The sequence below is a fragment of the Bacillus mexicanus genome (genome assembly GCF_050445615.1).
Classification (GTDB): domain Bacteria; phylum Bacillota; class Bacilli; order Bacillales; family Bacillaceae; genus Bacillus; species Bacillus mexicanus.
Map to the genome: position 1 here is coordinate 807,403 of NZ_JBCEYV010000002.1, position 57,671 is coordinate 865,073.

53 protein-coding genes and 3 pseudogenes (2 of these 56 only partly in view) are annotated in these 57,671 nt (G+C 40.5%); 28 read left to right on the forward strand and 28 right to left on the reverse strand.

Annotated elements, in window-relative coordinates:
- Positions 1-311, reverse strand: partial view of a hypothetical protein gene (locus tag AAGG74_RS13725; RefSeq protein WP_429675826.1) — the 5' portion only. Its footprint begins 250 nt before the window's first position; 311 of the gene's 561 nt are visible here — the first part of the coding sequence; it begins with the start codon at positions 309-311; its stop codon lies off the left edge, out of view.
- 226 nt (positions 312-537) lie between these two features.
- Here AAGG74_RS13725 and cotNE point away from each other — a divergent pair, with 226 nt between their 5' ends.
- Together cotNE and AAGG74_RS13735 are read left to right on the forward strand one after the other, a co-directional pair.
- Entirely contained in the window at positions 538-906 is a 369-nt protein-coding gene (gene cotNE / locus AAGG74_RS13730) for an inner spore coat protein CotNE (RefSeq protein ID WP_429675827.1), read from the forward strand.
- A 246-nt stretch (positions 907-1,152) separates the two neighbouring features.
- A complete protein-coding gene (locus AAGG74_RS13735; protein ID WP_429675828.1) occupies positions 1,153-1,506 on the forward strand; it encodes a hypothetical protein in 354 nt (117 codons plus the stop codon).
- A gap of 40 nt (positions 1,507-1,546) precedes the next feature.
- Here the strand turns inward: AAGG74_RS13735 and AAGG74_RS13740 are convergent, their stop codons facing one another.
- Positions 1,547-1,945, reverse strand: coding sequence for a hypothetical protein (locus tag AAGG74_RS13740; RefSeq protein WP_162103624.1), 399 nt, complete (start codon positions 1,943-1,945; stop codon positions 1,547-1,549).
- Between the two features lie 170 nt (positions 1,946-2,115).
- Here AAGG74_RS13740 and AAGG74_RS13745 point away from each other — a divergent pair, with 170 nt between their 5' ends.
- The 4 genes and pseudogenes from AAGG74_RS13745 (at position 2,116) to AAGG74_RS13760 (ending at position 6,278) form a co-directional block, all read left to right on the forward strand.
- Positions 2,116-3,072 (forward strand): iron-hydroxamate ABC transporter substrate-binding protein, encoded by a 957-nt coding sequence (locus tag AAGG74_RS13745; protein WP_429675829.1) that lies wholly within the window; start codon positions 2,116-2,118, stop codon positions 3,070-3,072.
- Positions 3,073-3,474: 402 nt separating this feature from the next.
- Positions 3,475-3,663 (forward strand): annotated as a pseudogene (locus tag AAGG74_RS13750) (DeoR/GlpR transcriptional regulator); the annotation flags it as partial.
- A 53-nt stretch (positions 3,664-3,716) separates the two neighbouring features.
- Positions 3,717-4,649 (forward strand): aldo/keto reductase, encoded by a 933-nt coding sequence (locus tag AAGG74_RS13755; protein ID WP_162103622.1) that lies wholly within the window; start codon positions 3,717-3,719, stop codon positions 4,647-4,649.
- Positions 4,650-4,892: 243 nt separating this feature from the next.
- On the forward strand, positions 4,893-6,278 hold the full coding sequence (locus AAGG74_RS13760; protein WP_429675830.1) for a sugar porter family MFS transporter: 1,386 nt from the start codon (positions 4,893-4,895) through the stop codon (positions 6,276-6,278).
- 40 nt (positions 6,279-6,318) lie between these two features.
- On the opposite strand, the gene htpG is transcribed toward AAGG74_RS13760, so the two are convergent.
- Positions 6,319-8,199: a molecular chaperone HtpG gene (htpG, locus tag AAGG74_RS13765; protein ID WP_429675831.1), complete on the reverse strand. Its 1,881-nt coding sequence runs from the start codon at positions 8,197-8,199 to the stop codon at positions 6,319-6,321.
- Between the two features lie 149 nt (positions 8,200-8,348).
- Positions 8,349-8,597, reverse strand: a complete 249-nt coding sequence (locus AAGG74_RS13770) for a hypothetical protein (RefSeq protein ID WP_429675832.1) — start codon at positions 8,595-8,597, stop codon at positions 8,349-8,351.
- Positions 8,598-8,726: 129 nt separating this feature from the next.
- Here AAGG74_RS13770 and AAGG74_RS13775 point away from each other — a divergent pair, with 129 nt between their 5' ends.
- Positions 8,727-9,548, forward strand: a complete 822-nt coding sequence (locus AAGG74_RS13775) for an SDR family oxidoreductase (protein WP_225493145.1) — start codon at positions 8,727-8,729, stop codon at positions 9,546-9,548.
- A 149-nt stretch (positions 9,549-9,697) separates the two neighbouring features.
- On the opposite strand, the gene AAGG74_RS13780 is transcribed toward AAGG74_RS13775, so the two are convergent.
- The 4 genes from AAGG74_RS13780 to AAGG74_RS13795 all read right to left on the reverse strand — a co-directional run bounded on the left by AAGG74_RS13780 (position 9,698) and on the right by AAGG74_RS13795 (position 10,987).
- Positions 9,698-9,922: a bacteriocin, lactococcin A1 family protein gene (locus AAGG74_RS13780; protein WP_225493144.1), complete on the reverse strand. Its 225-nt coding sequence runs from the start codon at positions 9,920-9,922 to the stop codon at positions 9,698-9,700.
- Between the two features lie 16 nt (positions 9,923-9,938).
- On the reverse strand, positions 9,939-10,169 hold the full coding sequence (locus AAGG74_RS13785; RefSeq protein ID WP_225493143.1) for a Blp family class II bacteriocin: 231 nt from the start codon (positions 10,167-10,169) through the stop codon (positions 9,939-9,941).
- A gap of 184 nt (positions 10,170-10,353) precedes the next feature.
- On the reverse strand, positions 10,354-10,779 hold the full coding sequence (locus tag AAGG74_RS13790; protein ID WP_225493142.1) for a DUF6773 family protein: 426 nt from the start codon (positions 10,777-10,779) through the stop codon (positions 10,354-10,356).
- Positions 10,769-10,987 (reverse strand): helix-turn-helix transcriptional regulator, encoded by a 219-nt coding sequence (locus tag AAGG74_RS13795; RefSeq protein ID WP_225493141.1) that lies wholly within the window; start codon positions 10,985-10,987, stop codon positions 10,769-10,771. Before AAGG74_RS13795 ends, AAGG74_RS13790 begins: the two co-directional genes overlap by 11 nt.
- A 411-nt stretch (positions 10,988-11,398) precedes the next feature.
- Here AAGG74_RS13795 and AAGG74_RS13800 point away from each other — a divergent pair, with 411 nt between their 5' ends.
- Entirely contained in the window at positions 11,399-13,582 is a 2,184-nt protein-coding gene (locus tag AAGG74_RS13800; protein ID WP_429675833.1) for a peptidase domain-containing ABC transporter, read from the forward strand.
- Positions 13,583-15,052: a beta-barrel domain-containing protein gene (locus tag AAGG74_RS13805; RefSeq protein ID WP_162103171.1), complete on the forward strand. Its 1,470-nt coding sequence runs from the start codon at positions 13,583-13,585 to the stop codon at positions 15,050-15,052. It begins immediately after the preceding gene.
- Between the two features lie 372 nt (positions 15,053-15,424).
- Here the strand turns inward: AAGG74_RS13805 and AAGG74_RS13810 are convergent, their stop codons facing one another.
- On the reverse strand, positions 15,425-16,567 hold the full coding sequence (locus AAGG74_RS13810; RefSeq protein ID WP_429675834.1) for a TetR/AcrR family transcriptional regulator: 1,143 nt from the start codon (positions 16,565-16,567) through the stop codon (positions 15,425-15,427).
- A 140-nt stretch (positions 16,568-16,707) separates the two neighbouring features.
- Here AAGG74_RS13810 and AAGG74_RS13815 point away from each other — a divergent pair, with 140 nt between their 5' ends.
- Positions 16,708-18,045, forward strand: coding sequence for an aldehyde dehydrogenase family protein (locus tag AAGG74_RS13815; RefSeq protein WP_162103173.1), 1,338 nt, complete (start codon positions 16,708-16,710; stop codon positions 18,043-18,045).
- A gap of 205 nt (positions 18,046-18,250) precedes the next feature.
- Positions 18,251-18,718, forward strand: a complete 468-nt coding sequence (locus AAGG74_RS13820) for an RDD family protein (RefSeq protein ID WP_429675835.1) — start codon at positions 18,251-18,253, stop codon at positions 18,716-18,718.
- A gap of 45 nt (positions 18,719-18,763) precedes the next feature.
- On the opposite strand, the gene AAGG74_RS13825 is transcribed toward AAGG74_RS13820, so the two are convergent.
- Together AAGG74_RS13825 and AAGG74_RS13830 are read right to left on the reverse strand one after the other, a co-directional pair.
- Positions 18,764-19,996 (reverse strand): outer membrane protein assembly factor BamB family protein, encoded by a 1,233-nt coding sequence (locus AAGG74_RS13825; protein WP_429675836.1) that lies wholly within the window; start codon positions 19,994-19,996, stop codon positions 18,764-18,766.
- Positions 19,997-20,101: 105 nt separating this feature from the next.
- Positions 20,102-20,521, reverse strand: coding sequence for a DUF5391 family protein (locus tag AAGG74_RS13830; RefSeq protein ID WP_429675837.1), 420 nt, complete (start codon positions 20,519-20,521; stop codon positions 20,102-20,104).
- A 253-nt stretch (positions 20,522-20,774) separates the two neighbouring features.
- On the opposite strand from AAGG74_RS13830, the gene AAGG74_RS13835 reads away from it, so the two are divergent.
- Positions 20,775-21,230, forward strand: a complete 456-nt coding sequence (locus AAGG74_RS13835; protein WP_429675838.1) for an RDD family protein — start codon at positions 20,775-20,777, stop codon at positions 21,228-21,230.
- Between the two features lie 29 nt (positions 21,231-21,259).
- Here AAGG74_RS13835 and AAGG74_RS13840 read toward each other — a convergent pair.
- Positions 21,260-21,432, reverse strand: a pseudogene (locus AAGG74_RS13840) (DUF418 domain-containing protein); the annotation flags it as partial.
- 76 nt (positions 21,433-21,508) lie between these two features.
- Between AAGG74_RS13840 and AAGG74_RS13845 the strand changes: the two are divergent.
- Positions 21,509-22,579 carry an SDR family oxidoreductase gene (locus AAGG74_RS13845; protein ID WP_429675839.1) on the forward strand — a complete coding sequence of 357 codons (1,071 nt, stop codon included), beginning with the start codon at positions 21,509-21,511 and terminating at the stop codon, positions 22,577-22,579.
- Between the two features lie 38 nt (positions 22,580-22,617).
- Here the strand turns inward: AAGG74_RS13845 and AAGG74_RS13850 are convergent, their stop codons facing one another.
- On the reverse strand, positions 22,618-23,052 hold the full coding sequence (locus AAGG74_RS13850; protein ID WP_162103179.1) for a MarR family winged helix-turn-helix transcriptional regulator: 435 nt from the start codon (positions 23,050-23,052) through the stop codon (positions 22,618-22,620).
- 225 nt (positions 23,053-23,277) lie between these two features.
- Here AAGG74_RS13850 and AAGG74_RS13855 point away from each other — a divergent pair, with 225 nt between their 5' ends.
- Both AAGG74_RS13855 and AAGG74_RS13860 read left to right on the forward strand, forming a co-directional pair.
- The gene (locus AAGG74_RS13855) at positions 23,278-23,676 is read left to right on the forward strand and encodes a CidA/LrgA family holin-like protein (protein ID WP_162103180.1); all 399 of its coding nucleotides are present in this window, start codon (positions 23,278-23,280) and stop codon (positions 23,674-23,676) included.
- The gene (locus AAGG74_RS13860; RefSeq protein WP_429675840.1) at positions 23,652-24,344 is read left to right on the forward strand and encodes an LrgB family protein; all 693 of its coding nucleotides are present in this window, start codon (positions 23,652-23,654) and stop codon (positions 24,342-24,344) included. Before AAGG74_RS13855 ends, AAGG74_RS13860 begins: the two co-directional genes overlap by 25 nt.
- A 62-nt stretch (positions 24,345-24,406) precedes the next feature.
- On the opposite strand, the gene AAGG74_RS13865 is transcribed toward AAGG74_RS13860, so the two are convergent.
- The 5 genes from AAGG74_RS13865 to AAGG74_RS13885 form a co-directional block, all read right to left on the reverse strand.
- Positions 24,407-24,889, reverse strand: a complete 483-nt coding sequence (locus AAGG74_RS13865) for a DUF1433 domain-containing protein (RefSeq protein ID WP_429675841.1) — start codon at positions 24,887-24,889, stop codon at positions 24,407-24,409.
- 4 nt (positions 24,890-24,893) lie between these two features.
- The gene (locus AAGG74_RS13870; protein WP_429675842.1) at positions 24,894-25,370 is read right to left on the reverse strand and encodes a DUF1433 domain-containing protein; all 477 of its coding nucleotides are present in this window, start codon (positions 25,368-25,370) and stop codon (positions 24,894-24,896) included.
- A gap of 4 nt (positions 25,371-25,374) precedes the next feature.
- Positions 25,375-25,881: a DUF1433 domain-containing protein gene (locus AAGG74_RS13875; RefSeq protein ID WP_429675843.1), complete on the reverse strand. Its 507-nt coding sequence runs from the start codon at positions 25,879-25,881 to the stop codon at positions 25,375-25,377.
- A gap of 4 nt (positions 25,882-25,885) precedes the next feature.
- Positions 25,886-26,344, reverse strand: coding sequence for a DUF1433 domain-containing protein (locus AAGG74_RS13880; protein WP_429675844.1), 459 nt, complete (start codon positions 26,342-26,344; stop codon positions 25,886-25,888).
- A 162-nt stretch (positions 26,345-26,506) separates the two neighbouring features.
- A complete protein-coding gene (locus AAGG74_RS13885) occupies positions 26,507-27,025 on the reverse strand; it encodes a DUF1433 domain-containing protein (protein WP_429675845.1) in 519 nt (172 codons plus the stop codon).
- 498 nt (positions 27,026-27,523) lie between these two features.
- Between AAGG74_RS13885 and AAGG74_RS13890 the strand changes: the two genes are divergently transcribed.
- Positions 27,524-28,546, forward strand: coding sequence for a hypothetical protein (locus AAGG74_RS13890; RefSeq protein WP_429675846.1), 1,023 nt, complete (start codon positions 27,524-27,526; stop codon positions 28,544-28,546).
- A gap of 14 nt (positions 28,547-28,560) precedes the next feature.
- Positions 28,561-28,971 (forward strand): hypothetical protein, encoded by a 411-nt coding sequence (locus tag AAGG74_RS13895; RefSeq protein ID WP_429675847.1) that lies wholly within the window; start codon positions 28,561-28,563, stop codon positions 28,969-28,971.
- Positions 28,972-29,005: 34 nt separating this feature from the next.
- Here the strand turns inward: AAGG74_RS13895 and AAGG74_RS13900 are convergent, their stop codons facing one another.
- Both AAGG74_RS13900 and AAGG74_RS13905 read right to left on the reverse strand, forming a co-directional pair.
- Positions 29,006-30,037: a polysaccharide pyruvyl transferase family protein gene (locus AAGG74_RS13900; protein WP_429675848.1), complete on the reverse strand. Its 1,032-nt coding sequence runs from the start codon at positions 30,035-30,037 to the stop codon at positions 29,006-29,008.
- 93 nt (positions 30,038-30,130) lie between these two features.
- A complete protein-coding gene (locus AAGG74_RS13905; protein ID WP_429675849.1) occupies positions 30,131-31,279 on the reverse strand; it encodes a glycerate kinase in 1,149 nt (382 codons plus the stop codon).
- 193 nt (positions 31,280-31,472) lie between these two features.
- On the opposite strand from AAGG74_RS13905, the gene AAGG74_RS13910 reads away from it, so the two are divergent.
- The 6 genes from AAGG74_RS13910 to ahpF all read left to right on the forward strand — a co-directional run bounded on the left by AAGG74_RS13910 (position 31,473) and on the right by ahpF (position 39,226).
- Positions 31,473-32,204 (forward strand): GntR family transcriptional regulator, encoded by a 732-nt coding sequence (locus AAGG74_RS13910; RefSeq protein WP_162103186.1) that lies wholly within the window; start codon positions 31,473-31,475, stop codon positions 32,202-32,204.
- Complete coding sequence (gene gntK / locus AAGG74_RS13915; protein ID WP_429675850.1) at positions 32,197-33,738, forward strand: gluconokinase; 1,542 nt, start codon at positions 32,197-32,199, stop codon at positions 33,736-33,738. Before AAGG74_RS13910 ends, gntK begins: the two co-directional genes overlap by 8 nt.
- A 28-nt stretch (positions 33,739-33,766) precedes the next feature.
- Complete coding sequence (gntP, locus tag AAGG74_RS13920; RefSeq protein ID WP_429675851.1) at positions 33,767-35,113, forward strand: gluconate permease GntP; 1,347 nt, start codon at positions 33,767-33,769, stop codon at positions 35,111-35,113.
- A gap of 23 nt (positions 35,114-35,136) precedes the next feature.
- Entirely contained in the window at positions 35,137-36,543 is a 1,407-nt protein-coding gene (gnd, locus tag AAGG74_RS13925; protein ID WP_429675852.1) for a decarboxylating NADP(+)-dependent phosphogluconate dehydrogenase, read from the forward strand.
- Between the two features lie 576 nt (positions 36,544-37,119).
- Positions 37,120-37,683, forward strand: coding sequence for an alkyl hydroperoxide reductase subunit C (gene ahpC / locus AAGG74_RS13930; RefSeq protein WP_162103190.1), 564 nt, complete (start codon positions 37,120-37,122; stop codon positions 37,681-37,683).
- Between the two features lie 13 nt (positions 37,684-37,696).
- Positions 37,697-39,226 (forward strand): alkyl hydroperoxide reductase subunit F, encoded by a 1,530-nt coding sequence (gene ahpF, locus AAGG74_RS13935; protein WP_162103191.1) that lies wholly within the window; start codon positions 37,697-37,699, stop codon positions 39,224-39,226.
- A 90-nt stretch (positions 39,227-39,316) separates the two neighbouring features.
- On the opposite strand, the gene bglA is transcribed toward ahpF, so the two are convergent.
- Together bglA and AAGG74_RS13945 are read right to left on the reverse strand one after the other, a co-directional pair.
- Entirely contained in the window at positions 39,317-40,756 is a 1,440-nt protein-coding gene (gene bglA / locus AAGG74_RS13940; RefSeq protein ID WP_429675853.1) for a 6-phospho-beta-glucosidase BglA, read from the reverse strand.
- A gap of 13 nt (positions 40,757-40,769) precedes the next feature.
- Positions 40,770-42,641: a beta-glucoside-specific PTS transporter subunit IIABC gene (locus AAGG74_RS13945; RefSeq protein ID WP_429675854.1), complete on the reverse strand. Its 1,872-nt coding sequence runs from the start codon at positions 42,639-42,641 to the stop codon at positions 40,770-40,772.
- A 156-nt stretch (positions 42,642-42,797) separates the two neighbouring features.
- Here AAGG74_RS13945 and AAGG74_RS13950 point away from each other — a divergent pair, with 156 nt between their 5' ends.
- Entirely contained in the window at positions 42,798-43,508 is a 711-nt protein-coding gene (locus AAGG74_RS13950) for a GntR family transcriptional regulator (RefSeq protein ID WP_225493125.1), read from the forward strand.
- A gap of 40 nt (positions 43,509-43,548) precedes the next feature.
- Positions 43,549-43,710, forward strand: coding sequence for a hypothetical protein (locus AAGG74_RS13955; RefSeq protein WP_429675855.1), 162 nt, complete (start codon positions 43,549-43,551; stop codon positions 43,708-43,710).
- A 127-nt stretch (positions 43,711-43,837) separates the two neighbouring features.
- Here AAGG74_RS13955 and AAGG74_RS13960 read toward each other — a convergent pair whose 3' ends face one another.
- Positions 43,838-44,560: a peptide ABC transporter permease gene (locus AAGG74_RS13960; protein WP_429675856.1), complete on the reverse strand. Its 723-nt coding sequence runs from the start codon at positions 44,558-44,560 to the stop codon at positions 43,838-43,840.
- Between the two features lie 20 nt (positions 44,561-44,580).
- Positions 44,581-45,209 (reverse strand): annotated as a pseudogene (locus tag AAGG74_RS13965) (ATP-binding cassette domain-containing protein).
- A gap of 408 nt (positions 45,210-45,617) precedes the next feature.
- Between AAGG74_RS13965 and fbp the strand changes: the two are divergent.
- The 3 genes from fbp (at position 45,618) to AAGG74_RS13980 (ending at position 49,980) form a co-directional block, all read left to right on the forward strand.
- A complete protein-coding gene (fbp, locus tag AAGG74_RS13970; protein WP_429675857.1) occupies positions 45,618-47,543 on the forward strand; it encodes a fructose-1,6-bisphosphatase in 1,926 nt (641 codons plus the stop codon).
- 488 nt (positions 47,544-48,031) lie between these two features.
- Positions 48,032-49,678, forward strand: coding sequence for a DUF2075 domain-containing protein (locus AAGG74_RS13975; protein ID WP_429675858.1), 1,647 nt, complete (start codon positions 48,032-48,034; stop codon positions 49,676-49,678).
- A complete protein-coding gene (locus AAGG74_RS13980) occupies positions 49,675-49,980 on the forward strand; it encodes a nucleotide pyrophosphohydrolase (protein WP_367387101.1) in 306 nt (101 codons plus the stop codon). Before AAGG74_RS13975 ends, AAGG74_RS13980 begins: the two co-directional genes overlap by 4 nt.
- A 678-nt stretch (positions 49,981-50,658) precedes the next feature.
- On the opposite strand, the gene AAGG74_RS13985 is transcribed toward AAGG74_RS13980, so the two are convergent.
- The 4 genes in view from AAGG74_RS13985 to lanM (AAGG74_RS14000) are tightly spaced (at most 32 nt apart) and all read right to left on the reverse strand, a layout consistent with a single transcriptional unit that may run on beyond the window.
- Positions 50,659-51,765, reverse strand: coding sequence for an MDR/zinc-dependent alcohol dehydrogenase-like family protein (locus tag AAGG74_RS13985; RefSeq protein ID WP_429675859.1), 1,107 nt, complete (start codon positions 51,763-51,765; stop codon positions 50,659-50,661).
- Complete coding sequence (gene lanM, locus AAGG74_RS13990) at positions 51,753-54,545, reverse strand: type 2 lanthipeptide synthetase LanM (protein ID WP_429675860.1); 2,793 nt, start codon at positions 54,543-54,545, stop codon at positions 51,753-51,755. Before lanM (AAGG74_RS13990) ends, AAGG74_RS13985 begins: the two co-directional genes overlap by 13 nt.
- Entirely contained in the window at positions 54,526-56,670 is a 2,145-nt protein-coding gene (locus AAGG74_RS13995; RefSeq protein ID WP_429675861.1) for a peptidase domain-containing ABC transporter, read from the reverse strand. The genes lanM (AAGG74_RS13990) and AAGG74_RS13995 overlap by 20 nt, the downstream gene beginning before the upstream one ends.
- A 32-nt stretch (positions 56,671-56,702) precedes the next feature.
- A protein-coding gene (lanM, locus tag AAGG74_RS14000; RefSeq protein ID WP_429675862.1) for a type 2 lanthipeptide synthetase LanM crosses the window boundary here: on the reverse strand, positions 56,703-57,671 show its 3' portion. Its footprint extends 1,959 nt past the window's final position; the window shows 969 of its 2,928 coding nt (coding positions 1,960-2,928); the start codon falls outside the window, past its right edge; its stop codon occupies positions 56,703-56,705.

The following is a 57,671-nucleotide window of genomic DNA, read 5'->3' on the forward strand; positions in this document are numbered from 1 at the left end:
TTTCGTCTGATCATGATGTAAGCGGTCATTTCCAGAACAATCAAGATAGCATGAAGAACTGCACAATACATCAGCGTAATAAGCGCAAAAAACAACACATAATTCACAAAGGCCCCTGAATAGATCATAGACCGCAGCATTTGTACAAACGATAAGGACTGCATTGATCCGCCGACGACATTTGGGTTATAAATCGTATAGTCGCTAAATAGATGTTTGATCTTGAGAAAAGCCCATAATATAAATCCCCATTGAATGATATGTAAAATGAGTCCTGTAATCACCAGTCTTTCAGCTTTTTTATTTCTCATATGTCTCCTCCTTACTGGTGTTTGATTTGATTCTTGTTATCGCTGCTTTGCTTCTAATATCCATGTCCCGTTTTCTCCTCTTTTTAGAGCGGAGATTCCGTCATAAAACGACGCGTTTCTCGTTTTGCTGTCCTTTCTCACCTTTTTAGGCACATGCCGTGGCACTGTGCCAATGACTACATAAGTTATAAGGAATTCACCTACATTTTTTAAGGAGATGGATTACATGAATCCTTACCAATATTACAGCCCGCAGCTGCCTCAGCAGGAACCTTACTATAGCCAACATGAATACAATTCTTATCCGCAGCCGGATTATTATGATCCCTATCAGGCGGACAGACAGCCGTCCGCGTTAGAAAGAAGAGTTGCCGCGCTTGAACGGCAAAACGAACAGCAAACAAGAGAATTAACACGCCTCACGAATGAAGACCGCCGTCAAAATCAGGAAATTGCACGGATGGCCGAACAGGTCAATCAGTTAAGCCAGGCTGTTGAACGCCATACACGCCGCTTAAACCGGCTCAATCAACGCCTCCGCACAGTAGAAAACAGGCTGAATATCCCATTTACTGCAGGTGAAGGCGGTTTTTGAAGCAGCAAGAAAAAAGCGGAATACGATTTTCCCGATTCGAGGATTTCGTTTTCCGCACTTCTTATGTTTTTTAATGCGGCGCATTTACATAAAAAGGGTTTATACAAGTATACAATCTTTACTGTTTTCATTCAAAGATAGGGGGATAAGGAAAATAATTGTAGTTTCTCATTTGCAGCATTTCTTTTCATTGAAGTTGCATGATAATACCGACTCACGTCAATCGATTACACGGAGGGGTAATTCATGCATACTACACAACACGGCTTGCAGCAGCTGAATCAATGCCGACAGACTGCTCAGCAGCTCATTCAGCAAACACAGCAAAGCAGCCAGCAATACCGCCAAATGCTTCACCAGGAGCAGCAAAATATCCAAATGCTCCAGCAGGTTCTGACCCATGAACAACAAGCTGCGCATACGATTCAACAAGCGTTGCACGGGCACGACATGGCCATTCAAAAATGCCAGCAGGTTGTCAATCTGTGCAACCAAATGCAGCAAGAACTCACTGGACAATCCAGCGGCATGAACACAAATATATCAACACTTCCATTCGGCCAACACACGCCATTTCAGCAGCATACCTATCAGCAGTAACATAGAAAAAGCTCAACACTGCATTGTGTTGAGCTTTTTCTTACTGTTCTTTTCGTATATGTATATCTTGAATAGACTGTTTCGGCGCATCAAATCTGCTTTCGGCTTCACTTCTTGCCTCAGCAAAGGCTCTTGCCTCCACATTATCTTTATAGACATCCAGCTGAATCAGATACAGCGGACGCACTTTAAACCCGTGAACAATGGTCACTGCCCATAACGGGACTACAATAAAAACGCCGAGCTGAGCGGGCAAAACAAAACCAAACGCAACAATTAAAAAATAAATGATTCCGTACATGATCCACTTTCTATTTCTGACCTTGATGCCAATAAATAAAAAGGCAAAAAAACTGGTAATGGCAAAAGGCATGAAAATAAACAGCATCCACCAGCTATGAAGCCATTCCCACGCGGCACCTCTTTTCGTAATTCCCATATTTTTCACCTCCTATTTACCTATAATAATCGATTAAACAAATCACGTCACCTGTAAACGCAAAAACGTTTTTTCCTTGAAATAGTGATAGACGAGGGGCGGGTTTCTTGCTATATTATTAATTGATAATGATAATCATTACTAATAAAAGAGTTTTTGGGGGATTCTTGATGAAAAAGAAAGCATTGCTTACCGGCCTGCTGGTATTGCTTCTGATGTTTGTCAGCGCTTGCAGCGGTACAGCCTCGAAAGGTGATTCAGCTTCAGATAAGACAGACATGAGAACTTACAATTCAGTAAAAGGGAAGGTTGAAATTCCTGCGCATCCGAAACGCATCGTCACTGATTTTTATGCTGGGGAATTGCTGTCTGTCGGAGCCAATGTGGTCGGCGCGGGATCATGGTCATTTCGAAATCCATTTTTGACATCACAGCTGAAAGAAGTAAAGGACGTCGGTGATCCGATCAGCGTTGAAAAAGTGATGGAGCTTCAGCCTGACTTGATTGTCGTCATGAAGGAGGAGAACGTCGATAAATTAAAGAAAATCGCTCCCACTGTTGTCATCCCTTTTAACACAGCGAAAAACGTACAGGATACAGTCAGCATGTTTGGAGATATGACAGGAGCGAAAGACAATGCAAAATCATTTATGGATGACTTTAATAAAAAAGCAGAAGCTGCCAAAAAGAAAGTGGACAGCGTCATCGACAAAGATGCGACCTTTGGCATTTTTGAAAGCACGGACAAAGGTGCACTCTGGGTATTCAATGACAATAGCGGACGCGGCGGCCAAGCCGTATACAATGCGCTCGGCTTAAAAGCGCCTGAAAAAATTGAACAAGATGTCATCAAAAAAGGAGAGATGAAACAGCTCTCTCAAGAGGTTATTCCTGAGTATGCCGCAGACTATATGTTCATTACCGATTACAATCCGAATGGAGAAAACAAAACACTTGAGCGTCTAAAAGATTCATCCGTTTGGAAAAACCTCAATGCGGTCAAGAACAATCGTGTCTTTATCAATGACTTCAACACCTTCTATCCGTACGACCCGATTGCCGTCAGCAAACAGATTGATTTAATTGCTGATATGCTTGTGAAGCGGGAAAAAGAAAATCAGAAATAAATGACATGACAAAAGCACTCACGATGTTGTGAGTGCTTGATCTTCAGCAGACTTCCTTCTGTGCGGCTTTATCCTCTGATCTGAACTCTTATTTTGCTTTTCACTGTTTCCTTTTACCGCCTCAATTCCCAGCTTCATATTTCTAAGAGCAAAACGAATTCGAACAGCGTGCCAACGAAAGGTGACTTCAACCCAGAGAATAGGCCAAGCATACCCGGGTTATTTGAGCTGGGTGTGAACGCAAACTCAGACTGGTTGGAATCTCAATTACTTCCATTCTCAATGATAATCAAATAAGTAAGCTCTTCTGGTACATCGCGCGGAACCGCCATTTGCGCAGTGTAATCGAAATTCTCTTTTTCGTTGCCGAATATTGAGCTGCTTTTAACCCATTCACCGTATAAAAAAAGGATTTCAGAAAAAGCAAAAGAAGTATATCTATGAGCTGACTATTTTAAAATTCGGAAAATCAATACTGTTGGCGTATGTACCGTTTGAAAGGTTCCATTGCACAACGACCCTCTCAACCACTAGATGATGAAATACACACAGTATTGTAATGAGCACCAAATCGGCATTCATCTGGCCTAATTGTTACAATAGGGTTGAGAGTCTATCATCCATTTTATTCTAGGAGGCAGATCATGAAAAAAGCTACGCTCGGAAAATCAGACTTGCAGGTATTTCCTATCGGATTAGGAACAAATGCTGTCGGAGGACATAACCTCTACCCGAACCTAAATGAAGAAACTGGAAAAGAATTAGTTCGCGAGGCGATCCGCAATGGCGTGACAATGTTAGATACCGCCTACATTTACGGGATCGGCCGTTCCGAAGAATTAATTGGTGAAGTGCTGCGCGAATTCAATCGTGAAGATGTAGTCATCGCCACAAAAGCCGCACACAGAAAAGAAGGAAATGACTTTGTTTTTGATAATTCACCTGAGTTTCTGAAAAAATCAGTTGATGAAAGCCTGAAACGTTTGAACACAGATTATATCGACTTGTTCTACATTCATTTCCCTGACGAGCATACGCCGAAGGATGAAGCCGTCAACGCGCTGAATGAGATGAAGAAAGCCGGAAAAATCCGCTCCATCGGTGTCTCCAACTTCTCATTAGAGCAGTTGAAAGAAGCAAACAAAGACGGCTTGGTAGATGTATTGCAAGGCGAATACAACCTGTTAAACCGTGAAGCGGAGAAGACTTTCTTCCCGTACACGAAGGAGCACAACATTTCATTTATCCCTTACTTCCCGCTCGTATCAGGATTGTTGGCAGGCAAGTATACAGAAGATACAACGTTCCCAGAAGGCGACCTGCGAAACGAACAGGAACACTTCAAAGGCGAGCGTTTCAAAGAAAATATCAGAAAGGTCAACAAACTTGCGCCTATTGCCCAAAAGCACAACGTTGAGATCCCTCACATCGTATTGGCTTGGTATTTGGCAAGACCGGAAATTGATATTCTCATTCCTGGAGCAAAACGTGCCGATCAGCTGGTTGATAACATCAAAACAGCCGATGTGACGCTTTCTCAAGAGGATATTTCATTTATTGATCAGCTGTTCTCATAAGAAGAAAAAAAGGATTCTCCGCTTTGGTTTTCGTCAACGAGGGAGAATAAAAACCAAACCTTACCCCGCGCGGGTAAGGTTTTTTTATATTGTTTTTCTCGTTAGGTTTGTCAGCATACTCCGCTTTTTGGATTTATCATTACTATTTTCAAAACAAATGTTTCAAATCAAATAGGATAAGGGTACTACTCTATTAACCTTGTTATACATACTGATTGCCCTAACATCTGAGGAGGAACATTTGTGAAAATAAATATAAGGAAATATATGATCTACTTTTTCGGCGCTTTAGGAGGGCTGCTTTACGGTTATGATACGGGCGTCATCTCTGGGGCGCTGCTATTTATAAACAATGATATTCCATTAACGACATTCACAGAAGGATTGGTTGTCAGCATGCTGCTTCTTGGTGCGATTTTCGGCGCGGCCTTAAGCGGCACGTGCTCTGATCGCTGGGGCAGAAGAAAAGTTGTATTTGTCCTTTCCATCATTTTTATTATCGGCGCGCTCGCCTGCGCGTTTTCTCAAACGATCGGCATGCTGATTGCATCTCGGGTGATTCTCGGACTGGCCGTCGGCGGATCAACGGCGCTTGTACCCGTATACCTGACAGAAATGGCACCAACGAATATTCGCGGAACACTCGGCACGATGAACAACTTAATGGTTGTGACCGGTATTTTATTAGCATATATCGTAAACTATCTGTTCACACCGTTTGAAGCGTGGCGTTGGATGGTGGGACTGGCTGCGGTGCCTGCGGTGCTTTTATTAATCGGGATCGCGTTTATGCCTGAATCACCAAGATGGCTCGTCAAGCGCGGACGTGAAGATGAAGCGAGAAACATTATGAAAATCACTCATGACGAAGACAATATTGAACAAGAACTTGCAGATATGAAAGAAACAGAAGCAGAAAAAAAAGAAACAACGCTCGGATTGCTGAAAGCGAAATGGATTCGCCCTATGCTTCTCATTGGTATCGGCCTTGCCATTTTCCAGCAGGCTGTCGGTATTAACACGGTCATCTACTACGCGCCGACCATTTTTACAAAAGCCGGTCTTGGCACATCAGCATCAGTCCTCGGTACAATGGGGATCGGTGTCCTCAACGTATTGATGTGTATTACAGCTATGATTTTGATCGACCGCATCGGCCGCAAAAAACTGCTGATGTGGGGAAGCGTCGGCATTACACTAAGCTTGGCCGCACTGGCAGCTGTGCTCCTGACACTGGGTCTTTCTACATCAACAGCATGGCTGACCGTCGTTTTTCTCGGCGTTTATATCGTCTTTTATCAAGCAACATGGGGTCCGGTTGTATGGGTTCTCATGCCTGAGCTTTTCCCATCCAAAGTACGCGGAGCCGCAACAGGCTTTACTACCTTGGTCTTATCAGCAACAAACCTGATCGTGTCGCTCGTCTTCCCGCTGATGCTCAGCGCGCTGGGAATCGCATGGGTCTTTACCATTTTTTCAGTGATCTGTCTGCTCTCATTTTTCTTCGCCTTCTACGTGGTTCCGGAAACAAAAGGAAAAAGCTTGGAAGAAATTGAAGCAAGCCTGAAAAATCGGTTTAAAAAGAAGAAAAACAGCCAAAACCAAAAGCTGAATGAACGTACTTTATAAATAAAAAAGGAATCGTCCGTGGGACGATTCCTTTTTCTTATTACACCATCACCTTGCAAATATTGTTCGTGAATTCCACAGGGTCCTGGATCGGCAGGCCTTCGATAAGGAGTGCCTGATTGTACAGAAGATTTGTGTACAAATTCAGCTTCTCTTTATCCTGTTCAAATGCATCCTGTAATGTGTTGAATACCTCGTGATTCGGATTGATTTCCAGTACTTTTTCTGCCTGTACATGTTGGCTGTCCGGCATCGCATTTAAGATTTTTTCCATCTCGATTGTCACTTCGCCGTCAGCGGCAAGGCAGACCGGATGAGATTTAAGTCGTTTTGACACTCTGACGTTTTTCACTTTGTCTGACAGAATGTTTTTCATTTCCTCAAACAGATCCTTGTACTTGCTTTCCTCTTCCTCGGACTGTTTTTGATCCTCATCTGTATCTATGCCAAGGTCTCCGCTTGATACGGATTTGAATTCTTTTTCCTGATACGATGCCAGCATTTTAATCGCAAACTCATCGATGTCCTCGGTAAAGTAAAGAATTTCATAGCCTTTGTCTGCCACCATTTCCGTTTGCGGCAGTTTCTCAATGCGGTCGTAAGAATCACCAGTCGCATAATAAATGTATTTCTGCACTTCTGGCATTCTGGATACGTACTCATCTAAGCTGACCAATTTTTTCTCTGTAGAAGAGTAAAATAATAAGAGATCCTTCAATTGATCCTTATTCGCGCCAAAATCATTGTACACGCCGAATTTCAGCTGTCTGCCGAATGCGTTATAGAACGTTTCGTATTTCTCGCGGTCTTTTTTCAGCAGGTTTTGCAGCTCGTTTTTGATTTTTTTGCTGATGTTTTTCGCGATCAGCTTTAATTGGCGGTCATGCTGGAGCATTTCTCGGGAAATATTCAGCGATAGATCCTCGGAATCGACCATTCCTTTCACGAAGCTGAAGTGATCTGGAAGCAGATCAGCGCATTTGTTCATGATCAGCACGCCATTGGAGTACAGCTCTAAGCCTTTCTCATATTCCTTGGAATAATAGTCAAACGGCATGTTTTCAGGGACGAATAGAATCGCGTTGTAGCGAACAGCTCCATCCACACTGATATGAACGTGTGTGAGCGGTTTATCAAATCCGTAATGCTTTTCAGCGTAGAACTTTTCATAGTCCTCATCTGTCAGCTCACTTTTGTTTTTTCTCCAGATCGGCACCATGCTGTTAACTGTCTGTTCTTCCTGTACCTCTTCAAATTCATTCTCACTGCCTTCCTTCGGCTTATTAACGGCTGTGTCCATTTTGATCGGGTAGCGAATGAAGTCGGAGTACTTTTTGATGATGGCTTTTAAGCGATGCTCCTCTAAAAATTCGTCATAGCTGTCGTCTTCTGTATTTTCTTTGATTTTCAGGATAATATCTGTACCGACAGCATCCTTTTCACACGGCTCAATTGAATAGCCGTCTGCACCCGCAGATTCCCATCTATACGCCTCTTCGCTGCCGAGCGCCTTACTGATGACTGTCACGACATCGGCAACCATAAATGCCGCGTAAAAACCGACACCAAATTGGCCGATGATGTCATGTCCATCTTTCAGCTCGTTTTCCTTTTTAAACGCAAGAGAACCGCTTTTTGCAATTGTTCCAAGATGCTGTTCAAGCTCATCCTTCGTCATCCCGATCCCCGTATCAGAGATGGTGAGCGTTCTCGCGTTCTTGTCGGCTGAAACCTTTATATAGTAACTGTCTTGATCAAACGTAAGCGTATCGTCCGTCAGCGCTTTGTAATAGATTTTGTCAATCGCATCACTCGAATTGGAGATTAACTCACGCAGGAAAATTTCTTTTTGCGTATAAATGGAGTTAATCATCATATCCAGCAGCCGTTTGGACTCTGCTTTAAACTCTTTTTTCGCCACTCTAGATCGCCCCTTTTTTGATATAGTTGTGTTAGGTAAACTCTTTTCAGCATCTATTTATCATATAGAGTGATAATTGTCAATTGAATGCCATATGCATATATGTGAATTTTAATCTAATGGGTTTAAGAAAAGAATAGAGAATTTTATCATCCTCTATTCTCTTCTTCTTTCCAGCAGCCAAATACTTGCTTCATCCATATGTATGTCGGGTAGAAAAACAGGCTAAATAAGATAAGGAACCAGATGTTTTTCAAAGACTCATCCAAAATATTTCTTACCGTGAGAGGAAACGTGATGTCGTGAGATAAAATAGAGATAATGGTAGAAATAACAAACCCCATAGGAATAATTGCATAACAATAAAACGCAATCTCCTTTTTATGCTGTATCTTCAAAATATGCAAACCTCCCAATCATATATCCTAGATAATATTAACATATTTATTAGGTATTTTGAAATGGATCCCTTTATGTTTACTCCCTTATTCATCGGGAACAGTTATAGAAAAAAGGAGGAATCATATATGGGAAGACTAGCAAACAAAACCGCAGTCATTACAGGCGCCGCGACAGGCATTGGACAAGCGACGGCAGAGGTTTTTGCCAATGAAGGCGCGCGTGTGATGATCGGGGACATCAATGAAGACCAAATGAAAGAAACAGTTGAAGCAATCAGACAAAACGGAGGACAGGCGGACGCCTTTCATCTCGATGTATCAGATGAAAACAGCGTGAAAGCATTTGCTGATCAACTCAAGAAGGCTTGCGGAACGATTGATATTCTGTTTAATAACGCCGGCGTTGATCAGGAAGGCGGAAAAGTTCACGAATATCCAGTTGACTTGTTTGACCGCATTATCTCCGTCGATCTGCGCGGAACATTCCTTTGCAGTAAATATCTGATTCCGCTCATGCTCGAAAAAGGGGGCTCTATCATCAACACCTCCTCTATGTCAGGCCGTGCCGCGGACCTTGACCGCTCCGGCTACAACGCGGCAAAAGGCGGAATCACCAACCTGACAAAAGCGATGGCAATCGACTACGCACGAGACGGCATCCGTGTTAATTCCATTTCACCAGGTACGATCGAAACTCCGCTGATTGATAAACTGGCGGGCACCAAAGAACAGGAAATGGGCGAGAAATTCCGCGAAGCCAACAAGTGGGTCACACCGCTCGGACGCCTCGGCCAACCGAAAGAAATGGCGACTGTGGCGCTATTCCTCGCTTCAGACGACAGCTCATACGTCACTGGCGAAGACATCACCGCAGACGGCGGCATCATGGCATATACTTGGCCTGGGAAGATGCTGATTGATGAGAAATGGAAGGAAGAGACGAAGTAACTGAGATAGTCAGTTAAAAGAATTTATAATAAATAGACGCTACAAAACATAATGTATATATATAAATACAAATATAACAAGACCGGGAAAAGATATACTCTTGCCGGTCTTGTTATATAATGTTCAAGATGGTTTTTTATGTATTTTTATTACCAACCGTTGATTCCGCCAACTATACCGCCAACTATGCCGCCAGTAATTGCTCCGCCGGCACCACCAACGGGTCCGCCAACAGCTGCTCCACCGACGCCTACTGTTGAAGCACCGACTAATGCACCTGAAAAAGCTCCGCCAAGGGCACTTCTCCAGCCTCCGCCATCAATTTGTTCCATTTCTTTTACGTTCAATTCTGAAAGATGATTATTATTTTCCATTTATGCTATTCCCTCCTTAAAGCCATTTTCCGGCGATTAATGACCCGCCTAAATAACCAACTGACCCTGCAATTGCACCTGCATGGGCACCAAGAATAACACCTGGAACACCTCCGACTACACCTGCGCCGGCACCAGTAACTACTGCACTGCCAAGATATTTCGCATAACTCCCTCCATCAATTTGTTCAGCTTCTTCCAGAGTCAATGCCTGAAGTTCAACGTTTTTTATGCTTTTTGCGTTCATCAATATTCCTCCTCAAAGTTATTCAGGTAAATAATAACTAGTATAAATTTACCATGAGAATTATAATATTACATAATAAAACCTAAATCAATAGTTTTTTCCATAAAATCATATATTACTTATCGATCAATTTACAGTAAAAGAGGGCTTAACCTAATTAGTTATTTAGGTTAAGCCCTCTTAATTAATTCTCTAATTCTTTTTTCTGCTGCCTGTTTGAAAATTTATATGTAGTATACATGATGAGACTAAAAGGAATTAGCCATAAGATATACATAAGAATTTGGAATAAGAATTCTTTAGTTGTAAAAGGGAATGTAACGATTCTAAATAATATCGACGTTGCCATATACAGAATAAAAGTAAAAATAATTAAAAGAAAGTACGAACTTTTCTTCTTCTTTTTCAGATTCACTCTTAAAATGCCTTTTGACATAGCTCTTAATCCATAATATCCGCTTCCCACAAACAATATGATAATTGTCATTAACGTGCTCGGCATTTCAAACATAATCGAAAGTATAAAAGAGACAAAAACCAGAGCAATTACTAAAAGAAAGCTTTCATGACCTATCTTATTTTCAATATGACTTATTCTCTCATCCTTCATTAGTTTCTTCCTCCCTGTTATGCGTCCAAAATACATCATTCAGAGTAACTTTCAATTCTATACAAATTTTCAAACATAATTGTAAAGAAGGATTATACTTCCCTTTTTCAATTAATCCAATCGTCTGTCTTGTCACTCCAATTTTTTCGGCAAGTTGTTCCTGTGTTAAATTCACTCTTATTCTTTCCAACTTCAAATTATTATTCATTGGCAAGTCTCCATTGGTTTATTTATCTGTAGCATATCATATATAAAAAACCCACGCAAACTATATATTGCATTTATCCATATATATTTTACATTTTGTCTATTATATCTTACAATGTATTTAACATTTATAGGAGTTGGTAAAATGAAGTTGTTCTATAGCTATATAATCGCAGGAGGTTTATTTTGTATATCTCTTTCTTATTTTTTTCACTTAGGTGTATTTAATCTTGCTTTATATCTTATCTATATCAATTACGCATTTATATTATATAAACGTGCCAAAAGCTCTAAATAACAATAAATATTTACCTTAAAAAGGTTGACAAACCATGAAAATGTAATAAAATGATGTCTATTCTTTATATTATATATATTCTAAAAAAATGACCTTCATTATGGAGAGTAGTATATGTTTTTTAATAGATATCATTGTGTACGACAACTTGATCAAAAAGATTGTGGAGCAGCCTGCCTATCAACAATTGCAAAACACTATGGCTCAAAGCTCTCTCTAGCTTATATACGTGACATTGCTGGAACTGATACACAAGGTACTAGTGCTCTTGGAATGGTAAAAGCCGCCGAACAGTTGGGGTTTACAGCAAAAGCTGTACGTGCAGAGCATACAGCTTTTGATCAGCCCATTACTCTTCCAGCAATTGCACATATTATTATAGATCAACAATTATTGCATTACGTTGTTATACATAAAATTAGTAAAGATAAGATTATCATTGCGGATCCTGGAAAAGGGCTCGTTACATATCAAAAAGATGATTTTTTTAAGATTTGGACAGGCATCTTAATACTTTTAGCACCTACTGAGACTTATAAAAAACAGACCGAGACAAGTAATATAAGTGCCGATATCTTCAGGTTGATTCTTCAGCAAAAATCGTTGATTATACATACAGTTTTAGCATCCTTTATTATTACCATCTTCGGGATCCTCGGTACTTTTTACTTTCAGACGATCATCGATCAAATACTGCCTAATGGATTAAGTAACACATTACATATTCTTTCAATCGGTCTTTTGATTATGTATTTATTTAAGGTTTTCTTAATAGGTTTTAGGCAATACCTAATGATTCTCCTAGGTCAAAAATTAAGTATCTCCATTATGTTTGGATACTTTCAACATGTGCTTACTTTGCCAATGAAATTTTTCAGCAATCGAAAAGTTGGCGAAATTATATCCCGATTTACTGATGCTAATAAAGTGATCGATGCGGTTGTCAGTGCATCACTTTCGGTCATACTCGATACCATTATGCTTATTATGGTTGGTATTTTCTTATATCTGCAGAATACTACTTTATTTCTCATCACATTGGCTTTCATACCTTTTTATATTTTGACGGTTTGGATTTTTATAAAACCCTACGAAAATATAAATAACAGAGAAATGGAAAACAATGCTCAGCTGACTTCAAAGATTGTTGAGACGCTTAACGGCATCGAAACTGTTAAAGCATATAATGCAGAATATATGATGTCATTTGAAACAGAAAAAAGGTTTGTAAAATACTTACGATCAGCTTTTAAACATGGAGTTATTGATAATCTTCAGAGTTCCATAAAAATGTTTTTGGATTTAGCAAGCGGTGCATTGATATTGTGGATCGGATCAACTCAGGTCATAAAAGGCTCCCTTACTATCGGTCAGCTTATTACATATAATGCCTTATTAACCTACTTCTTAAATCCTTTACAAAACATCATCGGCCTACAATCTAAGCTTCAATCAGCTTCTGTTGCGTCCAAAAGGCTCGGAGAAATTCTAAAGCTAGAACCTGAATTAAAAGAGAAAGAGGTACAAATAACATCGACGTCGTCAATTACAGGTCCGCTTTCTTTTAATAAAATTAATTTTCGATACGGAACTCGAAAGCTCATCTTAAAAGATATTACACTGCATATTCAAAAAGGAGAAAAGGTTGCCTTTGTTGGAGAGAGCGGTTCAGGCAAGTCTACTTTGACTAAGCTTTTAATGAAATTTTATGCAGCTGAATCAGGTGAGGTTTTAATCAATGGATTTCATATAAATGATATCCATACCAACGCCTTAAGAGAAAGTATAAGTTATATCCCTCAAGAGTCTCACTTTATTCAAGGATCAATTCTTGAAAACCTTTTGCTTGGGAACTCAAGAAGTTTTACCTTTGAAGAGATTATAGAAGTATGCAAACAAACGAATGTACACAGTTTTATCAATGATTTACCAATGAGATACGATACTCTCGTAGAGGAAAACGGGTCAAATTTATCTGGAGGCCAGAAGCAAAGGCTCGCAATTGCCAGAGCATTATTAAGAAAACCTAACATTCTCATAATGGATGAATCAACAAGCAATCTCGATACGACTACTGAGCAGGGAATATCAAACATGATATACGATCAGACTGATGATGTAACTACAATTATAATTGCTCATCGTTTGAGTACAATTATGAATTGCGACAAAATATTTGTCATGAAAAATGGAGAAATCATAGAGTATGGGAACCACAATGATTTATTGAAGAAAAAAGGGAAGTACTATGAGTTGTGGGAGAACCAAATGCCATCGAAAGAGATGGTGACAATTTAGATGAAACGTAACTTTTTCAATTTACATGATTTGAAGGATAGCAGAGAATTCTACGAATCAAAACCCAAACCAATTGGTGTTTTCTTTACATATATACTGATAGCTTTACTTATTGCATGTATTGTTTTTAGTTTCTATGGAAAGAAAGAAATGATTCTAAAAACAACAGCTGACATCCAATATACCAAGCCTAACAGCAACGTAACAAATGAAGTAGCCGGCAAAGTAAAAACAGTTGCTTTTAAACAAGCTGATAAGGTGAAAAAAGGAGATACTCTGCTTACTCTAGATAGTGCTGAAATCCAAGCACAGAAAAAAATCGCTAAAGCTGCTATCAAAGATTTAAAAGAACAAGTTGAGTTAAACCAAACTCTTAAAAAGAGTATTGAGAAGAACAAAAACTTATTCAGCGAGGATGATCACTGGGGTTATCAAAATCAATATCTCTCTTACAAAAAACAAAGTGATTTGTTAGAGTCATCAGAAGAAAATGCAAAAACTCAACAGAATAAACTTAAGAAGCAGAAAAAAAATGTAAAAAATAATCTGGATAAGACAAAAAACAAAGTGAAACGAAAGCTTCAAAGAATTTCTGATCTGCAAGACTCCATTAAAAACAATAAATCCTTTGCCAAACAGGATGATAAGTACAGTTCTTACTATAATAGTTATCAAACTAACAAACAAAATGCAGAGCAGCAGCTTGATGATCTACAGAAGATGAAAGATGAGCTCGATAAAAACAGTTTCTCACAGCAGAAAGAGAACCTAAACGGACAGCTTGAAAGTTTAAAACAAGATATGCTAGTAAAACTAAGTGAAGAAAAAGATGAATTAAATCAATCACTTGATGAGATTAACAGTTCAATGAAAAGTGACGATTCTGACAGTGATTCCGATAACTCAGAGGAAACAAATTATAAGCTTTCAATTGAACAGCTTAAATCAAACTTGCTAAATCAAACATCTCAAAAGCAAACAGATCTTCAGACCACTCTTACATCCAAAGAAGATGATCTAAAGATGATAGATTTACAATTAGAAAAATATAAAATAAAAGCAACAAGTGACGGCTATGTTAATGTATTAGCAAATATATCTCCAGGTGACAATTTACAAGCAGGCACCGCCATTTTGACTATTATCCCTGATAAAGAGAAGCTTACAGCTAACATTTATATTCCGAGTCATGAGATCACAAATATAAATGAAAAAGATGAAGTAAAATTCCATATTGAAAATACAAATCAAACCGTTAAAGGTGTCATTACAAAAATAAGTCCAGACAGTATCAGTGATCAAAACGGACAAAAGTTTTATATTGCTGAAAGTACTTTAGAAAACAAAGAAATTGTTAAAGATAATGGAAAAAAAATATACTTAAAAAATGGAATGCAGACTAATGTATCAATTATCGTAGATTCGAAAAGATATATTGATTATTTTTTAGAAATATTACATCTGAATTAGTTTCCATTCAAGAAAATGTCCACATATGTCTCAAAAGCGGAGAGAATCTGCTTTGAGGCATTTATTTTTTATAAGGAAGGTATAGGTTGTATAGAATCATGCATCAAAACAAACTGCTATTTTTCATTTTTTCAATTTCTTCTATCATTCACTTGCTCTTCAATACGATTTTAGCCCCTACTTCAAGCTGGAAAGCTTGGTCGGTGAACATTGCTCTCATTCTTATAGCCCTTCTATTTTTAAAGCTCACTTTGAAAGAAAAGAAAGAAACTCAACAGACCAAGTGACGCAACGACACAGAGCCCGGACTGAGTATCCGGGCATATGTATATCCACTTCAAAACAAATTGAAGTACCGCTGGCTGCTTTCGTTTACAGCAACACAACCTTATACTTCTTCACATCCAAAAACTGCAAAAACTCCCTCGCCAGCACTTCCGGCGCATGCGCCTTTCCTTCATCCAGCCGATACAAAATCAGCCCGATTATCATCGCGGATACATAATAGGCATAAAGCTTTTTCTCCGCAGGCATGTCAGTCTGCTGGTGCAGATAAAACGATTCCAGTGTTTTGAGCATTTCAGGCACGACATGAGGAACCCCCCAATCCCGATTGAGCAAATGGACAATAGGCATATGGTCTAAAGCAGAAAGCAGGCTGGCGAGTGCCTCCTCCGCTTCGTCCAAAGAAAGCTCATTCGGACTGGAGGCAATCGTCAAGTGACCAATGATCTCCTCACACGATTGCTGAATCATGGTTTGCAGCAATTCCTCTTTGCTGGCATAGTGATCATAAAAGGTTGCGCGGCGGATATTGCTTTTGCGGGTAATATCAGAAATTGTAATGCCCGCATAATCTTTTTTCTCCGCCAATACGTCCAGCAAAGCCTTCTGAAGCGCCTCTCTCGTTCGAATCACACGCCTGTCGATTTGCCTGTCCTTCCACCGCTCTCCTGACACAGCCTGTCCAAACAGCCAATAAAACCGCTTTTGAGAAACAAGCTCCCATACCTTTTGGCTGATGGCCTCCGGAGACGCGTCCGCATCTTCATTCAGCCAATACAGGATAATCGCGTACGTGTACAAAGCCCGGTAATGCCCGTAAATATCCCGTTCGATCGGCGTCAAATTCACATTCATCGGTGCCAGCAACACATCCTGCTGAAACACATCCTTAAAAAAACGATGGGCATTATCTCTATTCATCATCGTGCCAAAGAAGGATCGATGCTCATGAACAAAGGACAGAGTCGGATGCACCGTTTGCCGTTTTTGATTTAAATGGAAGGTATCCATATGCTTAAAGGCGTCATAGAGCGCTTCGCCCAGCCCCTCCTTCATGTCTTCAATCACATCCTCAATGATGGAAAGCTTGTCTTCATAATAAAGATAGAGCGTCCCGCGGCTCACTTTCGCCTTTTCAGCAATTTCCTTCATTGTGATATGTTGAATATCCCTTTCTTCCAATAAGGCCAGCAGTGCCTCTTTCACATGAGCTTCAGCCGATTCCGGCATAAAAGACACCTCCAATCTTAGACAAATGTTCAATATATGTACGGTAACGTATAGATGGTTCACCGTTGTCTTTCTTATAAAAAAGGTACCACTTTATAATAGGTCTGAGAAAAGAAGAAAGCAAATGAGGGGGATTTACAATGGAACAGCAAGTAAAAAACGACATTCAGCGTGTCTTTCAGCTTCAGAAAAAACAGCAGAAAGCATTGCGTGCTTCAACAGCAGAACAGCGCATAGAAAAACTTCAACGCTTTTTAGATTCCGTCATCGCCCATGAAGAAGAAATCATCGAAGCGATCCGAAAAGACGTCCGCAAGCCCTATCACGAGGTCAAAAAAGCGGAAATCGAAGGAACAAAAAAAGCGATCAGAGATAATATGAACAACCTGAAACAATGGATGGCGCCCAAAGAAGTCGGATCTTCGTTAAGCCCTGACGCAAACGGAATTCTCATGTACGAGCCAAAAGGTGTAACACTCATCCTCGGCCCTTGGAACTATCCGTTTATGCTGACGATGGCGCCGCTTGCCGCGTCTCTCGCAGCCGGAAACAGCGCGATTGTGAAGCTTTCTGATTTTACGATGCACACAAGCAACATTGCCGTAAAAGTCATTCAAGATGCTTTTGATGAAAAAGAAGTCGCGATTTTTGAAGGAGAGGTTGAAGTGGCAACCGAGCTCTTGGATCAGCCGTTCGACCACATTTTCTTCACTGGAAGCACAAATGTCGGAAAAATCGTCATGACAGCAGCTGCCAAACACTTGGCATCGGTCACACTTGAGCTTGGCGGCAAGAGCCCAACGATCATTGACAGCGAATACGATCTCATGGACGCAGCGAAAAAGATCGCGGTCGGCAAATTCGTAAACGCCGGCCAAACCTGCATCGCACCTGATTATCTATTCATAAAAAAAGACGTGCAAGATAAGTTTGCGGGCATTTTACAAACAATCGTCAACGCAGGGTTCATGGAAGATGACCTTAACCCAGACCGCAGTAAATTTACGCAGATCGTCAATGACCGCAACTTTAACCGTGTCAAAGACCTGTATGATGACGCTATTGAAAAAGGGGCGGAAGTCGTTTTCGGAGGCGTATTTGATGCCAGCGACCGCACGATTTCGCCAACCGTTTTGAAAAACGTCACACCTGACATGAAAATCATGCAGGAGGAAATCTTTGCACCGATCCTGCCGATGATGAACTATGAAGACATCGACCAGGTCATCGATTACGTAAACGATCGTGATAAACCGCTTGCGCTTTATGTATTCAGCCACAACCAAGACTTGATCGACAACGTCCTTCAGCACACGACTTCAGGCAACGCAGCCATCAATGATGTTGTTGCTCATTTCAGTGACGTCAATCTGCCATTCGGCGGTGTCAACACAAGCGGAATCGGCTCCTATCATGGCGTATACGGATTTAAAGAGTTTTCTCATGAGAAAGGCGTATTGATTCAAGCTGTTAAATAACTATGTGAAGAGAATCTGCATGATCTTGCAGGTTCTCTTTTTTATCATCCTATCAACCTAAAGATAAAAAGGGGAATTAAAGAAATAAATAGAAACAAAATACTGTTTTTGCTACAAGACCAAATTCCTCTAGTGGATTTCATTGAAACTGTACAGTCGCTAACGTATAATATTCCAGGAAACTTCAAAGGAGAGAATTTTATACATGGAAAAACCAGCTGGATTTTGGATTCGGGCAGTTGCCTCTATTATTGATGATTTGATTATCTATTTTTTTGCTTTTATTATGCTTCAAATTAACACCTTTATTATCCTGCCTCTCATTGATGCAGGAAGCTCCAATATGACAGAAGATCAATATAAATTTTTTATGCTGATATTCGGGACAATCCCTGTTATCGCCATCATATATATCTTCGGCATTCTTTATTATAGCTTGCTGACTTCTTCAAAAATGCAAGCAACACTGGGCAAAAAACTCATGGGCATTATTGTTGTCAATCAGTATGGCGAACGAATTTCATTTTGGCACAGCTTCGGCCGTTACTTCGCTTACATACCATCAGGAATTTTGTATATCGGTTTTATCATGGCGGCTTTCCCCTCAAAACTGGCATTACACGATTATATTTGCGGGACAAAAGTGGTTTATAAAGATAAACATTTTGATTAATTTTCCAATAAAAAGGCTGTCGAGATCACCTCGCCAGCCTTTTTATTATTTACCAAAAGCCATCAGCTTCGTATAGCTTCCAATATAAAGTGTTCCGTCTTCAGCAAGCTGAGGAGATGACACGACATTGCTGTCGGTTTGATAGCTCCATAGCTCATTGCCATTTGCGTCCGCCGCATAAACCTTCATATCATCAGATCCGAAATAAACCGTTCCGTTCGCATCAATCAGCGGCGCCGTTCTGACAGGTCCTTCTGTGTAGAATGACCAGTTCATTTCCCCGTTTTTGCTGATGGAAAACAGCTCGCCGCTTCCTGAGCCAATATAGATGTTGCCGTTATGGTCGATCGCAGGCGATGAACTGGAGAACCCGTTGAGCGGGAATGTCCATTTTAAGCTGCCTGTTGACGTATACGCATACAGCTGTCCGTCTTGGTTTCCGGCATAAATGCTTCCATCCTTATCAATCACCGGATATCCTTTAAACGCATTTGATGTCGTTCTGGACCATTTCACTTGCCCGGTTCCGGAGTTGAGCGCATAAAATACGTTATTGTATGTGCCGACATACACGGTGCCGTTTGAGGCAAGCACCGGAGCAGAGCTGACAACGCCATTCGTTTTGAATTTCCAGCGCTCTGTCCAGGTTGATTTAGACGTAGGTTTGATCGCATGAATATAATTATCAAGTGTTGAGAAATACAATGTGCCGTCTGAACCGATCACTGTTTCAGAGCTTGGCCCTCCGCTTAACGGAACCGTGGTTAAAATCTCGCCCGTTTCCTTGTCGATAAAGTAAATCTTTTTATCATAGGATGCCAGATAGATAACACCGTTGGTTCCAAGTACAGGAGATTGCGTGAACGTTTTTCCAAGGTTTCCTGTCTCCCATTTGACTGAGCCGTCAGGATGAAAAGCTTTCAGTTCTCCGTCTCTGGAATGAAGATACACCGTACCATCCCCATCAACTACAGCCCCCGCCCCATTTTGCGGAGTCGTTCTGATATTATTTTGCCATTTCAGCGTCCCGTCTGTATGACCCGCGAATCGGCTCTCCCGTGACCAGTTAAACATGGCAGGCGCCATCGCTTGTACATCATACCTTCCCTTTAAAAAGCCGGATGCTCCATTATTTTGAGAAAACACCGTTTCCGCCGCATAAGCAGCTGTCGGCTGAAGCACCTTGGCAGCGGGAAGATCAGAAACAGCACCGGCTGAAACAGCAGCCGCCACCGCAGCTCCCGCAATCAAAGCTTTCATACGAAATGACTTAACCATAATTAAAACCCCCATTTTATGTATTTCCTAATATGTGACCATCATAGCATATTCATCCATTTTATAATTCTATTTCACGAAAACATCACAAACTAGAAAACTATGTCAGCTGTTCGCGGACGTTTTTTCGGCACCTGAACGAAACGCAGCCACAAACCAAATGACATTAACAGCAGCCGCAGCAAGACTAACACCAATCACGAAGATCACCTCAGAAAGCAGATGGTCACTAAAGAAACTAAACATTAAGATAAACCCGGCCGTAGACAGGTGAATCAGCAGCCCAAAACCGCAAAGTACAGCCATGACATACCTCATCGCTTCTACTCCAAGCATATAAATGATAAAAGGAATAAAATATAATACAAGAATCATACCGATAGCTGACCACATGCCGGCTGAATTAAACTGATTGGCCGCCCCTCCCGATCCGGCCAGCGGCGAAAGTGAAGCCGCGGCGATCATGCCGCAAAATAGAAACGCGGAAATGATTGTCATAATCGCCACGCTGTTTTTTCTAGACATCAAACTCCTCCTTCAAATAGAAATATCAACCTTTTTATTATAAGGAAGCCGACTGGGAAGTTCATTATATTTTCACAAAATTCAAAAATATATTTGCAAACAATATGGTTATTACTAGTATTTTTATATAGTATAAAAAAGGATAAAAGACTCATTTTCAGGAATATCAGGATTTTATCACCGTATCATATTGCACATACTTTTTTTTCAAAGTATACTATTCCAGATTAATTCAAAGGAGAGAGAAAAATACATGGAAAAACCAGCAGGATTTTGGATTCGTTTTTTAGCTTATTTTATTGATGGCATTATTGTATCTGTTCCTAATTATATTATTCTATTTATTATCAATACTATGTTCGTAGCTGGGTCTAAGGCAGCAAACCCTTACATGACGCAAGATGAGTATTTCGTGAAATACATGACGCATGCATTCTTGCCTACCATGCTGATCACGCTCGTCATCAGTGTATTATATTATGGTCTGCTCACAGCTTCTAAAATGCAGGGCACACTCGGCAAGAAAATTCTTGGCCTAAAAGTGGTCAATGAACAAGGCGGACGGGTTTCAGTCGGACAGGCAATCGGCCGTTACTTTGCATACATCTTATCTGGAATCATCTTTTATATTGGCTTTATCATGATCGCTTTTGGAGAGAAAAAAGGCCTGCATGACATCATTTGCAAAACACGTGTTGTGTATAAATAATAGAAAAAAGTCTAGACGCCCATAGCCGTCTAGACTTTTGTTTTCTTTACAATAGGCTGCCACGACAGATATGTAGCGCTTCTCCACAGCCACTCAAGCGGCCCCATTCTAAGTGACATTTGAAGGCACAAATAGCAATCGGCACACCGGCAGCAGGGTACACTTTCTCCTACAATCCCAAGCCATAATGATAGAAAATCCACTAATCAATGTCAAAAAGGCTAAGATCCTTCTGAATGGGGTAAAGGTACAAAAACAGCGTTCAGGAGGGATTCTTCATGGCAAACGATGATGCAGTCACACATACAGAACAGCTAGAACAGCAGAACCCGGGCATGAACACGAGACTCAAGCTGAAAAAACTCAAAGATCAAGTGATCGTCATCACCGGCGCTTCAAGCGGAATCGGACTTGTCACCGCGAGAATGGCGGCTGAAAAAGGCGCAAAGGTTGTGGCAGCTGCGCGAAATGAAGACGCGCTGAAGGAGCTTACTGATGATCTAAAGGAAAAAGGGCATGATGCCGTATGGGTGAAAGCAGATGTCGGAAAAGAAGAGGATGTCAACCGCATTGCAGAAACCGCGATTAGAACATTCGGCCGCTTTGACACATGGGTCAACAATGCAGGCGTCTCGATTTTCGGACACGCTATGGACGTCACCGTGGAAGACATGAAGCGCATGTTCAACACAAACTTCTGGGGACCTGTATACGGGACAAGAGCAGCCGTTAAACACTATACAGGCAGAGGGGAACCGGGCGCACTCATTAATGTAGGAAGCCTGTTCGGAGATAGGGGAACTGTCATTCAATCCACATACGCCTCAGCCAAATTTGCGCTTCACGGCTGGACAGAAAGCATCCGGATGGAGCTTGAAAAAGAACAGGCACCCGTCTCGGTTACGCTCATCCATCCGGGGAGAATTGATACGCCTTATAACGAGCATGCGCACAGCTATCTCGACAAACAGCCAGCTCATAACCGCTCCATGATTTATCCGCCGGAAGCGGTTTCCGAAGCCATCCTGTTTGCTGCCGAACATCCGAAACGCGACATGTACATCGGCTCGCAGTCAAAAGCGATCGCCATGCTGGGCGCACTTTTCCCCCGACTGACCGACAGATTGATGGAAAAAATCATGTACCGCAGCCAGCATGCCAAAAGACCATCCAAAGCCCAGGAAGAAAGCGCGCTTTATGAAGCGGGCTACGGCTTGCATGACAGGGGCACAAATAAAGGATGGCTGCGGGCAAAAAGCCATTACATGAAAGCTACAAAGCGCCCGATCGTATCCGCGGCTGTTGTCGCCGGACTGGTAGCTTTGGCTGCCGTCAAACGAAGCAGATAATCGCTAAAAACCCATGCTGTTCACGAACACATGGGTTTTTATAAATCGATAAAGGCTTTGTTCATACGCTGCAAAAGCTCGCTGAACATCTCTTTTTCCTTTGCTGACCACACTTTCAGCATCTGTTCATAACGTTCAAGACGCTTTTGCTTATCCGCTTTTAATGTTTGTTTGCCGAGCTTTGTAATGGTAAACAGGCTGACTCTGCCATCAGAAGGGTCTGAGAAACGATGGATGAGCTCCTTTGCCTCCAGTGCTGCCGCTTGTCTTGAGAGAGTAGAAATATCAAGCTTAAACGAATCGGCCAACTCCTTTACGCGGGCAGGTCCAAATTCATCTAATTGCCTTAACAGTAAATAGGATGATCTCTCCAAATTTCCCGTTCTTTTCTCTGATTGATCCAGATACACAGCTCTCCTGATAAAGGTCGTCAGCTCATATTCAATACGTTCCACTGAATTCTGTTTTTCCACTCGCTCTCGCTCCCCGTTCCAATCTCCAACATTGACACCATCACATATACTTGTATAATACAAATGTATATGGACTTATTAAATAATTTTTTTATGACTCATTTCATTTTATACTTGTATAGTACAATCATATAGTCAGAAAGTAAAGTGATTCCTCAGAACTCTCGTCAAAGCATGTCACCAGAAAGGGGGAAGCTGTTCAATATTGAAAGAGCAGCACTTGATGTGAAAATCATACGCATTATTTTGCAAATATTGATTTTATATGTATTTTTTATGATCGGGGACGCTATTCAGCGCCTGTTTCATTTACCGGTGTCAGGAAGCATAGTCGGATTGGTGTTGCTCCTGGTCTGTTTAGGTATCCGAATTGTTCCCGTCTCTCTGATTGAAGATGGAGCAGGATTTTTATTGTCCTTTCTTCCATTATTGTTCATTCCGGCCATGACAGGAGTAATGAAATACCCGTCACTTCTATCATTAAATGGTTTGATGCTGCTGATTACAGTCGTTCTAAGCACCATCGTCACGATCAGTGCGGCTGGATTCGCCAGCCAGCTATTAGAGAAAAAAGCAAAAAAACGTGAGGAGAAAGAGAAATGCAGCAAGCATGTATCGCAATGATTATCATTCTTTTAACAGTTGCCGCTTATGTAGCAATGGTCAAACTCTATAAACGATTCCCGCTTCCATTCCTTATCCCAGTTTTGACAACGACCATATTGATTGTCGCGGCTTTGGTCATATTCCATGTTACGTATGAGGCGTATATGATCGGGGGAAAATGGATCAATTCCTTGCTTGGACCGGCTGTTGTAGCGCTGGCCTATCCGCTTTATAAACAATGGCATATTATTGTTAAACATTGTGTGCCTATCATTGGCGGCGTGCTGGTTGGACTATGCATGGGAATGATCAGCGGGCTGATCTTTGCGGAAGCGCTGGGGATTGATCATGATCTCTTAATATCCATTCTGCCGAAATCGATCACCACCCCTGTCGCCATTCAGATCGCCGCCGGTCTTGGAGGTGTTCCTTCCATGACAGTCATATTCGTCATGATCGCCGGCTTTTCAGGCGTCATCCTCGGACCGCTTATCCTAAAATGGCTTCGCATACGCAGTTCACTTGGCAAAGGCATCGCATTAGGAAGCGCCTCCCACGCATTAGGAACCTCAAAAGCATTCGAATACGGGGAACTGGCCGTATCCATGAGTTCCGTCTCCATGACGCTTTGTGCAGTGCTCGGCTCCTTCTTTGGCCCGATCGTCGTCTGGCTGTTTCATATATAATTAAAAAAGACTGCCCTCCTCCGGGGCAGTCTTTTTTAGGGATTGAATTGGCTTTTGCCTGTTTATTTTCGTTCTCCGATATCTCTTAAATATTGTTCACGCTCTTTTTTATCGGGATATGCGGTTTTGATGTACTCCTCTTTTTCTTTCTTGCTGTATTCGCTCCAGTCTGTAAAACGGTCTCCTACTTCTTTTGAATAGCCAATAGAATCTACTTCATTCGAGTTATAATATAAAGAGGCATCAAATGAGAATGTCTCTGGTTCATTATTGATGTAACCAGTAACTTCAATCATTCCCATTGGACTTATTGTTACCTTCTCATTAAACTTAATATCCTCAATAAAGTGATGAATATCCTCTTTTTTCAATTTTTCCTTTATTTTTGGTTTCATCTTTTCAGCGTAATCTTCAGCTTTTTCTTGTTCACTCTTTACTTTATGAGCAGCGTCTGGCGTTTTTACTATTCCATAAATAAAGCCAGCCATCACGATGAACAAAACAATCACAAAAGCTAGCAATTTGAATGGCATTTGTTTTTTCATATTTTTATTTCATTTCACCTATGTCTTTTAAATACTGTTCTCTTTCTTCTTTTGATAAACTATTTAAAAAGTCTTCTTTAACCTCTTTATCAAAATCATCCCAATTCTCAAATCGGTCTGCTAAATCTTTAGCATAACCTATTGAATCTACTTTATCTGTTCCATACCTCAAGGAGACATCGAATGAGAACTTGTCAGGATTGTTGTTTATGTACCCTGATAGTTCAATCATCCCCATTGGACTGATTGAGACATCCTTATCGAAGGTTATATCATTGATAAAATGATGTATATCCTCTTTTTTCAGTTTTTCCTTTATTTTCGGTTTCATCTTTTCAACGTAATCTTCAGCTTTTTCTTGCTCGCTTTTTTCTTTATGAGCAGCGTCTGGCGTTTTTACTATTCCATAAATAAAACCAGCCATCACGATGAACAAAACAATCACAAAAGCTAGTAATTTGATTGGCATTTGTTTTTTCATATTTTTATTTTATTTCACCTATGTCTTTTAAATACTGTTCACGCTCTTTTTTATCAGGGTATGCGGTTTTGATGTATTTGTCTTTTACCTCTTTGCTGTACTCGCTCCAATCTCTGAACCGATCTGAAACATCTTGGGAATAGCTTATTTCATCTACTTTATTGGACTCGTGAATTAAATCCGCGGAAAAATCAAATTTCTCCGGATTGTCATTTATATAACCATTCACTACAATTCTTCCCATCGGATTTATCGTCACTTTATCTTCAAAGGTTACAGACTTTATAAAATGGTGAATATCCTCTTTTCTTAGCTCTTCTTCTATTTTCGGCTTCATTTTCTCAACGTATGCTTCAGCTTTTTCTTGTTCACTTTTTTCTTCTTTATTAAATATGTATTTTTCAGCTACAGAAGTGTCTGACGTTTTTACTATTTGATAAATACAGCCAATCATTACGATGAACAAAACAATCACAAAAGCTAGCAATTTGAATGGCATTTGTTTTTTCATATTTTTATTTTATTTCACCTATGTCTTTTAAATACTGTTCTCTTTCTTCTTTCGATAAACTATTTAAAAAGTCTTCTTTAACCTCTTTATCAAAATCATCCCAGTTCTCTAATCTATCACCTAAGTCTTTTGAAAAACTCATGCCATCAACCTTGTTTGAGTTATAAATTAAGTCCGCAGAAAAATGAAACTTTTCTGGATCTCCGTTTACATAGCCATCTAAAATGATTCTCCCCATCGGATTGATTTGTATATCTTTTTCAAAGGTGATTGTTTTTAGAAACTGGTGAATGTCTTGCTTCCTTAATACTTCTTCTATTTTTAACTTCATTTTTTCTGCATATACTTCGGCATTCTTATTATTATCTTCAGTTGTATCTTTTTCATCACAGAAATATAGTGCAGCCGCAATTGCAATGAATACAATCGCCCCTAATAATACTATTCTCTTTAAGGTTACCATTGGAATTTCATCCTTTTTATTATACAACATATGTATGAAGAATAGGATGACATAATTGACTATCGATCAGCTTCTTAAGGTGATATTAAAAACGAACATATTGGTGAAATTGTTTATATAGACAAAGAAAAGGGCTTAATGCCCTTCAGACACTTTGTCTGTTTATTTTCGTTCTCCGATATCTCTTAAATATTGTTCACGCTCTTTTTTATCGGGATATGCGGTTTTGATGTATGCTTCTTTTTCTTTCTTGCTGTATTCGCTCCAGTCTGTAAAACGATTACCTACATCCTCAGGGTAACTCATCCCGTCCACTTTATTAGATTCATAAATTAAATCCGCTGAGAAGTAAAACTTATCTGGATTGTCATTTATATAGCCATTTACTATTATTCTACCCATCGGGTTTATTTCAACTTTATCCTCGAAAGTAATTGTTTTAATAAAGTTGTGAATATCTTCTTCCTTAAGATGTTCTTTAATTTTCGGCTTCATCTTTTCTACATATTCTTCTGCTTTTTCATTATCGCTTTTTTCTTCTTTTTTCACTGTCTGTTTACCTCCAGTCTCTTCTGTTGTTCGATCTGATATATTCATTTTTTTTACTATTCCATAAGAAATACCTAATACAACAACCAATACGATCGTACCTATTATAAGTATTTTTTTTACAAATGACATGGTATTTCATCCTTTTTTAATTTATTATACAATATATACAAGTTTTTGGAGAGTGAAGTTATGTCTAGAAAAAATCATTCACTTACAGACGAAGATTATAATAAAGCATCAAGTGCTGCATATAATCTTAGAAACTATCATATTGGTACTAATATTGAGATAAGTAACTGACAAAAGTTATATGTAGTTGATTATAAAAAAACGAAAAAAGGGCTTGATGCCCTTACATTAGTATCCGAAAAAGATTACAAAATTTCCAACCATGGAAAAGACAAAGAAAAAATCCAAAACGCCATCATAGCATACCGCGGATCAGAACCCATTAGCCCGGGCCAATTCCAAGATACAATAAAACAATATCGTGATAAGCGGGAAGAGCTTATAAAAGAAGTAGAGAAAAAGGGAATCAACATTCCTGAAGATGAAGACGGCTCTTTCTATGACTACGCAAAAGGAGTTCCTGAGTATTCAAATGAAATTTTGCAGGATTGGCTACATATGGATACCAATTATTTAGTGGGTAAAAAACCATTTGATGACGGGACGGAAAACCAGGCGATTCAGGCAGACCAATATGCGAAAAAAGTACATAAAGATTTTAAAAACGCTGACATTCAAGTCACTGGTCACTCATTAGGCGGTTCTAATGCAAGCTATGCGGTCGTGATGAATGATTTTATCAAACGCGGCGTCACTTTCGAAAACCCCAACATTTATGAAAATCTGCCTAAGGATGTGAAAACCCGGGCATTAAACGGCGATTTTCGCAGCCGTTTAACAGAGTATATTAATTTAAATGATGGATTATCTTTGTTGAACCGGGATGCTGCTGAAGTGGGCCAAGTAAAGGTGATGTATGACGAAGCTTTGCCAAATGGTGTACAAAATAATAGTCTCCCTAATGAAGTAAAAATGCTTGGACTTGCTCTTAAACATTACGGCAACCAATCTCTTGATGTCACACTGTTTGTCGAAGCCTTGATGGGAAGTCATGGCTTAGATCGCTACCATTTCAATTCAGATGGATCTACCCAAACCGTGGATGACGTGTTGAAAAATAATCCTGACTTTGCAATAGCAATGCTTAAGCAAATGAAATCAACGAATGTGAAAGCCAATACAGGGGTTTCAATCCTCATTAAGTCACATGTATTGATGAATACAAGCACACAGTTAAAACATATCGCGGAATCGGAATGGTCTCGGATTATACACCAAATTGAAAGAATTGATGACAAAGTAAAGGATTCTATTGAGGATGTCAGGAACATGCATACACGAATGGTTGGTTTTGGAGCATATGATGAATTATCCGTTTCTGATGTCGATGATCTGATCAATAAGCTTAAAATGAATAAACCCCATCATCTTTTTTACTCAAAAGAAAAATATGATCAGGCAATAGATGCAGCGCTTCATTTACAGCACTTGCTTCAGATGGTTGCAGATGACCTTGGACATATGGGACATGCTTACCATGATGCAGATCTGGCAGCAGCAAGCCGGATGGGGATTTCATAAGGAGAGAAAGAGATATGGATTTTATGAATAAAAAACCAACAGACGCAGACCGTTTTCTGCAAAGAGTGACAAATCAGCATTCAAATACTTCACTTTTTTCAAATGCCCATCTGGATACATCTCAAATGACACCGGAACAATTGGCGGTGTACAAAGAGAAGAAAAGACAAGAACAAAAATTGGCGCTGATGAATTCAATCAAAAAGCAACTAAGCTATGCTTTTCAGGAAGACCGCAAGACCCTGTCTTCCATCCAAAACCACATCACAGATGCCGAGCGGGCGGTTAAGTCAAAGCGGGAAATGCTCGACCATCATATGTCAGGAAAGGCAATAGACAGTGTCACTGCTAAAATGAAAGATCATCTCTCATTTGAAAAAGTTCATTCCAACGTGTCGAGCTTGGTGAATTCAATCGGCATATAGAAAAAAGCAGACCCGCATCAGTCTGCTTTTTCTTTTACGATTTAAAAAACTCAATCAACGGCTGAAAATCCTTTGATACATCGATGTCATTCGGCTCTGCTTGGAGCAGGCGGTCAATCATGCGCTCTAGTTCCTTCACATCATTTTGATCTGTGTATTCAATGAAGTTCAAGCTTTCGAGCCAATCCCGGTACGAATGTTTCGCTTTGCCGTAGCTATTTCCAAAGACGAGACAAGGTGTTTTCGTGATAATCGAGAAAATCATCGCGTGAAGGCGGTCGGTGATCACTAATTTACTCGAACCGATGCGGTCAAGCATCTCCATAAAATGCTTTTCACGCTCGGCGTAATCGATGGTATCGACCGTATCCAGCACCGTATCTGTACGCTCCGTATAGGTTGTTTGTTCTGCCCATTTCTCCATCTGTGAAATAAACGCTTCGTCAGTCACCTTCTCTTTATCCGCTCTTAAAATAAAGAGAACACCGTCCCGCTCAAGCTCTCGCGGCACAATATCCAAAGAAAGCACCATGTCCGGTGTAAAGATCACATCGGAGTTGAAGGTCTCTTTCACCACATCCAGTGTTTGCGTCTCGCGCGCAGCAATCGTTAAATGTGGATTTTGGTGGTACGCATCCTGTGTTTTTTTCTTTTCTTTATTCCCTTCCTCTGTATCTTCAAAATAAACAGATTGCGGAAGAGAAATTGATTTGTAGTCTTTAAATGCCGAGAAGACCTTTCTTCTGTCTTCCTCAATATCGAGATAAAGGTTTCCTAAGTTCCCTCCGCCTGTAAAGCAGACAATATCGTCTTCCCGAATGATCTCCTTCACAAGCTCAATACCCTCATCCGTCGCATAATCCATAATCTCAATGTATTCATAATACGGAAAGTGATTTTTGATAAATTTCTCTTCCGCATACGCAATCGCTTGGTCTCCAATGTTTGTGTAACTCGGAGAACCAAACAAAAATACTTTTCGTTTATCATTTAACAAGGCTTCTGGTTCAACGTTTGGCGCAATGCCTTTTACGAGTTTTTTGCCTTTGATTTCTTGTACAGTCATGTTGTTGTCCTCCTTCTGGGATAAATGTCTTATCGTATGGTTAACTGTCTCTACCCAAAAAGGAGGATGACTATGCATAGGCATGTGCGCTGGCTAGATCAGAAACATCGTTTTCGCCAATTTGATGGATGCGGCAATGTCCCGAGTCGTTCTTTCCATATATTCTGCGGCATGTTCAAACGCGTCCTCTAGCGGCACGACGCCGGGAACGATGCTGAAAAGCGCATCAATTCCGTGCTGATAGACAGCATCACTGTCTCTCGATATTGACCCCGCAATGCCAATGACAGGCACATCGTATGATTTAGCCGCTTTGGCCACACCGATTGGCGTTTTTCCATAGATGGTTTGGCTGTCAATTCGTCCCTCACCGGTCAACACAAGATCGGCATCCTGCACTTCATTTTCAAAATCAACCGCATCAAGGACAATATCAATTCCTCTTTTCAAATCAGCATGAAGAAATGTCAGCAGACTCCATCCAAGACCGCCCGCTGCGCCGGCGCCCTCTGTTTCTCTGAAAGTTGTTCCGAGCACTTTTTCTGTTACATCCGCGAAATGGGTCAAGTGCTGATCCAAGGCATTAATCATGTCGTCTGTCGCACCTTTTTGCGGCCCGAAAACAGCCGAAGCACCTCTTGGCCCTGTTAATGGATTATCCACGTCACAGGCGACCTCCGATTTGACATTTTGCAATCTGGAATCAAGTCCGCTTACATCGATGGATGCAAGCTGAAATAACGCGCCGCCCCCAGGGCCGATCTCACGGCCTGAGTCATCAAGAAGCCTTACACCCAGCGCTTGAATCATCCCGGCTCCTCCGTCATTTGTGGCACTTCCGCCGATTCCGATGATCAACCGCTTGGCGCCCGCATCAAGAGCTGCTGCAATTAATTCTCCCGTTCCCCTTGTTGTCGTGAGGAGCGGATTACGCTTTTCAACAGGCACGAGATGCAGCCCTGAGGCGGCAGCCATTTCAATCACGGCTGTTTCTGCATCTCCCATCATGCCAAAAAAAGCTTTTACCGATTCTCCCAGCGGCCCTGTGACAACCTTCTCTTTGATCGATCCGTTTGTAGCATCAATCAGAGACTGAACGGTTCCCTCACCGCCATCCGCCATCGGCAACTTTCTGTAATCAGCATTCGGAAAAACTGATTTGAATCCTCTTTCTATCGCGTCGGCAGCCTCTAGAGCTGATAAGCTCTCCTTAAAAGAATCAGGTGCAATGATGATTTTCATCCAGATCGCCTCTTTCAAAACATGATTTTCTTATGTTATCTATCTCAAATGTACCACATCTAGTTTGGAAATAATTCCATATTATTTTGAAAAATTTTATAAAAAATTAGAAATGAAAGTGTTTGCATTCATGGAATATTAGCGTTATCATACTTGTATACAAGTATACTTCTTAAGTGAGGAAGGTGAATGTATGCTAGATTCCAAGGATCTGTTGTATCCCGCCAAGTGGCTCTCAAAAGCGTCAACCGGTATTCGAATCGCATACGAATTGAGGATGCGTATCGTCTCAAATATAATTGAAAGCGGTACCATTTTATCAGAAAATACGATCGCTACCGATTTTTCAGTAAGCCGCTCGCCCGTTCGCGAAGCGTTAAAAATACTCGCCTCCGAAAAAATCATTCGCCTAGAACGAATGGGAGCGGTTGTGGTTGGGTTAACTGAAAAGGAAATTGCGGAAATTTATGATGTGCGTTTATTATTAGAAACCTTTGTCTTTGAACAGCTTGTCAAAATCGATATTGAACCTTTAATTAAAGATCTCAGCAAAATACTTGAAATGATGAAAGTCTCCATTAAATATGAGGATCCTGACGAATTTTCATTTCAAGACGTACTGTTCCATGAAACGATTATCTGCGCCATTGATCATTCATACATTCAGATGATCTGGAACAATCTAAAACCCGTCATGGAAAGCCTTATTCTGTTGTCCATGCGGGTGCGCTTAAAAGAAAAACACGATGACTTCTCAAGGATTATAGAGAACCATGAGATTTATCTTCAAGCCATTAAAGATAAGGACAGAGCGCTGATGATTCAGTCTCTTCACCAAAATTTTGACGACGTACAAGAAAAGGTAGAAGACCTGTGGCTCTCACAACAAATGCTGGCAAAAGGAGCTGAAAGCAACAATGACTAGGTATATGCTGGGAATCGACATCGGCACGACGAGCACAAAAGCTGTGTTATTCAGTGAAAACGGAGACGTGATACAAAAGGAAAGTATCGGCTATCCGCTTTATACGCCGGATATCTCAACAGCCGAACAAAATCCGGAGGAGATTTTTCAGGCAGTGATCCACTCAACAGTGAGAATTACGAAACAGCATCCGGAAAAACAAATCTCATTCATTTCGTTCAGCAGCGCCATGCACAGCGTAATCGCAATCGATGAAAATGACAAGCCGCTGACGCCTTGCATTACATGGGCCGATAACCGGAGCGAAGCCTGGGCGCATAAGATCAAAGATGAATGGAACGGCCATGAAGTGTACCGACGGACAGGAACGCCCATCCATCCGATGTCGCCGTTAAGTAAAATTACTTGGATCACGAATGAACGAAAAGACATTGCTTCCAAAGCAAAAAAATATATCGGCATCAAAGAGTACATTTTTAAACAGTTATTCAATGAGTATGTCATCGATTATTCTTTGGCTTCAGCGACAGGCATGATGAATCTGAAAAACTTAGATTGGGACGAAGAGGCACTGCGCATTGCAGGCATCACGCCGGATCACTTGTCCAAGCTCGTGCCGACAACCCAAGTCTTTCAGAACTGCAGCCCAGAATTATCGATACAGATGGGCATTGATCCAGAAACACCATTTGTCATCGGCGCCAGCGACGGCGTCCTGTCCAACCTCGGCGTCAACGCCATTAAAAAGGGTGAGATCGCCGTCACCATCGGGACGAGCGGCGCCATCCGCACCATTATTGACAAGCCGCAAACCGATGAAAAGGGACGGATTTTCTGCTACGCCTTGACGGACAAGCATTGGGTCATCGGCGGACCGGTTAACAATGGAGGCATCGTCTTTCGCTGGATCAAAGACGAATTTGCCTCTTCTGAAATTGAAACAGCGACACGGCTGGGCATTGACCCATATGACGTGCTGACGAAAATCGCACAACGTGTCAGACCCGGTTCTGACGGCCTGCTGTTCCACCCGTACCTCGCCGGAGAACGCGCTCCGCTGTGGAATCCGGATGTACGAGGCTCATTTTTCGGCCTGACGATGTCACATAAGAAAGAGCATATGATACGCGCGGCATTGGAGGGCGTCATTTACAACCTGTACACGGTGTTCCTGGCGTTAACAGAATGCATGGACAGCCCGGTAACCCGCATCCAGGCGACAGGGGGATTTGCAAGGTCGGAGGTTTGGCGCCAAATGATGTCAGATATCTTCGAATCAGAGGTTGTCGTGCCGGAAAGCTACGAAAGCTCCTGTCTCGGCGCCTGCATTTTAGGCCTGTATGCGACAGGAAAAATTGATTCCTTCAATGCCGTGTCCGACATGATCGGCAGTACACACAGGCATACGCCAATCGAAGACTCAGCCAAGGAATACAGAACATTAGTGCCGATTTTCATCAACCTGGCAAGATCATTAGAAAAGCAATACACACAAATTGCAGATTATCAGAGGGGCTTAATCTCACACAACTAGTACACGACATGAAGGGGAGGGCATTATTATGCCATTAATCATTGTTGCACTTGGGATCTTAGCTTTACTGCTTTTGATTATGGGATTAAAATTAAACACATTTGTTTCCTTACTGGTTGTATCGTTCGGCGTGGCATTGTCACTGGGGATGCCGTTCGATAAAGTTGTCAGCTCCATTGAGGAAGGAATAGGGGGAACTCTTGGCCATATCGCGCTTATCTTCGGACTCGGTGCGATGCTGGGCAAGCTGATCGCGGATTCAGGAGGCGCACAGCGCATTGCGATGACGCTCGTCAAAAAATTCGGCGAAAAAAATATTCAATGGGCTGTTGTCATTGCTTCATTCATTATCGGTATTGCGTTATTTTTCGAAGTAGGGTTGGTTCTATTAATTCCGATTGTATTTGCGATTTCAAGAGAATTGAAGATTTCTATTTTATATCTTGGAATTCCGATGGTCGGAGCGCTGTCCGTCACGCACGGTTTCCTGCCGCCGCACCCGGGGCCTACAGCGATTGCCGGTGAGTACGGCGCAAACATCGGAGAAGTCCTGCTGTACGGCGTTATTGTTGCTGTTCCGACAGTGCTCATCGCAGGACCTTTATTCACAAAGCTCGCAAAAAAACTCGTCCCTGCGTCATTTTCGAAAAACGGTGATATTACATCACTCGGCACGCAAAAAACGTTCAAGCTTGAGGACACTCCCGGCTTCGGAATCAGTGTCTTTACTGCAATGCTTCCGATTATCATTATGTCGGTCGCGACGATTATCGACTTGCTTCAAGAGACAATCGGATTTGCGGATAACGGCGTTTTAGCTTTTATCCGATTGATTGGAAACGCATCGACTGCTATGATTATTTCGTTATTGGTCGCAGTCTATACAATGGGCATCAAACGCAATATTCCAGTTAAAACTGTGATGGACTCTTGTTCGACAGCCATTTCACAAATCGGCATGATGCTACTGATCATCGGGGGAGGCGGCGCTTTCAAACAAGTGCTGATCAACGGCGGTGTCGGCGATTACGTGGCAGACTTATTCCAAAGCACGGCGTTATCGCCAATCGTTCTGGCATGGCTCATCGCGGCAATCCTGCGTATTTCTCTAGGATCAGCCACCGTTGCCGCGCTAAGCACAACAGGACTAGTCATTCCGTTATTGGGGCATTCTGACGTTAACCTGGCATTAGTTGTACTCGCAACTGGCGCCGGAAGTGTCATCGCTTCACACGTCAACGACGCCGGCTTCTGGATGTTCAAAGAATACTTCGGATTAAGCATGAAAGAAACATTTGCCACATGGACGTTGCTGGAAACGATTATTTCCGTTGCTGGACTGGGATTCATATTATTGTTAAGTTTAGTTGTATGAAATTGATGAAGGAGCTGTAACACATGTTCAATACAATTGGTGTCATAGGCTTAGGCGTAATGGGAAGAAATATCGCCTTAAACATGGCAAACAAAGGTGAAAACGTCGCAGTCTATAATTACACCAGAGATTTAACGGACCAGCTGATCCAAAAGCTGGATGGACAATCTCTCAGCCCGTACTACGAGCTTCAAGATTTTGTTCAATCGTTAGAGAAACCAAGAAAAATCTTTTTGATGGTCACAGCGGGAAAACCCGTAGATTCCGTCATCCAATCATTAATGCCTTTGCTTGAAGAAGGCGACGTCATCATGGACGGAGGCAACTCCCACTATGAAGACACCGAAAGAAGATATGACGAGCTGAAGGAAAAAGGCATCGGCTACCTGGGAGTCGGCATTTCCGGCGGTGAAGTCGGCGCATTAACGGGGCCTTCCATCATGCCGGGCGGAGATCGCGACGTCTATGACAAAGCCGCTCCTATCCTGACGAAAATATCAGCTCAAGTCGGAAAAGATCCGTGCTGTGTCTACATCGGTCCAAAAGGGGCAGGGCACTTTACAAAAATGGTGCACAACGGCATTGAGTATGCCGACATGCAGCTGATTGCAGAAGCCTATACATTTCTCAGAGAAACGCTGCGTCTGCCGCTTGATGAAATCGCATCTATTTTTGAAACATGGAATCAAGGTGAGCTGAAAAGCTATTTAATAGAGATTACAGCTGAGATTTTACGCAAAAAAGACGAAAAAACAGGACAGCCTCTGATTGATGTCATCCTTGATAAAACCGGCCAAAAAGGCACTGGAAAATGGACGAGCATGCAGGCGATTGATAACGGCATCCCGTCCACAATCATCACGGAGTCTTTGTTTGCACGCTACCTGTCATCCTTAAAAGAAGAACGTATGGCAGCCCAAGACGTGTTAACAGGCCCAGAAGCCGAAGAAAAACACTTTGATAAAGACACGTGGATTGAATATGTCAGACAGGCTCTTTACATGGGAAAAGTATGTGCCTACGCTCAAGGCTTCGCCCAATACAAAATGTCATCTGAGCTTTACGGCTGGAATCTGCCGCTTAAAGACATCGCCTTGATTTTCAGAGGCGGCTGCATCATCCGCGCAGATTTCCTAAACGTGATCAGCGAAGCATTCAGCGAGCAGCCAAACCTGTCAAACCTGATGAACGCGCCTTATTTCTCAGATAAGCTTCAAGCATATCAAACAGGCATGCGCAAAGTCGTTTGCGAGAGCATCAGCACAGGGATCTCCTCCCCATGCCTAACCACCGCGCTCTCTTATTACGATGGCTATCGCACAGGACGTTCCAATGCAAACCTCCTGCAAGCGCAGCGCGATTACTTCGGCGCCCATACGTACGAACGGACAGATATGGACGGCATTTTCCATACGAATTGGTCTGAATAACAGCCATAAAAAAACACGGTCAGTTTCAACTGAACCGTGTTTTTTCATCTTACTTCTTCTTTCGTCTCAAAAAGAGAAACAGCAATAACATAATCACCCAAACAACAGGAGACATAAGTAATGTTTTAAATATCATAAACAGTGATACAATAATAGCTAGAAACAGCCCCCAAGAAAATAACGTAAAAGTTGACATGCTTGTTGCTCCGTTCTATTTTTACCTTTTATATCGGTTTATTGAATGAGAACTGAAGGTATACGTTCAAATCGTATCTTTCTGCCCCTTGCTCATGATGTCATGAAATGTTCAAATGCCTAGAACGGACTGATATTCTGATTCACAATAGTCCGAGAAAACCTTATCTAATTGAGAAACAGCCTATATTTACATTCTCATCTGCTTGAAATGAAATGCCAAAACTCTTCCTATCATACCTTAAATAAGATGAAAAAAAGTAAGTGAATAATGGGTTTTGGCTTGACAAAAAATATATATTAATTAATAATTGATATATAATTAGAATTATTATTGAAAGCGATTCTGCTTTCAAATACATTTTAGGAGGAATATACATTATGTCTTTAATCGGTAAAGAAGTACTTCCATTCGAAGCAACAGCATTCAAAAACGGTGAATTCATCGATGTAACAAACGAAGATTTGAAAGGCCAATGGAGCGTATTCTGCTTCTACCCAGCAGATTTCTCTTTCGTATGCCCAACTGAACTTGAAGATCTTCAAGAGCAATATGCAACTCTTAAAGAATTAGGTGTGGAAGTATACTCTGTTTCTACAGATACTCACTTCGTACACAAAGGCTGGCATGACAGCTCTGAAAAAATCGGCAAAATCACTTACGCAATGATCGGTGATCCATCTCAAACGATCTCTCGCAACTTCGACGTTCTTGACGAAGAATCTGGTCTTGCTGACCGCGGAACTTTCATCATCGATCCAGATGGCGTTATCCAAACTGTTGAAATCAATGCAGGCGGTATCGGCCGTGACGCAAGCAACCTGATCAGCAAAGTAAAAGCAGCACAATACGTACGTCAAAACCCAGGCGAAGTTTGCCCGGCTAAATGGGAAGAAGGCGGCGAAACTCTTACACCTAGCCTTGATCTAGTAGGTAAAATCTAAGGAGTGCATTCCATTGGTACTTGATGCAAATATCAAAGCACAATTAAATCAATACATGCAGCTAATTGAGAATGACATTGTTCTCAAAGTGAGCGCAGGCGAAGATGACGTTTCTAAGGACATGCTGGCTCTCGTTGATGAACTGGCTTCCATGTCATCTAAAATCTCAGTTGAAAAAGCTGAATTAAACAGAACACCAAGCTTTAGTGTCAATCGTGTCGGAGAAGATACTGGCGTTACATTCGCCGGTATCCCTCTTGGCCATGAATTTACATCATTAGTCTTGGCGCTGCTCCAAGTGAGCGGCAGACCGCCTAAGGTAGACCAAAAAGTCATTGACCAGGTGAAGAAGATCAGCGGTGAATACCACTTTGAATCTTATATCAGCCTGACATGCCACAACTGTCCTGATGTTGTACAAGCTTTAAACATGATGAGCGTGCTGAACCCGAACATTACACACACAATGATCGACGGCGCGGCATTCAAATCAGAAGTTGAAAGCAAAAATATCATGGCAGTGCCAACGGTTTACCTGAATGGCGAATCTTTCGGAAGCGGTCGTATGACGCTTGAAGAAATTCTTGCCAAAATGGGCAGCGGCTCAGACGCATCTGAGTTTGCTGATAAAGAGCCGTTTGACGTTCTTGTTGTCGGAGGCGGACCTGCTGGTGCAAGTGCAGCAATCTACACGGCGCGTAAAGGCATTCGCACTGGTGTTGTCGCTGAACGCTTCGGCGGACAGGTACTCGACACAATGAGCATCGAAAACTTCATCAGCGTCAAAGCGACGGAAGGACCGAAGCTTGCTGCAAGTCTTGAAGAGCACGTGAAGGAATATGATATTGATGTCATGAACCTTCAACGCGCCAAACGCCTTGAGAAGAAAGACTTGTTTGAGCTTGAACTTGAAAATGGCGCTGTCCTGAAAAGTAAAACAGTGATCCTCTCAACAGGTGCCCGCTGGCGCAATGTCAACGTACCTGGTGAACAAGAGTTCAAAAACAAAGGTGTCGCATACTGCCCGCACTGTGATGGACCATTGTTTGAAGGCAAAGACGTAGCCGTTATCGGCGGCGGAAACTCTGGAATCGAAGCAGCGATTGACCTTGCAGGTATCGTCAATCACGTGACTGTGCTAGAGTTCGCACCGGAACTGAAAGCAGACGAAGTTCTGCAAAAACGTCTCTACAGCCTGCCAAACGTCACTGTGCACAAAAATGCACAAACAAAAGAAATCACAGGCGATCAAAGCGTAAACGGCATCACGTTCGTTGACCGCGAAACAGGCGAAGAAAAACACGTTGAACTTCAAGGTGTCTTCGTCCAAATCGGTCTCGTGCCAAACACAGAATGGTTAGACGAAACTGTCGAACGCAACCGCATCGGCGAAATCGTAGTCGATAAAAGCGGCGCGACAAGCGTCCCAGGCCTATTCGCTGCAGGGGACTGCACAGATGGCCCGTACAACCAAATCATTATTTCCATGGGATCAGGTGCAACTGCCGCTCTCGGCGCGTTTGATTACCTAATCCGTAACTAATACAAGAAAGCCGCAATATTGCCAGATTGGCAGATTGCGGCTTTTTCTAATTCCCGGCACTCGGTAAAAGCGCTCGATTCAGGCCGTCGCTCACAATTCCCCGCCATTCGTTTGAATAACGTTTTTATACCACTCAAATGAATCTTTCTTATACCGCTTCATAGACCCGTTTCCTTCATTATCACGATCAACATAGATCATGCCGTAGCGTTTTTTCATTTCGCCTGTTGTGAAGGAGACGATATCAATAATGCCCCACGGCGTGTAGCCGATTAAATCGACACCATCATATGCGACCGCTTTTTCCAATGCTTCAATATGTGATCTGAGATATTGAATTCGTTCCGGATCATGGATCGTGCCATCTTCCTCCAGCGTATCCACCGCACCAAAGCCGTTTTCCACGATGAATAGCGGGATTTGGTATCGGTCATAAAAACGGTTCAACGTATATCTCAGCCCGGTTGGATCAATCGCCCAGCCCCAGTCACTTGATGTGATGTACGGATTTTCGACACCATTCGGTAAGCCGCCGTTAACGACATCACCTGTATTATCATTTTGCACACTGCTTTTCACAGTTGTCGACATGTAGTAGCTGAAGCCTAAGTAATCAACCGTTCCCTTTCTTAAAATCTCATCATCACCGGCTTCGAATGTGATGTTGTAGCCTTCTCGTTCAAATTCCTTCAACGCGTAGCTTGGATAATAACCGCGAACCTGTACATCCGGGAAGAAATAGCGCTGTCTCATCTCTTCTTCAGCCAGCATCACATCTTCAGGATTGGAAGAGAAAGGATAAATCGGCACGTGTGATACCATGGCTCCAATCTGGAAGTCTGGATTGATGTCTTTTCCTTTTGCCACCGTTAATGCGCTCGCCACTAATTCGTGGTGCGCCGTTTGGTACATGACTTCCTTGGCGTTTTCGTTTTCACCGACCGTAACACCAGAATTTGTCCATAGAAACAGCGGATTGTTCACATCCATTTGGTTGTTGATCTCGTTAAATGTCATCCAGTACTTCACTTTATCTTTGTAACGGCTGAAGCAGGCCTCTGCGAAGTTGACGAAGAAGTCAACGACTTTCCGGTTTCTGAAGCCGCCATATTCCCTTGCCAAATGCAGCGGCATTTCAAAATGAGACAGGGTTATGACCGGCTCGATTCCATGCTTCAGCAATTCATCAAAGACATCATCATAGAACTGCAAGCCCGCTTCATTCGGTTCAGCCTCATCGCCTTTCGGAAAAATCCGACTCCAGCCGATAGACGTCCGCAAGCATTTTAAACCCATTTCCGCAAACAAGGCGATATCTTCCTTATATCTGTGGTAGAAATCGATCGCTTCATGGTTCGGATAAAATTCACCCTCTTCAATCGTATCCGTGATTTTTCTCGGCACACCGTGGGCACCCGCTGTCATCACATCGACGACACTCGGTCCTTTACCGCCTTGATTCCATCCGCCTTCAAATTGGTGGGCAGCTAATGCACCGCCCCATAAAAAATCCTTCGGCATGTTTCCCATGTTACATTCCTCCTCAGCTTACGACTGTAAATAATTTTTGGTCTAACGCACTGTCTTCAAGATCCTCAATAAGAATTTCCTGATAAGCATGTGAGTTCGTAATGATGACTGGAGTAATCGTTGTTAACCCTTTCTCTTCAATGAACGCCTTATCAAATTCGGCAAGCTCTTCACCTTTTTTGACTGCATCACCTTCCTTTACCTTCAAGGCAAAAGGAGTGCCGTCTAATGTCACTGTATCCAGCCCGATGTGCACGAGCAATTCGACACCAGATGCTGAACGAAGGCCAATCGCATGCTTCGTAGGCGCCACCATAACAATAGTTCCGTCAAACGGAGCATAAAGCTTATTATCAGATGGTTCAATCGCCAATCCTTGGCCCATCGCGCCGGAGCTGAATACCTCATCAGGCACCTCAGAAAGCGGGATAACCTTGCCGCTGAACGGAGCATATACTGTTTCTTCATTTGCCTGTGCCGTTTGAACATTTTCCTTTTCCGCCGTCTGTGCAGCTGTATCTTCACCGTAGCCAAAGATCTGAATCAGCACAACAGGAAGAATGATCGCAATTGCAGCACCGATTAAAATGCCCCAAATGGATGACGGAAATTGTTCATTGATGCCATTCACGACTGTCAGCGGTCCCGGAAGCCCGGCATAGGCAAAGTAATATGGATTAAAAAAGCTTGCTGCGACTGCGCCAACCGCGCCGGAAATACAGCCAAAGATAAACGGCTTTTTAAATCTCAAGGTTACCCCATAGATCGCAGGCTCTGTAATGCCAAACAGACCTGTGATTCCAGCTGAGACGCTGACTTTTCTCGTTTCCTTGTTTCTCGCTTTCAAAATGACGCCAAGCACGGCCCCAACCTGTGCAATGACGGCAATCGTTTGATACGCCTGGAATGAGTCCCGACCGTATAAATCAAAGTTCGCCAATACCATTGGCGTGATGCCCCAATGTATGCCAAAGATCACGATGACCTGCCAGAAAGCGCCGATGATCGCTCCTGCCAAAGCTGGCACATTTTCCGCCAAAAAGTTGTAACCGTTTGCAATTCCGTTTGCGCCTAATGTTGTCACAGGGCCAATCAGAAGTATCGTTAACGGCACCATAATCACCATGCATAGAAAAGGAACAAATAAAGGTCTGACCACTTCGTTCATTCTCTTATTTAAGAATCGTTCAAGATAAGACAAAATCCATACTAAAAATAACGGCGGCAGCACAGAAGACGTGTATGTCGTTTCCGATAAAGCAATCCCTAAGAAAGAAATACTCTTTCCGTCTGCGATTTGAGCCGCCATCTCCGCCCATGCCGGACTGACTAACGCGGCACTGCACGCCACAGCGATATACGTGTTGGTTTTAAAATGCTTCGATGCCGTAATCGCGATAAAAATAGGCAAAAACGTAAACGGCGCCCAAGATATAAAACTGAAAACCTGATAAACTCCTGTTTGCTCAAAGCCATCAAAAAACAAGTTAATCATAATGAGTGCACCTTGCAAAATACCAGCTGCGGCCAGAATGTATACAAACGGCGCAAATACCGCTGACATCGTCGCAATCACCCGGTTCAAAATCGTTCCTTTGTTCTCACTTTGTTCACCAGACAGATCAATCTTGACCAGCTTTGAAAATTCCTCGTACACTTCCCCTACATGCTGTCCAATGACAACCTGGAATTGACCGCTGTTCTCCACAACCGTAATAACGCCGGGCATCGACTTCACAATATCCTTCGCTTTAGGGTTAGACCGCTTCAGCACCAACCGAAGTCTCGTCGCACAGCGAGAAGCTCCAATGACATTCTCTTCCCCGCCTGCGGCCTCCAAAATGTCTTTTGCTAGTCTGCTATAATCTCTCACTTTCCCCGACATTTCCACCCACCCCTTCGTTTGGTTACGCTTTCATTATAATTGTACCGGTATAATTTATCAATACCCAAATAAAATATTTATACATAAACTATAAGTGTAAGCGGTTTATGCTATAATTTTGACAAATGAAACTAAACAAACAAATAAGGAGTGCGTATGTTAAAGTACCAGCAAATTGCAGCGGAGATTGAAAAATATATAGAAGAACATCAGCTCAAACAGGGAGACAAACTGCCTGTACTAGAAACCCTCATGGCCCAGTTTGAAGTCAGCAAAAGCACCATTACAAAATCCCTGGATCTATTAGAGCAAAAAGGGGCAATCTTTCAGCTCAGAGGAAGCGGCATCTTTGTCAGAAAGCATAAACGAAAAGGCTACCTCAGCCTTCTGACCAATCAAGGCTTTAAAAAAGACCTCGAAGATTTCAACGTCACCTCAAAAGTCATTGAGCTAGACGTGAGAAAGCCGACACCGGAAGCGGCAGAAAACCTGAACATCGGAGTTGACGAGGACATCTACTATGTCAAAAGGGTCCGCTGCATCAACGGCCAAACCCTTTGCTACGAAGAATCCTATTACAACAAATCCATCGTAACGTATTTAAACAACGAAATTGTCTCCCACTCGATCTTCCATTACATCCGGGAAGGGCTGGGATTGAAAATTGGCTTTTCTGATTTATTTCTCCATGTGGGACAGCTTAATGAGGAGGAAGCGAAGTATTTAGAGCTAGAGGCTGGACTGCCGAAGCTGTATATAGAAAGTATATTTCATCTGACGAATGGAATTCCGTTCGACTTCTCGAAGATTTCATATAATTATCAGCAGTCGCAGTTTGTGGTGCAGGCAAATAGCTTTTTGTTGTAAAGTGATTCTAAAGGACAAATAACTACGGAAGGCGGTCAACATGTACAAAATCATCATCCCTGCAATTCTAGCCATCTTCGTGCTCTGGATACTCTTACAGGTTTCACTAGAGATGAGTATCGTTAAGAATCCAATGAACTACTTTATCGTATTCATTATCTTTTTCCTCTTTATAAAGATGGTGAAAGAAAAGCAACAATAGTTTGGTCGATGCAAGCAGAAAGACACCCTCTCCCTAACAAAATCAGCAGGACACATGGATTTATCTCGCGTTTTAACGATATATAGGTGCACACAAAAGCTACTTCACTGAGAAGTAGCTTCCTTTATCATATGCCCATTTTGATCCATCTGGTTTTAGAAAAGCGAAGTAGAATCGCATTTATGATAATGATTGAAACTAAATATAATATAATAAATAAAACATCATTATTCCCAAGTGCCATGTTATCAGATTGCAGCACTCTTTCTATTCGCGGATACAGAGTGTTACCCGCCTCAAAAGGAGCGATAAACCCAAACGTTTTATTGCTTATAGCAACCAAAATAATGGAAGTCATCCAATAAACGATACTGACGCCTATACTAATTAATATATTAGGACATAACATGCTTATGGTTCCAATAATTAAAATATACTGAAGTATAACCGCAGAAAATAAAAATAACAATAATGTAAAATGCGAAAAGTCATGGTACGTCAACGATATGATTAGCAGTCCTAGCGCAATAAACACAAAACATTCCAAAAATAAAACAGCTATCTTTTTATAAAAGAAGGTATAGATGTTCTCTCCAATTAATTTGTAAAAGAGAATATTTTTGTTTGCATACTCTCTATTAATAAAGAAAGCTATAACAAATGAAAATAACATCAAACCAAACTGAGTCGCAACGGTATAGGAGCTAAAGAAAAACATCTCAGGTGTAACATTGCTGACTTTGTCGATTCCAACAAGTAAAAAATATCCCAGTAAAAATAAAAATACGAACATAGATCCTAAAATAATGAAAACTTTGTTGCTAATACTTTTTTTAAACTCTAATTTCATCTTAAGCCCCCACTGTTTCATTACTCATTTATATACACTTCAATTAATTGATCCACTGAATGATATTGTTGAATTTCCTGGTGATTAAATATGTAATAATCCCCTTCTATCGCCTTTAAATCAGACAAATCATGTGTGATATTAATGATAATCTTATCTGGGTTCTCCTGGATATACTTTTTTAGGAAGCCATGGATCTCAATAACCGTTTTTTTGTCTAGTGAATTCGTTATTTCGTCTAAAACAATAATATTTTTATCCTCTAATAAGAAGCAAGCAATTTTAATTTTTGCTTTTGCCCATCACTCAAGTTTTTAATCAGAATTTTTCCATCTATATTATCTAGATTAAGTAAACTAGCAATCTTATTTATCATTTCTGAACCAAACTTTTCACTCAAAAAGTGTAATAAAAAGTCCTTAGAAACATCATTAGGTATATTTGATGAGCTGGATATTAAAGAAACATTTTGTCGAATATCTCTGCCAATTCGTTTGCTATTATTCAACAAAAAATCTTTAGCAAGCTGTGATTTACCGACTCCATTTTTCCCGACAACGTGGTTGATTTTCCCCCTCGAAAAATGCAAGTCAGTGTCCTGAAGTAACGTTTTGCCTTTCACTTTTAACGTGTAGTTCGCTATGTTCATATACATACTCCCTAAAAATATTGACATACGCATTAAGCATTTCTGATCTAAAATTCGGTTATTCATGTTTTTATTTGAGACAACTCTTCGGATTCTTTCACAACGAGAGATTCAGAATCTTTTTCTTCATTTTACAATATATAGTATTAGTAGCGCAACGAAAGACTAATTCCCATTATGATTAATAAGTACTAACCAAATCTGTAAAACCTTCTTTTTGTCTCTTGCTTCCTTACACTGTCTCTCCTGTTTTCAGCTTTTTTCCCCAGGCTCACCTCTGCATCTCTTCCCCTCATTTCCATTGTCTCTAAAAGCAGTTATGCGGTACTATCATATAAAGGTATAATGATGAAAAATACATGCACGTACTCATAAATAGGGATTATTCTAAAAAGGGGATGGACGGTTTTGGAAAGCAAGTACTTAGACCTGCTCGCACAAAAATATGATTGTGAAGAAAAAGTGGTAACGGAAATCATTAATTTGAAAGCGATACTGAACCTGCCAAAAGGGACCGAGCATTTTGTCAGTGATTTACATGGGGAGTACCAGGCCTTCCAGCACGTGCTGCGTAATGGTTCAGGACGAGTAAAAGAGAAGATACGCGATATTTTCAGCGGCGTCATTTTCGACCGAGAAATTGATGAATTAGCCGCATTGGTCTATTATCCCGAAGACAAACTGAAGTTAATCAAACATGACTTTGATACGCAAGAGGGACTAAACGAATGGTATAAAGAAACGATTAACCGGATGATTAAGCTCGTTTCGTATTGCTCCTCCAAGTACACCCGCTCCAAACTGCGCAAAGCACTGCCTGCCCAGTTTGCTTATATTACGGAGGAGCTGCTGTACAAAACAGAGCAAGCTGCAAATAAGGAGCAATATTACTCCGAAATCATTGATCAGATCATTGAACTTGGACAAGCGGATAAGCTCATCTCCGGTCTTGCTTACAGTGTTCAGAGATTAGTGGTCGACCATCTGCATGTTGTCGGCGATATTTATGACCGCGGACCGCAACCGGACAGAATTATGGAAGAACTGATCAACTATCATTCGGTCGACATTCAGTGGGGAAATCACGATGTCCTTTGGATCGGCGCCTACGCCGGTTCCAAAGTATGCCTGGCCAATATTATCCGTATCTGTGCCCGCTATGACAACCTGGACATTATTGAAGACGTATACGGCATCAATCTAAGACCGCTGCTGAACCTTGCGGAAAAATATTACGATGATAACCCAGCGTTCCGGCCAAAAGCAGTCGAAAACAGGCCAGAAGCTGAGATTAAGCAAATCACAAAAATCCATCAAGCCATTGCCATGATCCAATTCAAGCTTGAGAGCCCGATTATCAAGAGACGGCGGAACTTTAATATGGAGGAACGGCTGTTATTAGAGAAAATAGATTATGACAGAAACGAAATCACGCTGCACGGAAAAACATATCAGCTGAAAAACACCTGCTTTGCGACGGTGAATCCTGAACAGCCAGACCAGCTATTAGAGGAAGAAGCAGAAGTCATAGACAAACTGCTGTTCTCTGTCCAGCATTCCGAAAAGCTGGGACGCCATATGAATTTTATGATGAAAAAAGGCAGCCTTTATTTAAAATACAACGGAAACCTGTTAATTCACGGCTGTATTCCTGTCGATGAAAACGGCAATATGGAAACGATGATGATTGAGGATAAACCGTATGCGGGGCGTGAGCTGCTCGATGTATTTGAACGGTTCTTACGGGAAGCGTTTGCCCACCCGGAAGAAACCGACGATCTGGCGACAGATATGACCTGGTATTTATGGACAGGCGAGCACTCCTCCCTCTTCGGAAAACGCGCCATGACGACATTTGAGCGTTATTTCATCAAAGAAAAGGAAACACATAAAGAAAAGAAAAACCCGTATTACTATTTACGCGAAGACGAGGCAACCTGCCGAAACATCCTGGCAGAATTCGGTCTCAATCCAGATCATGGCCATATCATCAACGGCCATACACCCGTAAAAGAAATTGAAGGGGAAGACCCCATCAAAGCCAACGGAAAAATGATCGTCATCGACGGCGGCTTCTCCAAAGCCTACCAATCCACAACAGGCATCGCCGGCTACACGCTGCTATACAACTCCTACGGCATGCAGCTCGTCGCCCATAAACACTTCAACTCCAAGGCAGAAGTCCTAAACACCGGAACCGACGTCTTGACGGTGAAACGATTAGTGGACAAAGAGCTTGAGCGGAAGAAAGTGAAAGAAACGAATGTCGGTGAGGAGTTGCTACAGGAAGTGGCGATTTTGGAGAGTTTGCGGGAGTATCGGTATATGAAGTGAGGGATGTGGAGTTCGGAGATTATTCTCTGGGCTCTTTTTTACAATCGAGTATAATACTAATACTTTTCAAAATCAAAATTGAGAGGCTCGCTATATAATTATGCTAAGTATTCATATAAGTATTAGACCTTATGATTCCGTCTACGAATCCTTCAACTGATTCCTTTCCCAAAGCCTTTCAGAAAAAGAACTTTTTCTGTTTGTTTTCGTCGCCGAACATCCAAAGAATAATTATTCCCAATTCATCTCAACATAGTGCATTCCTTTAATACAGAATTTATCTTCCCCAATACTTCCTCCTATTTTGTAACAGCTTTCGGCTATTTTTCTCTTTATTGATCCAATTGCTATCTATACAATATACCTAAATGATTGATCCGTCTTATTCACTTTTTTTAGTAAATTTATGAGTGATTCATTAAACGCTCTGAGATCATAAGTTAAATTTATGATACGATGACAGTAAAAGACATACAGGGGCTAGTCATATGAGTGAACTTGTGTTTGAAAAAAGAGATTTTAATCAAGAACAAATTTTTGCATTGAAGGCATCTAAATTAGATAACCATCCAATTGTATACATTCTTTACAACGAAAAAAAGAAGCCGACTGCATATATTGGGCAGACTGTACAGGCTACACGACGATTGAAAAATCATTTGAGAGACAAGAAGCGAAAAAATTTAACGCAAACCATTTTCATTGGTCATGAGAGATTTCACCAGTCTGCATCCTACAATATTGAGACAAATCTTATTAATTACTTTATTGCCGAAAATCACTACCAATTGCAAAATGTCAGTCAAACTAGATCGAGAGAAATGCATCATTATTATCAAAAGAATTTTTACAACGAACAGCTTTTTGAGGAGATATGGGATCAGCTTCGGAAAGAGAACATTGTCAGCGACACTCTTGAAAACCTCAGAAATAAAGACATTTACAAATTATCTCCGTATAAAGAGCTCTCTCCTCAGCAGGTGGAGATCAAAAATGAAATTCTTGATTTTTGCAAGGTGCATATTGAAAAACCAGGTAACCATGTCATTTCTATAGAAGGAGATGCCGGAACAGGAAAAAGTGTCTTACTGAGCTCTCTATTTAATACGATTCAGGATTTATCTAAAGATGAAAATTCACATTTAAAAGACAAAAACAATTACTTACTTGTGAACCACGGTGAAATGCTGAAGACTTATAAAAGCATCGCAAACAGCTTGCCAAATTTAAAGAAAAAAAACTTAATGAAACCTACCTCCTTTATCAATCAAATGTCAAAAATAGGGGAAATAGCTGATATTGTATTAGTAGATGAGGCTCATCTGCTTTTAACCAAAGAGGATAGATATAATAATTTCCACTATCAAAATCAGCTAGAGGAAATCATTAAACGCAGTAGAATCACTATTGTCATCTTCGATCCTAAACAAGTGTTAAAAATCAAAAGCTATTGGAATGAAAGGTTGCTTGAGGAGATCACCAATCAATATCATGCGAAAACAGTAAAGCTCACGGAGCAAATGAGAATGAATGCAAATCCAGACACACTAAAGTGGATTAACCATTTTGTCTCAAAACAATTGCTTCCTCTGCCGCAAGAAAATAATGATACCTTCCAGCTCAAAATCTTTGAGGACCATGCCGACTTTAAAGCTGCAATTGAGAAAAAGAATAATGAAGTAGGTCTATCACGTATTGTCTCGACCTTTGATTATATCCATAAAAAAGATGGTGCTACTTATATGGTCGATGAGGAAGGCATTAACATGCCATGGAATTCTACAAATGACAAATGGACTTGGGCAGAACATGCAGATTCTATTAAAGAGGTCGGTTCAATCTATACTGTTCAAGGCTTTGACCTAAATTATGTTGGCGTCATTCTAGGACCTTCTGTCAGCTATGATAGTGAAAAGGATGAGCTTTTCATCGACACTGCAAAATATAAAGATACAGGCGCATTCACCACACGAGATGACATGTCTGCCGAGAAAATTAAGAAAATAAAGGAAGAGATTATTCTAAACTCTATCAACGTCCTCATGAAACGAGGCATCAACGGTCTTTACATTTACGCAACGGATGTAAAATTAAGAAATAGATTGCTAGAGTTAAAAAGGAGCAGGAAAAAATGAGCGAAATCAAAGACTTAATTAACACGATTAATGAATTTAGAGACGCACGCAACTGGAGACAATACCACAATCCAAAGGATCTCGCCATCTCCATTTCAATTGAAGCAGCCGAGCTGTTAGAAGACTTCCAATGGAAAAGCAGCGAAGAAGCACTCAAAGCAAACGAGGAAAACATTCGCGAAGAAATTGCTGATGTTCTTATCTATTCGCTGATGCTCTGTTCAGATCTTGATATGGATGTGAAGGAGATTATTGAGGAAAAGGTTGTGAAGAATGGTCGAAAGTATCCGGTCAATGAGTAATTATATTTCCTTTACCATTTAATTAAAGCGATCGTCATGCATCAAAAAATAAGTACATGATGATATATTTTTAGAATGACTAACAAATGGTCTGAAACAACATACATAATTTTTTGGAAAAATCCAATATAGTTATTAAGTGAAACAAATTAAAAAATTATATTATTTTGAAAAAAAGTTAATAAACCAAAAGAATGGCGGGAAATAGCCATTCTTTTATTTATAAGTAGATTATTCTGTACGTAAACAAGTAGTATTAGCATTTTCATAGTTTCAGTCTATAATCGATGTCTTATATATTTCAACTTGATGCCTTTTGAATAATTACCAAATTACATATTAATTAAAAATTATTTAACCCGTTATCTAAATAGGTTCGAGTTGATAAAAACACTTACTTAAAAGAGTAAGACTCAAGAAAGTCAATAAATGTAACAGTAAGTGTTTTCTCGTTACAATTTGTTTTCCTTCTTATTTCTTAAATTGAAATTTTGTTAAGTAATTTATCTATTTTAACTTTTTATTTATTGTCCAATCCACTTATGACCTGCTATATCAGCTCGTCTTGTCTAATATGCTTGGTGTTGCCTCTTCTAAAACTTTATTGTAAAATGGAAATCTATCTTAAAACCCATTTTACTGTTAATACGACAACCGCCTCCTATAACAAGTTGTTTTTTAAAGAGTCAGAACACATTTTCCAAATCGAGAGGAATCAAAAAAAGAGCGTTGTACAAAATCCACACCTTCTTCTAGTTGATATTCCTGATCGATGATTATTCTTGTCTCTGATGTATTTTGTAGCTGAATTGCTCTTTCTAAGTCTTCTTTTGAACCTAGGCAATTTCCCAAAATAGAGACATTCTTAATAATACTCATTTCCAATGCTCCTCTGACCACAGGCTCCGCATCACTTGGTGTGCCACTAGACAATAGCGGATGTTGATCTCGTAAACCACAAGTGATATATGTCCCACCAGTTTGTAGATAATATAATGCATAGCCGATGTTCATATCGAAAAACGGATCAAAAACGTGAGTAATCTTCTCCTTGACGATATCATTTGATGTATTATTAATAGCTGTACTTACTAATTCTACGCGACTAGGATATATTTTTTGTTTTTCTTTATCACTCCACTCTGACGTTGACAAACAAATAGGAGTGATACCATAAGAGAGTAACTGTTGAATAATAAACAATGAAGTGTGTGACCGTGCACTAAATACTAACGGATTCCCACCATTCGCAAGTATTCCAGAGCGTCTTATCATCGCTGACGCGGTTTGGGAACCCAAAGAAAAACAGGCGGCTTCATTATCACTTAAGCTTTTTGGTACTTTTATAATCTTTTTCTTATGAAGACGCAACCAACCCAACGATGCAAAATTTGTAGCTACACCCGGTAAAATTCCTTGTTTTCCGCTATCAGGATATGAACAATCAGACATAACACGATCTCCGACCTTAAATTCATGTACGTCCCTACCGACAGCAACAATATTTGCGCTAAATTCCGAGCCAAAAGGAACAAACAATCGATCAGAATCCTTGATTGAGTTATAGTTTTCAAGTAGTATGGCTTTATCACGGTAATTGCATGAAAAAGCTGTCACTCTTACTAATACATGTTCATGATTCTTCGGATTTTCAGCATCGAAGTAAGGTTGTTCTAATTCAACTGTTCCAAACAGTATATCCACTTCACCAAACTTAACAATTCCTAGCTCTGTATAATCCATTGAATTCTTTCTACTCGGATTAATTGCCACTAATGAACGCACTCCATATCCTCCTTATATATATTTCGTTGATATGAAACAGAGCTTAGATTAAGTGGAAACCAAGCAGATTCACCGTTATTATACATCTTTAACAGAAGTGCAGAATCAGCTACTCCACTCCAACCGAGAAAGTATCCCAAGAGGTAGTCTCTATTCTTTTCCCCAGTATAAAATCCATTATGATTAGCTAAATCCAATACAGTTTCCCAATACTGATTTGCAAGTGATAGATACCACGAATCACGGGAAGCTTCATATGCAAATAGTAGAGATTGAAGTACCCCCGCAGCCCCATGACATATAGATAAATCTACAGGTCCATTTTCCGGTAATATTGTTGATTTCCTCGCTATATCATAGAGATTGAAATGTTCGTTTAATGCTCTTGCCATTTCAGCTAGAACCATTAGCAAACCAGAATTTCCGTTACACCAACCTGCAGTATTAACAGTATTCGGAAAAGAGATTTGTACAGCCTTTTTAAAAAGTTGCTTACATCCTTCAGTATTATTTAAAGCATAAGATAATCTAAATTTTGCCCATATAACTCCTAAATTTCCATGCGCTAGTCCATCACTAGATAACATGCTCGATGGGCTTTCATGGAGAATTTTATCTTCTAGTTTTTCCAGAACCTGATTCGGCGTATCCGCAAATGAAGCTAACATGAGACTTATACCTACCGGGCCAATAAATACATCACCATTCGGAATGTTCTCTGATTGAATTTGAGACACAACTTGTTCTGTTTCTTCTACTCTATTCCTATTATGGTTAAATATAAAATCTAAAGAACTTGATCCTGATATTATTGATGTTGGTGCAGATTCTAATTGTGAAGAAAATGCACTACGAAGAAATTTTAAACCTCGTTTGGCCTGATTATAAAGATTAGTGTACTTAGAACGATTGGCTATTTTTTCATACTCTGTAATATGCTCCAAGAGAAATAGAATACCCCCACTATCATGAAGCGAAATAAGAGGACTAGATTCATAGGATATAGGGATATTTCCATACACTCCTCCAATCCATCCAGTTTCAGGATTATCTGTTTTGGTAGTAATTGATAAAGAACTTATTAAATCAATCAAAGGATTAGGATCATCTTTTGTCACCTTTCGCAAGGCGTTTGAAAATAAAGGAGATTGATAACCCAAATCATCTACTTTTTTATGCTCAGCCTCATGTATTCTAATATCAGAATATCCTTCTGCAATTAAGCGCTTATCAAGTAACAATCTTTTTTGTGAAAGGTTCTCCAACCGTCTTATTACATTATTTTCCGGCGACACATCAAATATGTCATCTGAAATAAAGTCCCCTGAATATAAACGTTTATCATTCGCCTTCATAGAAAAATATGGAATATCGCCAATTTTTAAAGAACGAATTTCTTCTTCTAATATACTCTTGGCTATTTCAGAATCTCTAATTAACTTAGGTGGCTTAAGATATTTTAGCACTTCATTTATTGCGGTATCGTCAACTAAATTTTCCGGAAATAGGCACGCATCAAGCATCAAGTAATACTGAACTGTAGGTCTATTAACTACTCTAATTAAACATTGAATATCAGTAAATATTGAATAAATTTGCTCTCGTTTGTCCATCATCTTTTCATATCCATCTGAGTAGCCCTTAAGAAAATCCTCTTGAAATGGAAGTGGATCGGGCGCTTGATTACTAATTAACGTGATTGGTACAGTTGTTCGGTTTACATCAATCTTTTCCTTGGCTATATCTACAGCATCTGTTCCTGGGTTTTTCAGTGTAAAAACCATTTCATTAGTTTTTTGTGGATAGGGTGTATTAATAGCACCAACCAATACCTTTCGAGGAATCGTGAGTTTAGCTGGAATGATTGACGTAGCAGCAATTGAATAGGAAAGCATTTCTTCCATTAATTGGTCAAGTAAACCACATGTACGATCATATGCTGGTTGTAAACTAGTTTCTAAATCTACAAAATAAGGATATATCCCGTTAAAAATAATATTTTCATCATGTAAATCTGTTGCTCCAAGACAGCTAAACACCGCCGCACATAAACCGAGATTATAATAAGCGCTGCCGACCTCTGATTGGCTTATGGGTGTATGCTGCACAAACTTCTGCCAACCGTACTCACCTCGATTAACTGTTTGGGCAACTGGTGAATGGTTCTGTAAAGAATCGAATTTCAGAGTATCAGAAAAAAGTTTATCAATTAAAACATCAATCTCTAAAGACCGAGGCTTATATAGAACCTTTTTCGACGGTTTAAATTCCAAGCATAGAACTACTTTTGAACCATTGTGAGGATCGGATTCAAGAGGCATAATAGTTTGTAATCTTGATCCTCTACTAATTAAACCTTCTGATAAGAGTAAAGTAGCATCTCTGCTAAAATTAGCGCACACATCTTCGATAAAAGAACAAGTATTATTCACTGATTGTGTGACCATTTTTCGTAAACAATCATATTTTGTAAACCAATTGCTTATAAGTTCCTTATCAATTGAACTGACATATCGATCAAACGCTTTTGATGATGAAGGATCAGCAGGATAAGATAAACTTTCTCGATATTTGTGAAATTCATATACAAAAGTTTTTTGACACAGTCTCCACACATGATATTCCAATAATGCATGTAAACAGTTCGTGGCTGCTATCTCAGCATGTGATACAACGTCTTGCCGGGAAAGAAGTTCTTTTATCTTATAGTTAGTAAGTTCTAATTCATCCGAAAAGTAACTCTCCACAGCAAGGACTATTTTATGTGCTGCCAATTGCATTTTCAACTCTCCCCTTTTCAAGCTCTGCCCCAAACAATTTTGCATACAAGCCACCTATATTAACTAATTCTTCATGAGATCCACTTTGTACAATGCATCCATTTTCAAGAACTACAATACGATCAGCATTTAGAATAGTCTCTAACCGATGTGCTATAACAATTTTTGTACACTTAAGTTTTGATAATGCATCATAAACATATGATTGTGAAATATTATCAAGTGATGACGTCGCTTCATCCATTATCAGCAATTTGGGTGTTTGAAGTAACACTCTCGCTATATGAATTCGTTGTCTTTGTCCTCCAGATAGGTTTGCTCCCGTTTCTGATATAACTGTATTGTAACCCATAGGAAATTCATTAATAAATTTCATAAACTCCAACGAATCACAAAGCTCCCGTATTTCTGCTTCTGTAAGCTTACTGCCGAGCTTGAGATTTTCCATGATAGTTCGATTGTGCAAGTTGACTTCCTGAGGAATATAGCTAATTGAGTCTCTTAATGTATCAAGATTATATTCATGATACTCAATTCCTCCAAAATATATAGAACCACTAGTAGGTTCAAATAAACTAGCAATTACCTTCCCAAGCGTAGTCTTGCCGGATCCAGATAATCCAACAAGAGCAATCGTTTCTCCATCAGAAATATCCAAATTAATATTTTTAATGACCGGGATACTATCAGAAGTATAACTAAAACTAAGATTTTTAATTGAAACTGATCCTGAAGGCATTCCCTTTGAATCTTTACGAGAATTTTCTACAGGATATTCAAATATATCCTCTGCTAATACAATATATCGCACCGCAACCAGAGCTTCAGATGCAATTGTAAATACTGAATTCACATAGACGAACAATAATGCCACAATAGACTGAACCGCAATTGCTTGCCCGAGTGTCATGATACCTAGTTCTGCCATATATATACCTGTAACAAGAATAATCAAAGGAGCAAATACTTGTATTCCGGATAATATCGATCCTATTATTCCTTGCTGGATACGCATTCTGTGGCTTGTTGCATTTAAGAATTTTCTGAAGCGCTGTTTCCAGTCATCGATATAGGACTGAACGTAGCCTCCTAGTTTCACGCTATTTATAGAAACTATAGCATCTAACTGTATGCTTTGTGCGTTAGTCCCCTCGTGTAGTTCTTTATCTGTTGCAGAATTTACGTAAGACTGAGCAATAATCAAAAAGGCAAAAGTTGATAAAGTAAACAACAGTATCATAATTCCGAGCCATGGTGATATCCAAAAAACATAGACTAATATTGCTACACCGCTTACCAAATCAAGACATGCTTGTACTAATGTTGTTCCCAAAACATCCTGTATTCGTGTAAGAGAGTTGAGCCGATAAATAATTTCACCAGGCGCTCTTACTGTAAAATACTTTGCTGGGAGTGATAAAACACGTGTAAAAGCACCACTCAGAAGATGCCAACTAAAACGATAAATTATCTTTATTGAGAAGTAGGTTCTGATAAAATTTAGAATTATCATAATAATTAATGCTATGATGAGAGATCCGAGTATTGTAGCAAAAGAAGTAGCGTCACCAAACCCATTGTCAATTAATAGCTGTGTAAATAAGGGAATCATTAATGTTATTCCAACTAAAACAATACTCATTATAGCTATTTTTAAATATAAACCTATCAAATTAGATGGCCAAATATACTTTTTTTTCCATATAGAAAGATTGCTAACGCTGCGTTTCTTGAAATCTATTCCAGGATCAGCAGCTAGTACATACTCTTGGAAATTTTCGAGAAACTCCGATTGGGTAATTTTTATCCGACCTATCGATGGGTCCATGATTATTACTTCATGTTCATTATATGACTCGACACAAACAAAATGATACCCTTTCCAAAAAGCTATGATTGGATAGTTTATTACCTTAAGTGCCCTCGTGTCTTTTATTCGATAAGTTTTGGCATTCATCCCAAAACGAGAGAGCAATTTTTTTAGTTGTTGGAATCCTAGACCGTCTCTGCCCGGCTCTTTAACTTGTCTGAGCTCTGAAAGTGAAATTTGATAATCATAAGCCTCCAGAATTGTCTTAACACAACATAGCCCGCATTCTGATTGTGCTAATTGTAAAGTTGGCATGAGTCTTCTTTTTTTAATTTCAGAAAATATTTTCATGTTAGCGTTAAAGGGGAAATTTTAATTTTAGGATCAAGTGATTTACAAAGGTGCAATAGTGCACCAGCTTGACCCGCCATCAATCCTGGGCTTAACGGATAACGACCTTTCCCGTTTTTATAGTAACTAAAAATGTATTCTGGAGAGCCGAAAGTTGTTTTTATTTCTAAAAGAATTTCTGATGTTTCTTCTGGAAATGATTCACTCACATACTCAAGCGCCTCTACTATTCCCAGGCTTCCGTGACAAAGTACCGGAATACGTGAGATAGGGATCCTTTTTAGCTGACCGATTATATTTAGCACTGATTCTCGAGACAGAACTTTTGATTTGTATGCTTCGTAATAGGCTATTAATAGGCCTGCTAAACCATTACACCAAGATGATGATACATGCTCATCACCGGCATCTTTATATGTCTCTATGATTCCATTATTATTTGTGTACTTGTTACAGATAATCGAATCAATCTCTTCAATCACTCTTTTTATCTCGCTTTTTTCTTGTTTTTGATTGACCAAAGCAAAAAACCAAAGTAATTGACTATATCCATGGGCCAATCCTGAAGTTGTTTTAGCATCACTATCATTAATTCTTGAGTATGCCAATGAGAGAGTTTTATTGATCATATCATCACTTAATTTGAAATCTTCCTGCATTCGGTATCTCATAACAATCGAACCGCTTTTTCCCGTAATCATATCGAAAAAATTATTATCTTCTGATTCCAAAGAACGATGCAATATTGGCCAAGACTTAACAGCTATGTCTTTCCATCTTTCGTTTCCGACGATATCCCCTGCTGAAAATAATGTCCACAGTAGCCCTGAAACTCCAGAAAATGCACCAATTCCAGAAAGAAGGACATTTCTAAGTTCGTAACTTCTATCCTCAAGAATTTTCGCTGATTTTTCAAAAATATCGTAAGAAGCTTTTAAAGTAATATCGTCCGATAAAAGTTTACC

What these genes read in the sequence shown, in the direction of transcription:
- cotNE (WP_429675827.1), top strand. Translation starts at nt 538, where the DNA reads ATGAATCCTTACCAATATTACAGCCCGCAGCTGCCTCAGCAGGAACCT.
- AAGG74_RS13735 (WP_429675828.1), top strand. Translation starts at nt 1,153, where the DNA reads ATGCATACTACACAACACGGCTTGCAGCAGCTGAATCAATGCCGACAG.
- AAGG74_RS13740 (WP_162103624.1), bottom strand. Translation starts at nt 1,945, where the DNA reads ATGGGAATTACGAAAAGAGGTGCCGCGTGGGAATGGCTTCATAGCTGG.
- AAGG74_RS13745 (WP_429675829.1), top strand. Translation starts at nt 2,116, where the DNA reads ATGAAAAAGAAAGCATTGCTTACCGGCCTGCTGGTATTGCTTCTGATG.
- AAGG74_RS13755 (WP_162103622.1), top strand. Translation starts at nt 3,717, where the DNA reads ATGAAAAAAGCTACGCTCGGAAAATCAGACTTGCAGGTATTTCCTATC.
- AAGG74_RS13775 (WP_225493145.1), top strand. Translation starts at nt 8,727, where the DNA reads ATGGGAAGACTAGCAAACAAAACCGCAGTCATTACAGGCGCCGCGACA.
- AAGG74_RS13780 (WP_225493144.1), bottom strand. Translation starts at nt 9,922, where the DNA reads ATGGAAAATAATAATCATCTTTCAGAATTGAACGTAAAAGAAATGGAA.
- AAGG74_RS13785 (WP_225493143.1), bottom strand. Translation starts at nt 10,169, where the DNA reads ATGAACGCAAAAAGCATAAAAAACGTTGAACTTCAGGCATTGACTCTG.
- AAGG74_RS13790 (WP_225493142.1), bottom strand. Translation starts at nt 10,779, where the DNA reads ATGAAGGATGAGAGAATAAGTCATATTGAAAATAAGATAGGTCATGAA.
- AAGG74_RS13795 (WP_225493141.1), bottom strand. Translation starts at nt 10,987, where the DNA reads ATGAATAATAATTTGAAGTTGGAAAGAATAAGAGTGAATTTAACACAG.
- AAGG74_RS13800 (WP_429675833.1), top strand. Translation starts at nt 11,399, where the DNA reads ATGTTTTTTAATAGATATCATTGTGTACGACAACTTGATCAAAAAGAT.
- AAGG74_RS13805 (WP_162103171.1), top strand. Translation starts at nt 13,583, where the DNA reads ATGAAACGTAACTTTTTCAATTTACATGATTTGAAGGATAGCAGAGAA.
- AAGG74_RS13810 (WP_429675834.1), bottom strand. Translation starts at nt 16,567, where the DNA reads ATGCCGGAATCGGCTGAAGCTCATGTGAAAGAGGCACTGCTGGCCTTA.
- AAGG74_RS13815 (WP_162103173.1), top strand. Translation starts at nt 16,708, where the DNA reads ATGGAACAGCAAGTAAAAAACGACATTCAGCGTGTCTTTCAGCTTCAG.
- AAGG74_RS13820 (WP_429675835.1), top strand. Translation starts at nt 18,251, where the DNA reads ATGGAAAAACCAGCTGGATTTTGGATTCGGGCAGTTGCCTCTATTATT.
- AAGG74_RS13825 (WP_429675836.1), bottom strand. Translation starts at nt 19,996, where the DNA reads ATGGTTAAGTCATTTCGTATGAAAGCTTTGATTGCGGGAGCTGCGGTG.
- AAGG74_RS13830 (WP_429675837.1), bottom strand. Translation starts at nt 20,521, where the DNA reads ATGTCTAGAAAAAACAGCGTGGCGATTATGACAATCATTTCCGCGTTT.
- AAGG74_RS13835 (WP_429675838.1), top strand. Translation starts at nt 20,775, where the DNA reads ATGGAAAAACCAGCAGGATTTTGGATTCGTTTTTTAGCTTATTTTATT.
- AAGG74_RS13845 (WP_429675839.1), top strand. Translation starts at nt 21,509, where the DNA reads ATGGCAAACGATGATGCAGTCACACATACAGAACAGCTAGAACAGCAG.
- AAGG74_RS13860 (WP_429675840.1), top strand. Translation starts at nt 23,652, where the DNA reads ATGCAGCAAGCATGTATCGCAATGATTATCATTCTTTTAACAGTTGCC.
- AAGG74_RS13865 (WP_429675841.1), bottom strand. Translation starts at nt 24,889, where the DNA reads ATGAAAAAACAAATGCCATTCAAATTGCTAGCTTTTGTGATTGTTTTG.
- AAGG74_RS13870 (WP_429675842.1), bottom strand. Translation starts at nt 25,370, where the DNA reads ATGAAAAAACAAATGCCAATCAAATTACTAGCTTTTGTGATTGTTTTG.
- AAGG74_RS13875 (WP_429675843.1), bottom strand. Translation starts at nt 25,881, where the DNA reads ATGAAAAAACAAATGCCATTCAAATTGCTAGCTTTTGTGATTGTTTTG.
- AAGG74_RS13880 (WP_429675844.1), bottom strand. Translation starts at nt 26,344, where the DNA reads ATGGTAACCTTAAAGAGAATAGTATTATTAGGGGCGATTGTATTCATT.
- AAGG74_RS13885 (WP_429675845.1), bottom strand. Translation starts at nt 27,025, where the DNA reads ATGTCATTTGTAAAAAAAATACTTATAATAGGTACGATCGTATTGGTT.
- AAGG74_RS13890 (WP_429675846.1), top strand. Translation starts at nt 27,524, where the DNA reads ATGGATACCAATTATTTAGTGGGTAAAAAACCATTTGATGACGGGACG.
- AAGG74_RS13895 (WP_429675847.1), top strand. Translation starts at nt 28,561, where the DNA reads ATGGATTTTATGAATAAAAAACCAACAGACGCAGACCGTTTTCTGCAA.
- AAGG74_RS13900 (WP_429675848.1), bottom strand. Translation starts at nt 30,037, where the DNA reads ATGACTGTACAAGAAATCAAAGGCAAAAAACTCGTAAAAGGCATTGCG.
- AAGG74_RS13905 (WP_429675849.1), bottom strand. Translation starts at nt 31,279, where the DNA reads ATGAAAATCATCATTGCACCTGATTCTTTTAAGGAGAGCTTATCAGCT.
- AAGG74_RS13910 (WP_162103186.1), top strand. Translation starts at nt 31,473, where the DNA reads ATGCTAGATTCCAAGGATCTGTTGTATCCCGCCAAGTGGCTCTCAAAA.
- gntK (WP_429675850.1), top strand. Translation starts at nt 32,197, where the DNA reads ATGACTAGGTATATGCTGGGAATCGACATCGGCACGACGAGCACAAAA.
- gntP (WP_429675851.1), top strand. Translation starts at nt 33,767, where the DNA reads ATGCCATTAATCATTGTTGCACTTGGGATCTTAGCTTTACTGCTTTTG.
- gnd (WP_429675852.1), top strand. Translation starts at nt 35,137, where the DNA reads ATGTTCAATACAATTGGTGTCATAGGCTTAGGCGTAATGGGAAGAAAT.
- ahpC (WP_162103190.1), top strand. Translation starts at nt 37,120, where the DNA reads ATGTCTTTAATCGGTAAAGAAGTACTTCCATTCGAAGCAACAGCATTC.
- bglA (WP_429675853.1), bottom strand. Translation starts at nt 40,756, where the DNA reads ATGGGAAACATGCCGAAGGATTTTTTATGGGGCGGTGCATTAGCTGCC.
- AAGG74_RS13945 (WP_429675854.1), bottom strand. Translation starts at nt 42,641, where the DNA reads ATGTCGGGGAAAGTGAGAGATTATAGCAGACTAGCAAAAGACATTTTG.
- AAGG74_RS13950 (WP_225493125.1), top strand. Translation starts at nt 42,798, where the DNA reads ATGTTAAAGTACCAGCAAATTGCAGCGGAGATTGAAAAATATATAGAA.
- AAGG74_RS13955 (WP_429675855.1), top strand. Translation starts at nt 43,549, where the DNA reads ATGTACAAAATCATCATCCCTGCAATTCTAGCCATCTTCGTGCTCTGG.
- AAGG74_RS13960 (WP_429675856.1), bottom strand. Translation starts at nt 44,560, where the DNA reads ATGAAATTAGAGTTTAAAAAAAGTATTAGCAACAAAGTTTTCATTATT.
- AAGG74_RS13975 (WP_429675858.1), top strand. Translation starts at nt 48,032, where the DNA reads ATGAGTGAACTTGTGTTTGAAAAAAGAGATTTTAATCAAGAACAAATT.
- AAGG74_RS13980 (WP_367387101.1), top strand. Translation starts at nt 49,675, where the DNA reads ATGAGCGAAATCAAAGACTTAATTAACACGATTAATGAATTTAGAGAC.
- lanM (WP_429675860.1), bottom strand. Translation starts at nt 54,545, where the DNA reads ATGCAATTGGCAGCACATAAAATAGTCCTTGCTGTGGAGAGTTACTTT.
- AAGG74_RS13995 (WP_429675861.1), bottom strand. Translation starts at nt 56,670, where the DNA reads ATGCCAACTTTACAATTAGCACAATCAGAATGCGGGCTATGTTGTGTT.